The organism is Mesorhizobium sp. M1399 (genome assembly GCF_040317735.1).
Taxonomy (GTDB): Bacteria; Pseudomonadota; Alphaproteobacteria; order Rhizobiales; family Rhizobiaceae; genus Mesorhizobium.
The window spans coordinates 113,348-171,018 of record NZ_JAMYKZ010000003.1 but is presented as its reverse complement, the minus strand read 5'-3'; the positions used below and the strand labels follow the sequence as shown (position 1 = coordinate 171,018).

Sequence of the window (57,671 nt, the reverse complement as noted above, 5' to 3'; positions counted from 1 at the left end):
AGGACCGTTCGGCCCTGTCGAAGGCGCTCGAGGACGATCTCGCCAGGCTGGCAGAAAGCCGGTCGAGCATCGACGGGCTGGTTTCCGGTCAGGTCGAGAAGCTGGCCGAGGGCCGCGACATCCTCAAGCGCGCGCTGGAAGACGATCTCGCCAAGCTGGCCGAAAGCCGCTCGAGCATCGACGGGCTGGTTTCCGGCCAGGTCGAGAAACTGGCCGAAGGCCGCGACATCCTCAAACGCGCTTTGGAGGCCGATCTCAACACGATCAGGGGCGCCATCGCCGACCAGTCGCAGCTATTAACCGACAATCGCGCACAGTTTTCGCGCGCCCTAGAGGCCGATCTCGGCAACGTCAACAGCCTTGTCGCTACCCACGCGGAGAAGCTCGTCCAGGACCGCTCGACCCTGTCGAAGGCGCTCGAGGACGATCTCGCCAAGCTGGCCGAAAGCCGCTCGAGCATCGATGGGCTGGTTGCCGGCCAGGTCGAGAAGCTTGCCGAAGGCCGCGACATCCTCAGGCGCGCTCTGGAAGCCGATCTGGAGAGGCTTGCATTGAGCCGCAGCGAGGTCGACGAGATTGTCGCCGGTCATGTCGGCAAGCTGACCGAGGGCCGCGACATGCTGACCCGCGCATTGCAGGACGATCTCTCCAGGCTCGCCGACACGCGCAAGGATGTCGACCGTTCGCTGTCCGGCCATATCGACCAGATCGCCGCCAGGAGCACCGACATCTCCGATGCCATCGCTGCCGACGCGGAAAAGATCGAGCAGGCGTTCAGCCGGCAGACAGGCATCATCGAGGAGCGCGCCAGCACCATGGAGCGGGCGCTGTCGACGGGTGTCGACAACGTTCGCAGTGTGCTCGAAAGAAGCGCGGTCTTCGTCGCCGGGGCGCTGCGCGAGAAGGTCATGGAAGTCACCAGCGCTCTGCATGAGCAGGCGGGCGCTGCATTCAGCGATGCCGACCGCAAGATCGCCGAGCGCGCCGAGCAGACCTCGGCCGCTCTGCTCGCCAGGGCGGAGGACATCGCCCGCACCTTCGAGGAGGCGGATCGTCGCCTCGCCGCCCGCGCCGAGGATACGTCGAGCGCACTGATTGCCCGCGCCGACGACACGTCGAACACCTTGCTCGCGCGCGCCCAGGAGACGGCCGATCAGCTGGCAACCCGAGCAAGTGAGATTGCCGGTACCTTCGACGCGGCGGACCACAGGCTGGTCTCTCGCGCCATCGAAACGGCCCAGTCGCTGGCTGCACGTGCCGGCGACATCTTGCGCAATTTCGAAACAGCTGACGAGCGGCTGGGCGTGCGCATCGGCGAATCCGCCGAAGCTCTCGCGGCACGTGCGTCGGATCTCGGCCGCATTTTCGATGCCGCCGACCAGCAACTTATTTCGCGCATTGCCGAAGGCTCCGAAGCACTTTCGGCACGTGCGTCCGAGATCGGCCGCATCTTCGAGGAGGCCGATCATCGCCTGGTGTCCCGTATCGCCGACAGCAGCACCGCAATCGGCGAACATGCCGACAACATTGTCGGTGCCTTCACCAGCACCGAGCAGCGGGTTGCCGAACGCGCCAGGCAGACTGGCCAGGAACTCGCCGTCCATGCCCGTGAAATCGAGCAGCTGCTTGCCGGTGCCGACGAACGCCTGGCCTCGAGTGCTGCCGCCACAGCGGCCCGCGTCGAGGAGCAGGTCGCCAGCGTCGAGAACCGCCTCGCCTACACTGCCGAGACAATGGGCCAAAAGCTCAACGAACAGGTCTCGAACGCCGAGGCGCAGTTAGTCTCGCGTGCCAACACGATCGCCGAAACCTTCACCGCGGTCGGCCAGCATATCGGCCAGAGCACCAACGACGCTGCAAAGACCATCGGTGCCAATACTCGCGAGCTCAGTACGATGCTTGCGGCACGTTCGGCCGAAATATCGAAAATCCTGGACGAGACGGCACGGCCTCTGGTCGAGCGCTTCGCCCAGGGCGGCTCCGAGCTGCAAAAGAGCATGGAAGAGGTCACCGAACGTGCGACAGAGAAGCTGCGCACTCAAAACGCCGCCCTCGTCGACGCCCTCGCCAGCCGCACGGCCGAAACTCTGTCGGCCGTCGAAGGCGCGCGCTCGACGCTTGCCGACAGCGTTGCCGACCTCATCGGCCGCATGACCGCCTCCAGCTCGCAGCTCGGTCAATTGATCGAGCAGGCGGCGACCAATCTCGGCCAGGTCGACGAACGCCTGACTGGGAGCACGCAAAGCTTCGCGGCGACCACGGAAAAGACCGCCCAGACTTTCGCCAGCTCGGCGCGCCTTGTCGATTCGAACACGACGCGGCTCACCGAGCTGTCGTCCTCGACCTTGCGCGAGGTTGCCTCTATCGCCACCAAGTTCGACGAGCACAGCCGGTTGCTGTCCAGCGCCTCGGATCTGCTGAGCTCGGCCCAGAGCAACCTCGAGCACACGCTCGAAAGGCAATCGTCGCTGGAGGACCTCGCCGTCGGCCTTGTTAAGAAGTCGGAAGATCTCGAACGGGTCATGCGCTCGTTCGAGAATCTGGTCGGCCAGACGCTGCAGAACGCCGAAGGCAAGACGCTGGAATCCGCCGACAAGATCCGTGCCGCGATTTCCGAAGTGGTCGATTCGGCTACCAAGCGCTTTGCCGATGCGACCGAGGAAATGCGGCGCACCGCCGGCTCGATCAAGAGCGAGCTCGACCTCACCCGAGCCGAGCTCAAGAAAGGCGTCATCGAGATGCCGGAAGAGGCAAAGGAATCAACCACGGCTATCCGCCGTGCCGTTTCCGAGCAGATCAACGCGCTGAAGGAACTTTCTGAAATCGTTGCCAAATCTGGCCGCAGCGCCGACAGTTCGGAACAGCGCAACCTGCGTCCGGCGCCGCAAGCGCCTGCCGCACGCGCCGCCGAGCCGCCACGCCGCCCGGCTCCGGCTCCGGAACAGCGCCATGCACCGCAGGCGCCTTCGGGCGAGACGGCGCTGCGCGGCACGCTCGACCTCGAACGTCCCGCAGACACAGCGCTGCGCCAGCGCGACCCCAACGGCCGCACGCCGCAAGGCGGCTGGGTGCGCGACCTCCTGACCGGTGCATCGCGCGAAGACGACGCCAAGCCGGCGGCGCCTGCCGAAGCGCCGCGCCCGGCTCCCGCTCCGCGTTCGCCGCTTCATGTCGTGGAATCGCTGAACTCGCTCTCCGTCGATATCGCCCGAGCCATCGATCACGATGCCTCGATCGAGCTGTGGAACCGATACCGGCGCGGCGAGCGCGACGTCTTCACGCGCCGTCTTTACACGCTGAAGGGCCAGCAGACGTTCGACGAGATCCGCCGCAAATATCAGTCGGAGGCGGAGTTCCGCGCTGCTGTCGATCGTTACTGCGACGATTTCGAAAAGCTGCTCAAAGACGTGTCGCGCAACGACCGCGACAACATCATGGCGCAGACCTACCTGACGTCGGATACCGGCAAGGTCTACACCATGCTGGCCCACGCCAGCGGCCGCTTGCATTGATCAGACGACAATGGAACATGAAAAAGGCGGGAAATTCCCGCCTTTTTCGCGCCGTGCTGATCTTGATCCTATCAACGCATGAAGCGACACCCCAGGATGCGTTCAAATGACGAGGCATCCTGCTCTATCTGTTGTTTAGCCGCATTTCTGCGGTGCCAACTAACACCATTGGGCAGAATGCTCTAGGGTCAAAAACCAAACACTCTGAACGACCGAATTCGACCCATTTTTGCCGTTCCGATATCGGGCCTCACTATCTCCAAGGCGGTACATTCACCCACTATTCGGCGAGAAAAATCTCGTTCCGATCAAAGCCGCCCTACTTCGTTGCAGCGGCTGCGGCTTCCCCCGGCGGCATAATCCGCATCATGAAAGCCGACACCGTTTCCCCGGGTTTGAACGGGCCGGGAACCTGATGGCTGACCGGCTTCACACTTTGGAGGAATGCCGCGATAGCCATGGCGTCATCCGCGGTGAGATGCGCAAAATCGCGCCAAGGCATGATCGGCGCCAGCATACGGCCGTCCGGCCGTTCGCCGGTCTGGATCGCGGTGACGATCTGCTCCGGGGTCCAGCTTCCGATACCGGTCTCCTTGTCAGGCGTGATATTGCGGGCGACAAAGACACCAAGACCAGGAATCTCGAAGCCCACATCTGAACCGCCAAGAAAGCGCGACATGTCGGGCTTCCCGAAGAAGTAACCGGGTGTGTGGCAGTCGCTGCAGCCGGCAATCGTAGCCAGATATTCGCCGCGCGCAATCTGTGTGTCGTCGGCCATGGCCGCGTAAGATGGCAGGGCAACAATTGACGCTGTCAAGAATGCAAGATGAATTAGTGTCCGAAACATTGCTTCCTCCCGGTGGTCTGTTCGTGGTTTGTCCGTCGACCTCCCGCGTCGTCAACTGGTCGCAATTCCCCGATTTGGCGACGTCGGGGACGTTAAATTTTAGCAAGGCCAGGACGGATTACCATCAGCGATCAATTGGACCGTCGGCACTTGTCGTGTCCGGTTGAGCAACTGTTACGAAGCTCGCTAGCCGACGCACAACGCCTTCGCCTTCTTTGGCGCAACGTGCTCGTCCTGGCAGATGAGCCGAACGGCAACCTACCACCCATCTCGGCCATTGGGGCAGTCAGATGATTGAGTTTGATCCTAGCTGCGCCCGGCAGTTCCGGCCGCGTCAGATCACAGTGTCCGTCCAGCGGACGATTTGCCCGGCCGCATCACCGAACGCCGCGTCGAGCGCGCCGACATAGGCCTGGTTGCCGCTGCCCGAAACGGGCGCGATGGCGCTAAACGTCTTCGAAGCGCGCACTTCGCCGTTGCGGTCGTTCAACAGGCGCACGAACAGCTCGACCTCGGCATGTTGGCCGCCATCGACACGCACCTCGAACGAGCGGATCTCGACGATCACCTGATAGTCGATTGCCAGCCCCTCGCCCGGCTTACCGACGCCGGTGAAGCTGCCCGAGCGCTGGAACGTCTCTGCCAGCCGCGCTTGTACGATCATCGGCAGCCGGTCGGCCCATTGCGCGCCCTTGAGATACTGGATCGATCGCGGCGATGGCTTGATGACGATGTTCTGGCTGTCCAGCGCCTTGAGCGCCGACGGCTGGGCGATGAGGATCTGGCGACGGCTGTGGGCACGCGCTTCCAGCGACGGCGCCGAAAGCTCGAACGTGTCCAGCGGTGCCGGTCCGCCGCCAGGCAAGGCCGCGCAGCTTGCAAGCGCAAGCGCCAGCAACACCGCCCCGCTCTTCAACCCACTCGATCTGATGCTGCCTGAACTGATCGACTTCAAACGCGATCCCCCCCGGATCGTGGAAACAACGCGTATCTGCAAGCTATGTTCTTGCTGTGGGCGGAGGCCGAAGTCAACGGCGCACCCTGCCGTCGAACTGCCGGACCTCGCCCTCGCCGCCGGACAGGATCCGCTGCGGGTTGCGGCTCAGATCGGTTACCGCCTCCTCGATGCGGGTGATCGAACGACGGCTGTCCTGGACCAGCGCTTCGACGTTTTGCAGCCCCTGTCCCGAGAATCGCGCCAGATTGTCGGTGATGGTACCGAGACGGGCGTTCAGCGTGTCGGCGACCTGCTTGAACGATTTCAGCGTCGCTCTCGCGTCGGCCATGACGCCGTCGGCCTGGCCGGAGCCGAGCAGTTTGTCGACCTTGGCAAGAATACCGTCGACTCGCACCGAGGCATCGTTGAGGCGTCCTGCGAGCTGGTGCGCGTCTTTGATGGTTTCATCGATGTCGTCGGCTCGGTTGGCGAACTTGTTGGTCACCTTGGCGATGTCGGCGGCAGCCTCGTTGGCGTTTTCGCTGGCCTTCTGGATGTTGGCCAGCGCGGTGCGAACCTCAGCCGGATCGATGCCGTCGAGAACGCCGTCGACCTTGGCCAGCGTGCCTTGCGTCTTCTGGGCGAAGTCGTTGATCGAGCCGACCGCAGTGTCGACGTTCTTGATGACCGTGTCGAACTGCTTGCTGGTTTCCTTGAGGTTGGAAGTGACCGTGTCGACATTGGCGACGATGCTCTTGATCTGGTCCTTGTCGACGGCGTTGAGTAGCCCTTCCGCCGCCTTCAGAGTGCCGTCGAGCTTGCCCGAAACACCCTTCAATTCGTCCGCCAGCGAGCTGACGCTGGCCAGGAACTTGTCGACCCCGTCCGAATTCCTGGCCAGTGCATCGGAGAAGGTCTGGACATTGTTGACCGTCTGCGTCAGCGGCCCGCGAACGTCCTTGGTGAAGCCTTCGAGCTCCGAAAGGACCTTGTCGGCGCGGGTGAAGATGTTCTGCGCCGTCTGCAGCAGATTGGTGACCGCCGACGGGTTGGCAACGATCTCAGCGACACGGCCTTCCTTTTCCGCCTCGTCGAGGAGTTTTGGCTCCTTGGGGTCGGCGCCCTTGAGCTCGATATTGGCCTGCCCGGTGAGGCCGGCAAGCCCGATATCGGCCTGCGTCGACTTGGTGATCGGCGTATTGCGGTCTATTTCGGTGTCGGCGATGGCAGCGGTCGGATTGTCGACGTCGATATAGACACGGCGCACGTCGCCGACCTTGACGCCGTTGAACAGTACGAAGCTGCCACGGCCGAGTCCCGAAGCCGACCCTGGAATGCGCACGCGCAATATGGTCGTCTCACCCTTGTCGCCGATCGCCGCCGTCCAATAGACGAAAGCGAAAGCCGCGAGGATGGCGGCCAGCGTGAAAATGCCGACAATGACGTAGTTGGCCCTGGTTTCCATTGCTCACTTATGGCTATGCGCGCGCCGCAAGATCAAGTTGCCGGGCGCGTTTTCCGCGGAAATAGGATTTTACCCAGGGTTCCTCGCTCCTGAGCATGTCGTCGATCGTGCCCTCGACCAGCACTTTCTTTTTGCCAAGCACCGCCACGCGGTCGCACGCGGTAAACAGCGTGTCGAGATCGTGCGTGACCATATACACGGTCAAATCCATCGTATCGCGCAGCTTGACGACCAATTCGTCGAACTCAGCCGCGCTGATCGGGTCAAGGCCGGAAGTCGGTTCGTCGAGGAAGACGATATCCGGGTCGAGCGCCAGAGCGCGCGCCAGCGCAGCACGCTTGATCATGCCGCCGGAAAGCTCGGAAGGGAATTTCTGCGCCGCGTCCGGCGGCAGTCCGACCAGCTCGACCTTGAGCATGGCCAGTTCGTCCATCAGCTTCTTCGGCAAATCGAGATATTCGCGCATCGGCACCTGGACGTTTTCGAGGACGGTCAGCGCCGAAAAAAGCGCGCCGTGCTGGAACAGCACGCCAAGCCGCATGTCGATGCGAAGGCGCTCCCTTTCGCTTGCCTTCTCGACGTCGACGCCGAACAGTTTGATTGTTCCCGATTGCTTGCGCGTCAGGCCAAGGATGGTGCGCAAGAGAACAGATTTGCCGGCACCGGAGGCACCGACGAAGCCGAGAATCTCCCCGCGCCAGATGTCGAGCGACAATTTGTCGAGAACGACTTGGTCGGCGAACGACACCGTGACGTCGTGCGCCGACAGCACGATCTCGTCCTCTTTGGCTTTCTCCGCCACCTTGGTCGTGTTTGTGCCCGGCAGCGCCATGTCAGAACTCGATCGCTGCATAGAACATGGCGAAAAGCCCATCGAGGATAATGACCACGAAGATCGACTTCACCACTGAGGCGGTCACATGCTGGCCAAGCGATTCGGCGCTGCCGCCAACCTTCATGCCCTCGACCGAGGCAATTATGCCGATGATCATGGCCATGAAAGGCGCCTTGATCAGGCCGGCAAAGATGGTGCTGAGGTCGATTGCGACACGCAGCCGGTCAATGAACGCTGCCGGTGCAATATCGGAGTAGAGCCATGCAGCCAAAATGCCGCCGCCCAGCGCGGCAAAGTTGGCGATGATCGTCAGGCAAGGTAGCGCGACGACCAGCGCGACCAGCCGCGGAAACACCAGCACGCCGATTGGATTGAGGCCGATCACTTTCAGCGCATCGACCTCCTCGCGCATCTTCATCGAGCCGATCTCGGCGGTGATCGCGCTACCGGAGCGGCCGGCGATCATGATCGCCGTCATCAGCACGCCGAGCTCGCGCAGGATCAGCACGCCGACCAGGTCGACGACGAAGATATCGGCGCCGAAATAGCTGAGCTGATAGGCGCCTTGCTGGGCGACGATCGCACCGACAATGGCCGACATCAGCACAACCACCGGTATGGCGCCAACGCCCATGCGATCGATCTGGTTGAAGATCGCCGCCATGTTGACGGCATGGCCGCGGCCAAGCTTCATCTGCGAGCCGCGTATCGTGGCGCCGAGGATGTTCATTGCGGCCAGGAAATCGTCGCGCATCTCATAAACGCGCCGGCCAACCGCCTCGAGCCCGCGAATGATGAAGTTGGGCGGCTTTGCCGGACCTGATTCGGGCTCGCGTCGAACGGCGTCCCCGACGGCGCCAAGCAGGATCGAGGCGATCTCGCTCTGCCCCTGCATCGTGATCTCGACGCCCTTCTTTTCGAAGCTGCTGACCAGGCGGTCGATCAGCCATGCTCCGGCAGTGTCCATCTTCTCGATTTGTGAGAGGTCGAGCGCCAGCGTCTTGAAGCCGCTGCGCTGCTCGATCTTGCGCATCTCGGCATCGACCAGCCCCACGGTGCGTGTCGTCCAGCTTCCCGAGAAAGCGCAGCCGAGAACGCCGCCCTCCTCGCCGATCGCGATGCGCGGCTGGTGGTCGGGCTCCTTGGCAGGGCCGCTTGCGTCGCGTTTGCGGATGGTCAACATGGCGTCCTGTTTAGCCTGACGGGGCCGACCTGTCGATTTGCCGATATCCTCCTTGTTGCACAGCCGGAGCAGAAAAATATGGCGCGTGTCATTTCGGTCGAGGCCGAGCGCTTTCCTATTGCCGGGACCTTCACCATTTCGCGCGGCTCGAAGACCGAGGCTGAGGTGATTTCCTGCGCCATCAGCGAAGACGGCCATACCGGGCGCGGCGAATGTGTCCCTTACAAGCGCTATGGCGAGACCGTGGAGGATGTGCGCGACGCGATCGAGGCGATGCGCGGTGAGATCGCGGGCGGCATCAGCCGCACCGCCCTGCTCGGTGCCATGCCTGCGGGTGCGGCACGCAATGCCATCGATTGCGCGCTCTGGGACCTGGAATCGAAGATCAGCGGAACACCGGTGGCGCATATGATACGAACCGTTCCGTTACGGGCGCTTGAGACGGCGTACACACTGTCGCTCGCCGAGCCCGAGGCGATGGCGGCGCAAGCCCGCGCCAACGCCCAGCGCCCGCTGCTCAAGGTCAAGATCGGCGGCGACAACGACATCGCCCGCATCCGTGCAGTGACGGCGGCGGCACCCGACAGCCGAATCATTCTCGACGCCAACGAGGGCTGGAATGACGACAATATCGTCGCAAACCTCGCCTTTGCCGCCGAGCACGGTATCGCCTTGATCGAACAGCCGCTGCGGGCGGGACATGACGGTATTCTTCGCCACATCGCGCATCCGGTGCCGATCTGCGCCGACGAAAGCGTGCACGAGGCGAAGGACCTCGACGCGCTTGTCGGCCTCTACGACGCCATCAACATCAAGCTCGACAAATCGGGTGGCCTGACCGCAGCACTCGTGCTTCGCGACCGCGCCCGCGAACTGGGTCTTGGCGTCATGGTCGGCTGCATGGTCGGCACATCGCTTGCGATGGCGCCGGCCGTGCTGTTGGCGCAGGATGCCGATTTCGTCGATCTCGACGGTCCGTTGCTGCTAGCCTGCGACCGCGTTCCAGGTCTCGTCTACCAAGGTTCGCTGGTGTCACCGCCCGAGCCAGCGCTGTGGGGCTGAACGCGCGGCAAGCCCGATCAGCGCCAGGCCCGTCAGGGCGATGGGGATCATCGCAAAGAAGCCATTCGCGCCGAAGCGATCGTAAAGAGGACCTGAAATCAGCGTTGCCACCGCCATGAAGAAGCCGTTGGAGAAATAGGCGATGCCTTGCGCCGCCCCGGTGCGTTCTTCCGCGATTGTCTCACCGATCATCTTTTGCAGGCCGATCAGCACCAGCGCCACCGAGACGGCGTGCAGTGTCTGGATCGCGAAGAACCCGCCAACGCCAAGCCCGAGCGGCCAGATCAGGGGGAAGGCAATCCAGCGCACGATCGCGCCTATCCCGGCAATCAGCATGATCGAGACGACCGAGAAGGAGGCGAAAGCCCGGGTGAAGACGACGAACATGCATATCTCGGCGACGACGCCCCACCCCCACAGCAGCCCGACAACCGAATCGCTGATGCCGATCGACTTCCAGTATATCGACACGAAGCCGTAGAGAAATGCGTGGCTGGCGGTGATGATGCCGACGCCGGTCGAAAAGTAGAGGAAGTACCGGTTGAGGAGTTTCGGTGCCGATTGCTGGATGTCGGCGGCTGAAAGCGGCGAGGCGCGGCGCGGACGGCCGAGGCGCGGCGCAATCAGTCCGGCGGCTAGCGCGGCGCATAACGACACGAAGATGATCACTGGGACAGCCTGGGCACCGCTCGCCGACAGGATGAAACCGCCGGCGAGATTGGCGCAGAGATAGGAGATCGAGCCCCATTTGCGCATGCCGGCGTAGTTCGAGCCGAAGCGGCGAACACCTGAAAGGGCGAGCGAATCGGCAATCGGCGAATGCGGCGTCCAGACGACCGTCAGCGCCAATGACACGGCAAGTACCATTGCGTAGGTCGGCGGCAGGAAGTAACCGGCCGACAGGATCAGCGATGCGGCGACCAGCGCGACATAGACATTGGCGCGGTCGCTCGCTTTGTCTGCCAGAGCGGTAAGAAAAGGCGTCGTCGCCACGCGCAGGAACATCGGCGCAGCGAGGATCACGGCTATCTGCTCGGCATGGAACCCCTTCGCCTGCAGCCACAGCGGGAAATAGGGCACATGCGTTCCGAGCGGAACGAAGAGCGTGAAGAAGATCAAGCTCATGCGCAGTTCGAAATGGCGTGGCTTGACGAGCTGTTCGGGCGAAAGCGGCGGCAGCGAGGACATTAACAGGCGATCCGTCGGCACGGCATTCAGCCGGGTCGGCCCACCACACCAGCCGCTGCATAACACGGCGAAAAAGTGGATGAAACCGCTGGACTAACCGATTAAAGCGAGGTGAGGCCGGGTTTGGTCAAGCCGCCTGGACTGCCCTGCCCTTGATGTCGATCGGCACGAGCACCTCGCTGCCGACCGGAGTCTCCGGCAGGACATGCGCCCAATGCAGTATCTCCATCCGGCCGTCAAAATGCTCGACCACCGCCGTGCAGCTCTCCACCCAATCGCCGGTGTTGATGTACTGCACGTCCTCGTAGCTTTCGATCGCCGCATGGTGGATGTGCCCGCAGATCACGCCGTCGACATGCGAGCGGCGCGCCTCCTCGCTCAGCACGGTCTGGAACGAGCCGATGAAATTCACCGCCTTCTTGACCTTGACCTTGGCCCAGGACGAGAACGACCAGTAAGGCAGGCCGAGCACTTGGCGCAGGCGCGTGATGACGCGATTGACCAGCATCGCCGCGTCATAGGCATAGTCGCCTAGATAGGCCAGCCAGCGCGCATTGTGGACGACGGTGTCGAACTGGTCGCCATGGATGACAAGAAGGCGTTTGCCATCGGCGGTCTCGTGGACGGCGCGATCGGCGACGACAATGCCGCCGAAATGCACACCTTGAAACTGCCGCGCGAACTCGTCATGGTTGCCGGCGATGTAGGTGATGCTGGCGCCCTTGCGCGCCTTGCGCAGCAATTTCTGGACCACGTCATTGTGGCTCTGCGGCCAGTGCCAGCTCCGTCTCAAGCGCCAGCCGTCGACGATATCGCCGACGAGATAGATGATATCGGCATCGTGATGGCGCAGGAAATCGATCAGGAACTCGGCCTTCGCCGCCTTCGATCCGAGATGGACGTCGGAGATGAACATGCTGCGGAAAGTGCGGGGCTCTGCGCCAGACATCATTTGTCACCGTTGCTTTCGCGTGAGGCTATGCCCCGATTCATGCAACAACCGTATGACGGTTGCGATTGGTCCAGCCATACGGGTAGGTTGCCGCGGCAATCAGAGGAGAAAATCACCATGGATCTCGGCATTCGCGGCAAGAAGGCCATCGTCTGCGCCTCGAGCAAGGGGCTGGGACGCGGTTGCGCCATGGCGCTGGCAGAGGCAGGCTGCGATCTGGTCGTCAACGGCCGCAACGCCGACGTGCTGGCCAAAACCGCCGCCGAACTGCGCGAGAAATTCGGCGTCAGCGTGACCGAGATCGTCGGCGACGTATCCAAACCCGACGTCCAGAAGGCGCTGCTTGCCGCCTGCCCCGATCCCGACATCCTCGTCAACAACAATGGCGGTCCGCCGCTTCGCGATTTCCGTGCGCTCGATCGGGAAAAGATCCTCGAAGGCGTCACCCAGAACATGGTGACCCCTGTCGAGCTGGTTCAGGCCGTGATCGACGGCATGGCGGCGCGCGGCTTCGGCCGCATCGTCAACATCACCTCGCTGTCGGTCTATGTTCCTATCCCCGGCCTCGACCTGTCGTCCGGAGCCCGCGCTGGCCTCACGTCGTTCCTGGCAGGCGTCGCGCGGACGGTGATCGACCGCAATGTGACGATCAACAACATGCTGCCGGGAAAACTCGATACCGACCGGCTGCGCGGCCCGCATGAGGCCGGCACACCCGAAGACCCGGCCGCCGCCGCCGCGCGCAAAGCCAAGGCCGCGGCCAACGTTCCGGCCAAGCGACTCGGCACGCCGGAGGAATTCGGCCAGATCTGCGCCTTCCTGTGCTCGGTTCACGCCGGTTACCTGACCGGACAGAACATACCGGTCGACGGCGGCCTCTACGTCAGCGCGTTCTGAACAGCGGAGAGGAAAAGACCTGAATAGCGCGGCAGGATTTTAGCACAACTAACTGAAACAAATCGATTTTACTCGTTTCGCAAGGCAAAATGGCGGTTGCGTCATTTGGCATCGTGAAAAACCAATTCTGCATGTTAAAAGGCTTCAAGGCAGGATCGCAGGGAGGCGGCCGTCATGACAGGCGAAAGCAAGAAGGCGGCGCGATCCGACCTGGACGAAGCAGCGCTCTACTTCCACAAGCACCCCCGGCCCGGAAAGCTTGAAATCCAGGCGACGAAGCCGCTCGGCAATCAGCGCGACCTGGCGCTTGCCTATTCGCCCGGGGTCGCCGCCCCCTGCCTTGAAATCCGCGACGATCCGGCAACTGCCGCAGACTATACAGCCCGCGCCAATCTTGTTGGCGTCGTCACCAACGGTTCGGCGGTGCTGGGCCTCGGCAATATCGGACCGCTCGCCTCCAAGCCGGTGATGGAAGGCAAGGCGGTGCTGTTCAAGAAGTTCGCCGGCATCGATGTCTTCGACATCGAGATCGATGCACCGGGCATCGAGCGCATGGTCGAGACGATCTCGGCGCTGGAACCGACCTTCGGCGGCATCAACCTTGAGGACATCAAGGCGCCCGAGTGCTTCGAGGTCGAGGAGCAGTTGAAAGCGCGCATGGGCATACCGGTCTTCCATGACGATCAGCACGGCACCGCCATCATCGTCGCCGCCGCCGTGCTCAATGGGCTGGAATTCGCCGGCAAGTCCATCTCCGACATCAAGATCGTCACGTCGGGGGCAGGTGCTGCGGCGCTTGCGTGCCTCAACCTTCTGGTCTCGCTCGGCGCGCGGGTCGAAAACATCTGGGTCACCGACCGGTTCGGCGTCGCCCATAAGGGCCGCGTCGAGGAGATGGACCGCTGGAAAGATCCTTATGTGAAGGATACCGAAGCGCGCACGCTGGCCGACGTTCTGCCCGGCGCCGACGTGTTTCTCGGCCTGTCTGCCGCCGGCGTGCTGAAGCCGGAATTGCTTCACCACATGGCGCCCAAGCCGCTGATCCTGGCGCTGGCCAACCCCAATCCCGAGATCATGCCGGAAGCGGCACGGGCAGCACGGCCCGACGCGATGATCTGCACGGGCCGCTCCGATTTCCCCAATCAAGTCAATAACGTACTCTGTTTTCCTTACATCTTCCGTGGCGCGCTGGATTGCGGCGCAAGCGCCATCAACGAAGAGATGAAGATGGCCGCGGTGCGAGCGATTGCAGCGCTTGCCCGCGAAGAGCCGTCCGACGTTGCCGCGCGCGCCTATTCCGGCGAGACGCCGATCTTCGGCCCGGAGTTCCTGATCCCCTCACCTTTCGACCCGCGACTGATCCTGCGCATTGCCCCTGCCGTCGCCAAGGCAGCCTGCGAGAGCGGCGTCGCGACCCGGCCGATCACCGATTTCGCCGCCTATGTCGACAAGCTGAACCGCTTCGTCTTCCGCTCCGGCCTGGTCATGAAGCCGGTATTCTCGATGGCCAAGACGTCGAGCGCCAAGCGCGTCATCTATGCCGATGGCGAGGACGAGCGCGTACTTCGCGCCGCGCAAGTCGTGCTCGAGGAAGGCATTGCCGAACCGATCCTGATCGGCCGCCCGCATGTCATCGAGGTGCGGCTGAAGCGCTACGGGCTGCGCATCAAGCCGGGCGTCGATTTCGGCTTGATCAACCCGGAAGACGATCCGCGTTACCGCCACTATGTCGACCTTTTGATCGAGCTTGCCGGCCGGCGTGGGGTGACGACGGAAGCGGCGCGCACCATGGTGCGCACCGACAATACGGTGATCGCCGCCCTTGCCCTGAAGCGCGGCGACGCCGACGCCATGGTCTGCGGCCTTGAGGGCCGTTTCGAGCGTCATTTGCGCAACGTGACGCTGATCATCGGGCCGCGCGCCGGCATCAAGGATCGCGACCTGTCGACGCTTTCCATGCTGATTTCGCAGCGCGGCATCATTTTCCTCACCGACACCCATGTCTCCGTCGATCCGACCGCCGAGGAGATTGCTGAGATGACCGTTTTGGCGGCCGAGGAGATTCAGCGTTTCGGCATCGAGCCCAAGGCAGCGCTGCTGTCGCATTCGGATTTTGGCTCCCGCGATTCGCCAAGCGCCATGAAGATGCGGCAGGCGGCGGCGATCTTGGCGCGCATCGCGCCCGACCTGCAATGCGACGGCGAGATGCATGCCGACTCGGCGCTATCGGAGCAGCTGCGCCAGCGCGTCTATCCGCATTCGCGGCTGAAGGGCGAAGCCAATCTGCTGGTGTTCCCCAATCTCGATTCGGCGAACATCACGCTGACCGCGCTGCGCACGATGATGGACGCGCTGCATGTCGGCCCGATCCTGCTCGGCACCGACAGCCCGGCGCACATATTGACGCCGTCGGTCACCTCGCGCGGCGTCGTCAATATGACGGCACTGGCCGTGGTCGAAGCCGCGCATAAGGCGCAAGCCATCGTCGATCTGGGCTAGCCGTGGGCTTTCTCAGATTGGCCCGAACCGGAAATGCCCTGTCTGCCTGAAGGCAAACAAAGTGTCCTCTTCCCTGGCGCCGCCACCGATATTGTGAATGACCAGCCCTCTTGTCGGCACCACAGTGGAGCGATTGGACGACACGATGGCAATATGCGACAGATTGCCGGGCAGCATCTGGGCGACGAGATCCCCAGGCCGATAGTCGGCGGGGTCTTGGCTGACGGGCAAGGCAGCACCGCGCCGCTCAAAATAGACCGCAAGATTGGGCACACGGCGGTGGTCGATGTTGCGGTCGGGCGCTTTCAGGCCCCAAGCCTTCGGATAGGCGGCAAAATTGGCCCGCATATCCTCATGCACCAATTCTTGCAGATCGAGATCGAAGGCGCGGCGATAGGCACGGATTACGACATCCGTGCACACACCCCGCTCGGGCTCAACGTCCCCGCCCGGATAGGCCAGGCGTGTATAGGTCGGATCGTAGAGCGTGGTGACGCCGATCTGCTCACGGGCGGCTTCGACCAATTTGGTGCCCCAATCCGGCGTGATGGGCTTTTCCTGCGCCATGGCAACCGGCATCGCCAGGCACAAAAGACCAAATTGCACTGCGGCTCGACGGGTAATCGCGGTCATGCCAAGCCTCCGGGCATTGCTGGATCCAGGCATTCTTCTGGGCGAATACGCCTTTTTCGTGCAACGCCAGGGTGTCGCGGTCCTGACAATGTCCGAGTATGCCGTGCGGCGTGGTCGATATGACGCGCTGGTTGTGGTCGAAGCCGCGCACAAGGCGCAAGCCATCGCCGATTTGGGCTGAAGCCGGAATCAGCGATATGCTAAACAAACGCTTAACCGCAAGCGCGGTAGCTTTCAGAACGGCAGACAGGCGGAGTTCCGGAGCGATGACGGGCGCACGTTGGAAGCTGACGCGGGCCGCCGCGCTGCTCGGTGCCCTGCTACTGTGCGACATCGCCGTCACTCAGGCGCAGGCCGCCTCCCGCCTCTGCCGCCAGCTTGAAGCCGATCTTGCTGCCGCTTCTCGTGGTGGCGGCGGCAAACCGGCCTTGCTCAGGAAATATGACGACGCGATCGCCCGGCAGCGCCAGCAGATTTCAAAGGCCGTCAGCCAATCCAGCAGCGCCGGCTGCGGCTTTTCGCTGTCTCGCCGCAACGCCAACGTATGCGCGGCACTCGACGCCACCATCGATCGCATGGCTGCCAATCTCGACGACTTGCAGGCCAAGCGCGCTGAGCTTGACAGCGGTGGTTCGCGACGCGATCGCGCGCGCATATTGACCTCGCTTGACGCCAATGGCTGCCGCGACGAAGCGGCGCCATCAAAGCCCGCACCGGTTCGCGAAGCCAGCGATGAAAACGGCAACGGAAACCTGCTCGAGCAGCTTTTGGGCAGTGAATCCGATGCGCCCGACCAGCGTGAAGAGCCCAGCCAGGCTGAAGAGCTAAGTCAGCCGGGCAACATCCGCACCCTGCTCAACAACGCCGACATGGGCCAGCCGCGAGGAGAATTCCGCACCATGTGTGTGCGGACCTGCGACGGTTATTTCTTCCCGATGTCGAATGCTGCCTCGCTCGGCGATTTCGAGCGCGACCAGAAGAATTGCGAATCGAGCTGCCCCGGCACCGAGATGCAGGTTTTCTACACGCGCGGCATGAACAGCGATTCGGCGTCCATGACGTCTTCGGTGACCGGCAGGCCTTATATCGAACTGCCGACGGCCTACCTCTACAAGCAGTCCGACATGCCACGGCCGCCGGCATGCGGCTGCAATGCCGCGCAGAATTTCGAAATCATCGCCGGCAACCCGCCCAGCCCGGAACGATCCGAAGCGAACGTGGAGACCACTCCGTTCATTCCGGTGCCGGTTGCCAGGCCTGATCCGGGCGCCGACCCGGAGACCTTGGCCAACGCGGAAGGCGGCCTCGACCGTGAGGCGATCAGACGCCTTGCCGTCAAACCCGTGCCTTCGCTGACGTCCCTGCCGCCGCCCGAACAGCGCAAGGTCAGGGTCGTCGGGCCAACGTTCCTTCCCGACCCAGCAGCGGCAACAGATCTGCAAGCTCCGGACCCGAAGGCTGTCCCGTAAGCGCCAGCCTCAGCGGCATGAACAGCGCCTTGCCCTTACGGCCGCTCGCCGCTCGGATTTTGCCGGTCCAGTCTTTCCAGACGGTGCCGTTCCAAGGCTCCTCCGGCAGCAGTTCGAACGCCTGGCGAAGAAAGTCGCGGTCATCGTCGGAAAACTCCGCCGGCTCCTCTGGACCGTCGCGAAGTGTGCGCCACCAGATCGCCGCATCGGCCAGCCTGTCGAGATTGCCGCGCACCGCCAGCCAGAAAGGCTCGGCCTGTTCGCCAGAGATGCCGAGCACGATCAGCCGGTCGCGCGCCTCGGAAAAGGGCATGTGGTGCAGCAGCGTGCGGTTGAGCACGAAGAGCTCGTCCGGATCGAATTTGGCGGCGGATTTCGATGTTGCCGCCGGATCGAAGCGCTCGGCAAGTTCAGCCATCGTCGGCACCGCCACGACGTTTTCCGAGGTACCGACGAGTACCGCCAGCGAAGCGACCGCCATTGGCTCTATGCCGCTCTCACGCAGGCTCTGTATGGACAGCGCGCCGGTGCGCTTGGAAAGCCCCTCGCCTGATGCTGTTGTCAGAAGATTGTGGTGGCCGAACACCGGCGGCTCGGCGCTGAGCGCCCGGAACAGGGCTATCTGGACGCCGGTATTGGTGACGTGGTCGTCGCCACGAATGACATGGCTGACGCCCATGTCGATGTCGTCGATCACCGAAGGCAGTGTGTAGAGATAGGTGCCGTCCTCGCGCCGCAGAACGGGATCTGAAAGCGAGGCGAGGTCGACGGTCTCCTCGCCGCGCACCAGGTCGTTCCAGTGGATTTCGGTGCGCTCCGGCTGCAGCGGATCGCTGCTGAAGTTGGGCAGCAGAAAGCGCCAGTGCGGCCGCCGGCCATCGGCCTCATATTCCGCGACCTGCTCGGGTGCCAGCGTCAGCGCCTCGCGGCCATAGACTGGCGGCAGGCCACGCGTGCGGCGCACCTTGCGCCTCAGGTCGAGCTCTTCAGGCGTCTCATAGCAGGCATAGACGAGGCGGGCCTCCTTCAGCCTTTCCAGTGCGGCATCATAGATTTCGACCCGCCGCGACTGATACTCCGTGGCATCGGGGAAGATGCCCAGCCAATGCAGATCATAAAGGATGGCGTCGGAAAATTCCTGCGTCGAACGGGCAACGTCGGTATCGTCGAAGCGCTGGATGAAGCGGCCCTTGTTCTTGATGGCGAACAGCCAGTTGAACAAAGCGGTGCGCGCATTGCCGATATGGATGCGGCCGGTCGGTGACGGGGCGAAACGGACGGTAACTGTCATGAGCGGGGCGTACCGGATGGTTTTGCTGTTGACAAGACGCGCCCCCGCGCTCTGCGGCAGACATAGAACATGACGAAGACGAAGAAAAGACGGCAGCGCCGCGCGTCCATTAAGACGCGCCGCGCCGTAACCGTCAGATCACCAGGCCTTTGGTCAGCTCAAGCGCCTGACGTTCGAACAGCCGGCGGTAGATGCCGCCTTGCAGCCGGATCAGTTGGTCATGCGATCCCTCCTCGACAATGCGGCCGCGATCGAACACCAGAAGCCTGTCCAGCGCGCGCACGGTCGACAGCCGGTGGGCGATGACCAGCGTCGTGCGGCCGACCATCAAGCGCTCCATCGCCTGCTGGATCAGCACCTCCGATTCCGAATCGAGGCTCGACGTTGCCTCGTCCAGGATGAGGATGCGCGCATCGGCGAGGAAGGCGCGTGCGATTGCAACACGCTGACGCTCGCCGCCCGACAGCTTTACGCCACGCTCGCCGACCAACGTGCCATAGCCTTTCGGCAAATCGGCGATGAAGTCATGCGCGCTGGCCAAGCGCGCCGCGTGCTCGATCTCGGCCTGCCTGGCGCTCGGCCGGGCATAGGCGATGTTTTCAGCCAGCGACCGGTGGAACAGGATCGGCTCCTGCTGGACAATCGCGATCTGTGCGCGCAGCGACGCCTGCGCGACATTGGCAATATCCTGGCCGTCGATCAGGATATTGCCCGCAGTCACGTCATAGAGGCGCTGGATCAGCTTGACGAACGTGGTCTTGCCGGAGCCCGAATGGCCAACCAGCCCGACCCGCTCGCCCGGAGCGATATCCACCGAAAAGTCCCGATAAAGCGGCAAGCGGTGGCTACCGTAGTGGAACGTGACATTGTCGAAGGTGATACGGCCATCGGTGATCCGGATCAGCTTGGCTCCGGGCCGATCCTCGATGCCGAGTGGTTCGGACTGGAAGTCGACCAGTTCCTCCATGTCATTGATCGAGCGCTGCAGATTGCGGATATGCGTGCCGATGTCACGCAGATAGCCTTGCAGCACGAAGAATGAGGTCAGCACGAAGGCGACGTCGCCGGCGCTTGCCTGCCCCCACGACCACAAAAGCAAGGAAAAGCCGATGACCGCTGCCCTCAAAAGCAGCAGCATCGTGCCTTGCGTGGTGCCGTTGACGGTGCCGCGCACCCAGGTGCGCCGCGTGCGTGCGCGCCATTTGGCGACGACGTCGGCAAGCCGTGTCTCCTCGCGCTCCTCAGCGCCAAAACCCTTGACCACGGCGTTGCAGCTCACCGCATCGGCCAGCGAGCCGCCAAGCCGCGTATCCCACGCATTGGCAAGCCTTGCCGCGGGGGCGACATAGCCGAGCGACAGCATCGTCGTTACGCCGATGAACAGCACCGAGCCCGTCGCGACGACCGCGCCCATCAGCGGCCAGAACCAGCCGAGCAACAGCGTCGAGCCGACAAGCATGACGACCGACGGCAGCAGCGCGATCAGGATCGTGTCGTTGAGCAGGTCGAGCGCCCACATGCCGCGCGTTATCTTGCGCACCGTCGATCCGGCGAAGCTGTTTGCGTGCCAGTCGGTGGAGAAGCGCTGGACGCGGTGGAAGGCATCGGCGGCGATGTCGGCCATCATCTTCAGGGTCAGTTCGACGATGGCCATGAAGGCGAGATTGCGCAGCACGACACCGGTGAGCGCCAGGGCCACCAGCATCGAAAAGGCAGCCGTCGCGGCATTCCATGCGACATCGTCGGCAGTGGCACTGCTGGCAACGGCGTCGACCAGCCGGCCGGAATAGAGCGGCGTCAGCACGTCGGCCAGGGTCGACAGCAGGAATGTGGCCATGATCAGCGAAAGCCGCCACGGCTGGCGCCGCCAATGACTGAGCGTAAAACCAAGAACGCTGCGAAAGGCGCCCGCGCGCAAATCTATTCGAAAACGAGCCATGATGTCATTCGGGCGCAAACGAGCCCGATCCCGGAAAGGTCGAAATTGAAAAAACCGCGTCGGGCGAATTAGCACCCAAGGAAAGCGGAGGTTCGGCACATTTGGCGGCTCGCCCGAATACGGGCGGCGACCGGCATCGACGAACGCCTGTTCTCAGCTCGGCTTCGCCGCAAAGGTAAGAACCTTCGGGCTCACCGATTGGGACCTAGGCTTCGCGGCCTCGCATAACGATGTCAAATCCTGGCATTTCGGTCCTCCCCTAGGGGATCGCGGAAAGGCGTTTATAGAGACGCCTCAACGCCGCGCCAAGTCAGTAGATGGTCGAAAGCGCATCTGGTCCAACCAGTGAGACGATTTTGCAACAATCGCGGGTTGTGCGCTGCCTCTGTTCAGGTTGCCGGGATACGGTCGAAGCGCATATAGCGGCCGTCGGTGGAAGGCCTGAAGCCGAGCTTCTCGTAGACCGCGTGGGCATCGTTGGTAGACAGGCTCCAGTGGGTGACAGTCTTGCAATCCGGGTGGTCGATAAGCGCCTGGACAAGCCGGGTCCCGATGCCTTGCCCGCGATACCCGGGCCAGACAATGATGTCGGCGAGATAGGCAAATACCGTACGGTCGGTGATCGCCCGGCCAAAGCCGACCTGATTGCCGCCGACATAGGCGCCGACGCACAGTGAGTTGGCAAAGGCGCGGCGGTGCAGTTCATCGCTGCGGCCGCTGCCCCAATAGCTCTCCTTCAAAATGTCGGACGTCGCCCGGAAGTCGATCTGCGACAGGTCGAATCTGATTTCAAAGTTGGCCATGGCTAAACCGTTATGCAGCCAATCGCCTACCCGCCATCCCTGAACCGGTTGGTAATAGGATAGCGGCGGTCGCGGCCAAAATTCTTCCTGGTGATCTTCACGCCGGGCGCTGCCTGCCGGCGCTTGTATTCGGCGACGTAAAGCAGGTGCTCGACGCGCGTCACCGTCGCCCGGTCATGGCCGCGCGCAACGATCTCGTCGACACCCATCTCGTTCTCGACCAGACACTCCAATATGTCGTCGAGCACTGGATAGGGCGGCAGCGAATCCTGGTCGGTCTGGTTCTCGCGCAGTTCCGCCGAGGGCGCCTTGTCGATGATATTGTTCGGGATCACCTCGCCGGACGGGCCTAGCGCGCCCGGCGGCACATGCGCGTTGCGCCAGCGCGACAACGCATAGACCTGCATCTTGTAGAGGTCCTTTATCGGGTTGAAGCCGCCATTCATGTCGCCATAGAGCGTGGCGTAGCCTACCGACATCTCGCTCTTGTTGCCGGTAGTGACCACCATCGAGCCGAACTTGTTGGAAATCGCCATCAGGATGGTGCCACGGGCCCGGCTCTGCAGGTTTTCCTCGGTGATGCCTTCCTTGGTGCCCTCGAAAAGCTGCGTCAGTGTGTGCAGGAAGCCCTCGACCGGCTCGAAGATCGGCACGATATCGTAGCGGCAGCCGAGCGCGCGGGCGCAGTCCTCGGCGTCCTTGAGCGAGTCCGTCGAAGTGTAGCGGTAAGGCATCATCACGGCGCGCAGCCGTTCCTCGCCGAGCGCATCGACGGCAAGTGCCGCGCAGATCGCCGAATCGATGCCGCCGGAAAGGCCGAGCACGACATTCTTGAAGCCGTTCTTGTTGACGTAGTCGCGCAGGCCCAACATGCAGGCGCGATAGTCGGCCTCCTCCTTCTCCGGGATTTTCGACATCGGTCCGTCAGAGCAGACCCAGACGTCATTCTTTCGCTTCCAGGTGGTGACGTTGACCGTCTCCTCGAACTGGCTCATCTGGAAGGCCAGCGTCTTGTCAGAGCCTATGGCAAACGACGCGCCGTCGAAGATCAGCTCGTCCTGGCCGCCAAGCTGGTTGGCATAGATAATCGGCAGTCCGCATTCGATGACCTGGCGGATGACGATCTGGTGGCGGACGTCGACCTTGCCGCGGTAATAGGGCGAGCCGTTCGGGACCAGCAGGATTTCCGCGCCGCTTTCGGCCAGCGTCTCGCAGACGGCAATCTCGCCCCAGATATCTTCACAGACCGGCACTCCCACCCGCACGCCGCGGAAATTGACCGGCCCTTGGATCTCGGGTCCGGCCTGGAAGACGCGCTTCTCGTCGAACTCACCGTAATTCGGCAGATCGAGCTTGTAGCGTTCGGCAAGGATCTTGCCGCCATCGGCAAAGATGATCGAATTGTGCGTGCCGGTCTTGCGCTTCAGCGGCGTGCCGATGATGACGCCCGGGCCGCCATCGGCGGTATCGCCGGCGAAGTCCTCGGCAGCCCGCTCGCAGGCCTTCAGGAAGGCGGGCTTCAGCACCAGATCCTCAGGCGGATAGCCGGCCAGGAAAAGCTCGGTGAACAGCACGAGATCGGCGCCCTGGCGGGCGGCATCCGCCCTCGCCTCGCGCGCCTTGGCAAGATTGCCGGCGACGTCGCCGACCGTCGGATTGAGCTGGGCGACGGCGATGCGCAATATGTCTGGAGCGGTCTTGTCGATCATGCCTGTGGGTTTAGCGCGGCAAAATTCGTCGGGCAATGGCGTTCGTTTGGACCAAACAATCGGTCCTATTCGCCCATATATTCGCGTAGCGCCTCCGGCGGATGGTTCTCGCCGATCGACATTGCCAGAATGCGCGAAATGTGTCGGCGCGGCAGCTCGGTCTCCGCCGCCCAGGCGTTGATCTGCACCTGGATCTTGTCTAGGTCCTTCTTCGATGTCGGGCTCTGCGCGATGTCGAGCCCGGCGTCGCGCAGCGCTGCCGCCATGTCGGCCGAGACGATGAAGGCGTCCCACTCCAGCCAGCGCAGAAAATACTGGCCGGTATTGCCGCCGAGCCGGCTCCCGTGCTTGCCGAGATAAGCCATCAGCCCGACCTGATCGCCGGCCGGCCAGTCGGCGAGGAACTTGCCGAAGCTGCCATGCTCCTTCGACACGCGCTCGACGAAGGCTGCGTTGTCGCGTACCGACTTGATCTTCTGCGGATTGCGCACGATGCGCTTGTCGGCGGTGAGATCGTGCCAGAAATCGTCAGGCTGGAACAGCAGCCGCTTCGGCTCGAAGCCAAGAAATGCTTCCTCGAAACCTGGCCATTTCTGCTCGATGACGCGCCAGACGAAGCCGGCGGCAAAGACCCGTTCGGCCATGGTCGACAGGATCCGGTCATCCGCAATCTTTGCCAGCGCGGCATTGTCGGGCGTAGGGCCCAGCAGCGACGTCAGCGCTGCCTCACCGCCTTTGCGTTTCGCCGCACGGGCGCGAATCTTCTGAAAATCCACCATTGTTTCCTGACCCCATCGCGTCAATCTACCACTTCCCGTATGAACCGGCAGCTTCTACCTCTATCGCTGACGACGGAGGCGACGATGAACAAAACGATCGAGGACCTGGCAAACCGCTGGCTGAAGCGAAAGCCGGACGGCCTCAGCGCGCTCGAAAGCCGGGTGCTGCAATCAACGCTCGAGCGCACCACGATCTCCAAGGACACCAACAAGGCCGTCGCCTTTCACCAGACGTTTGGCGACCGCCTGGCTGACACCATCGCCCGGATCGGCGGTTCGTGGTCCTTCATCCTGACATTCATTGGCTTCCTGATCCTGTGGACGGCAGGCAATGTCTGGCTCTTGTCGCGCGCCGCCTTCGATCCCTATCCTTTCATCTTCCTCAATCTCGTGCTTTCCATGGTTGCTGCCCTGCAGGCGCCAGTGATCATGATGGCGCAGAACCGCCAGACCGAGCGCGATCGTATCGACGCCGCCCACGACTATGAGGTTAATCTCAAGGCCGAGATCGAGATCATGGCGTTGCATGAAAAGCTCGACGAACTGCGCCACAGCCAGATCATCGGCATGCGAGACGAGATCGCCCGGCTGGCCGAGCAGGTGAAGCGCATCGACGAGATTCTGTCGAAGCAGCGGACGTCTTCATGACGGAAGCCATTCATCGTCTCATTGAGCAATATGGGCTGGTCGCGGTTTTTCTGGGCTGCGTCGCCGAGGGCGAAAGCGCCGCCATCCTTGGCGGTTTCTTTGCGCATCAGCATGTCTTCGTCCCGTGGCAGGCCTTCCTCGCGGCGGCGCTCGGCGCCTTCGGTGGCGACACGTTCTTTTTCATCCTGGGACGGAGCTTCGCCGACCATAAATTCGTGATCGGACTCCGAGCCCGGCCAGGGTTCAGCCACGCCTACCGCCTTGTCACCTCTCATCCCAACATTTTCGTGCTGTCGAACCGCTACATCTATGGCCTGCGCCTGGTCGGTGGTATCGCAGCCGGGCTGTCGGGCATCGCCGCAGCGCGCTTCGTCATCCTCAACGCCATCTCGTCGGTAGTCTGGGCGGCACTGTTCTGCACTGTCGGTTATGTCTTCGGGCTGGGCGCGGAGCGCATCGTCGGCCAGGCGCTGGCCCGCCACGAGCGGTTGCTGATCGCCCTGGTCATCGGTCTCGTTGTGGCCATCCTCGGCTGGCTGGCGTCGCACGTCCTCGCCAAGAAGGAGCTTCGCAAGGGAAGCTGATCGTCAATCAATGCCGAGCGCGCGGTCGCCCTTCTCGAGGATCAGCGGAATGATCAGGTCTTCCTCGTCGGCAAGATGCCGGGTCAACATGGCGATCAGCCGGCTGTTCTCGTCGGCATAGGCATCGGCGGCGAAGCGCTGTTTGTCCTCGCTCTCCTGAAGCGTGCCGATGAAGGCATTTGCCGCCTCGGCATTGCGCTCCAGTCCCTCATGGATTGTGTGGTGATCGGCATCCAGGATTTCGAAGCCGCGCTTCAGACGAGTCTCGGCCCTGGCGAAGACCGGGAAATAGTGATGGTCCTCGACATTGTGGTGGCCATCGAGATTGCCGAGGAAATGATTGAGGCGCGGCGCGAACCAGCGTGCGAATTCCGGCGCGTTCAGCCTGCCCTCACGATAATCGCCAATGCCGTTGGTGAGCATGCCGCCAAGGTCGCGGAACATGTCGTGCCGCTGCAGCCACATATTGGCCATGCCGTGGATGTTGGCATGCGCCTGCCAGTCCTCGCGCGGATATTTTTCCACCAGCCAGCGCAGATCGTCCGGCAGGCCCTCACGTTCAAGCAGCAGAAATCCGGCGGTATCGGCCATATCGGTCTCCTCGATTAACCGGCATGTGGTGCCTGAAACCTCAGATCGGTACCCCAACGATGCGCTCGATGACTGCGACGCCCCAGACGCCGGCGACGATCACCACCGAAATCAGCACCGCCAGCGAACCGCAATCCTTGGCTAGCTGGATGTCGATGTTGAATTCGCGGCTGAACGCGTCGCATGCCGCCTCAATGCCGGTGTTCAGCACTTCGATCATGATCATGAGCAGCACCGCACCGATCAGCAGGGCATAGCCGCGCCACGATTCTGAAAGGAACCAGCCGAGCGGCAGCGCAAGCACAAGCAGGACCAGTTCCAGCTGGAAGGCCTCCTCGCCGGCGGCCAGTTTGCGAAACGCCCGCACCGAATTGTAAAAAGCGTCGATCAGCCGCTGCATGCCAAAACCCTTCGGAATCACCGGCAGGGGATAGCGCAATGGCTGGATCAAGGGAATAAGGCGGCCTCTTCAAAAATCAGCCGTCTGCTACCTTGATCGACGGCGTCGACTTCTCGAACTGCGGCAGCCCATCGTCGATCGCGTAGTAATCGCCCTTGTCGCCGACGAAGATATGACATTCCCCTTGAAGTCCGGTTGGCGCGTCGAACAGGCCGGCCATGACCGAAACGTAGCCACCCTCCATCGGTTTCCAGAACAGCAGCGATCCGCATGTCTTGCAAAAACCGCGCCTGGCAAACGAAGATGCCTCGTACCAGGTGACGTTCTCTGCGCCGGCGATTGTGATGTCGCGATCGGCGACATTGGTCGCGGCATAAAAATGCCCGCTCTGCTTTCGGCACTGCGAGCAATGGCAGTAGATAACGCCGCGTAGCGGTCCTCGCGTCTGCAACCGCACTGCCCCGCACAAGCATGATCCGCTGTGACTGTCAGCCATCTCGGCCTCCCAATGCAATTGCCATCGCTTGGCAGGATTCCAGTTTTGCGCGCGTTACGCACGAGCAAATGCGACACCCGCCGGATTGAATACAAAAAGCGCCGGATTTCTCCGGCGCTTTTTCAATATATCAAAGTTCAGATCGCATCAGCCGTTGACGGCCTGCTTGTGCTGGACCGGATGGCTCTTCTTGAGCAGATCGGACACCAGGAAGGCCAGCTCGATCGCCTGGTCGGCATTGAGGCGCGGGTCGCAATGGGTGTGGTAGCGATCCTGCAGCTCTTCGGCGGTGATGGCGCGGGCACCACCGGTGCACTCGGTGACGTTCTTGCCGGTCATCTCGATGTGGATGCCGCCGGGATGCGTGCCTTCGACGCGATGCACCTCGAAGAAGGTCTGCACCTCCTTCAGGATGCGGTCGAACGGCCGTGTCTTGTAGCCGGCGGCCTCGATGGTATTGCCATGCATCGGATCCGACGACCACACCACGCTGCGGCCTTCCTTCTGCACCGCGCGCACCAGTTTGGGCAGATGTTCGGCGACCTTATCGGAACCGAAGCGGGCAATCAGCGTCAGCCGGCCAGGCTCGTTCTCCGGATTGAGCAGGTCGATGAGCTGCAACAGGCCGTCCGGCGTCAGCGACGGGCCACATTTCAGGCCGAGCGGGTTCTTGATGCCACGGCAGTATTCGACATGCGCGTGGTCGGGTTGGCGCGTGCGATCGCCGATCCAGATCATGTGGCCGGAGGTGGCGTACCAGTCGCCCGAAGTCGAATCGACGCGGGTCAGCGCCTCTTCATAACCGAGCAGCAGCGCTTCGTGGCTGGTGTAGAAATCGGTCTCGCGTAGCGCGTAATTGGTCTCCGAGGTGATGCCGACGGCCTTCATGAAGTCCATCGTCTCGGTGATGCGGTTGGCGAGCGACTCGTATTTCTCGCCCTGCGGGCTGTCGGACACGAAGCCGAGCATCCATTGATGCACGTTCTCCAGGCTGGCGTAGCCGCCCTGGGCGAAGGCGCGCAACAGGTTGAGCGTCGCCGCCGACTGGCGGTACGCCATCTCCTGCCGCGCAGGATCGGGAATGCGCGACTTGGCATCGAACTCGATGCCATTGATGATGTCGCCGCGATAGCTGGGCAGCGTCACACCGCCCTTGGTCTCATTGTCGGACGAGCGCGGCTTGGCGAACTGGCCGGCGACACGGCCGACCTTCACCACCGGCTGCGCGCCGGCGAAGGTCAGTACCACCGACATCTGCAAAAAGACGCGGAAGAAGTCGCGGATATTGTCGGCGCCATGCTCGGCGAAGCTCTCGGCGCAATCGCCACCCTGCAGAAGGAATGCGTCCCCGGCAGCGACGGCTGCAAGCTGCTTCTTCAGCTTGCGCGCCTCACCTGCAAAAACCAACGGCGGAAAGGTGGCGAGCTGGGCTTCCGTGTTCCTCAGCGCGACAAGGTCCGGATAGGCAGGAACCTGCTGGATCGGCTTAGCTCTCCACGAATTCGGCGACCATTTCGTCATCGAAGCACCCAACGCTCTTTCGCACGGACGCCATCGCCCGCCAATCCGCCCAATATGGGGTCGCGGCTCCATACACGAAGCCGATTTCCTATTCTAGACCGGAATTGGCCGCGTGGCGAATGGGCACGGCACGGTGAAAGTGCCGCCGGTGCGGCTGTGCCCAGAGCACCAGCGACACCCTGCTACGCCGCCGCCTTCTCCACCAGCCGTGCCAACTGCGTCATGACAACCGCCGAGCCTGCCAGCCGCTTTTCGGGGGTCGGCCAGTCGCGGCTGAAGACGACGCTCTGGTCGGGCCGGATCTTGGCCAGCGAGCCCTGTTCGCCGATGAGCTTGACCAGCCCGACCGGATTGGGGAATTCCCGCTTGCGGAAATGGATGACGACGCCTTTCGGCCCGGCGTCGAGCTTCTCGACGTTGGCCTTGCGGCAAAGCGCCTTGATGAAGACGATCTTCAACAGATGTTTTACCTCTTCCGGCAGCGTCCCGAACCGGTCGATCAGCTCGGCGCCGAAAGCATCGATCTCTTCCGTATTTTCGAGATCGCCAAGACGGCGATAGAGCGCCAGCCTGAGCTGCAGATCCGGGACATAGCTTTCCGGGATCATCACCGCTGTGCCGACGGCGATCTGCGGCGACCAGCCGCCGTCCTGCACCTCGCCGGAATCCTTCACTTCGGCCACCGCCTCTTCCAGCATCTGCTGGTAGAGTTCAAAACCAACCTCCTTGATGTGGCCCGACTGCTCTTCGCCGAGCAGATTGCCGGCGCCGCGAATATCCAGGTCGTGGCTGGCCAGCTGGAAACCGGCGCCCAGCGTATCGAGCGACTGCAGCACTTTCAGCCGACGCTCGGCGGTGTCAGTGAGCTTGCGGTTGGCGGGCAGCGTGAACAGCGCGTAGGCGCGCACCTTCGAACGGCCGACACGGCCGCGCAGCTGATAGAGCTGCGACAGTCCGAACATATCGGCGCGGTGCACGATCAGCGTGTTGGCGGTCGGGATATCGAGGCCGGATTCGACGATGGTGGTCGACAAAAGCACATCGTACTGACCATCATAAAAAGCATTCATGATGTCGTCGAGTTCACCGGGCGGCATCTGGCCATGCGCCACCGCCACTTTCAGCTCAGGCACGGATTCGCGCAGAAAATCACGGATTTCCGCCAGATCGCTGATGCGTGGCACGACATAGAAGGAATGGCCGCCACGGTAGCGCTCGCGCAGCAACGTTTCGCGGATGACCAGCGGATCGAAGGGCGAGATGAAGGTGCGCACTGCCATGCGGTCGACCGGCGGCGTAGCGATCAGCGACAGCTCGCGCACGCCGGTCAAGGCAAGCTGCAACGTTCGCGGGATCGGCGTCGCCGACAAAGTCAGGACGTGGACGTCGGTCTTCAGGTCTTTCAGCCGTTCCTTGTGCTTGACGCCGAAATGCTGCTCCTCGTCGATGATCAGCAGGCCGAGATTCTTGAACGAGATCGAGGAGCCGAGCAGCGCGTGCGTGCCGACGACAATGTCAACCTGACCTTCGGCGATGCCCTTCTTGGCCTCGGCCAGTTCCTTGGCGCCGACCAGCCGCGAGGCCTGGGCGACACGGATCGGCAGGCCCGAGAAGCGCTGCGAGAAGGTCTTGAAATGCTGGCGCGACAACAATGTCGTCGGCACCACCACCGCCACCTGAACGCCTTCCATCGCCGCGATGAAGGCGGCGCGAAGTGCAACTTCGGTCTTGCCGAAGCCGACATCGCCGCAGATCAGCCGGTCCATCGGCTTTCCGGCGCCTAGATCATCCATGACCGAATCGATCGCCGTCTGCTGGTCATCGGTCTCCTCATAGGGAAAACGCGCTGCAAACTCGCCATAGAGGCCTTCCGCCGGCACCAGCGCCGGTGCGGCCCGCATCTGCCGCTCGGCGGCGATGCGGATCAGCTGCCCGGCCATGTCGAGCAGGCGCTTCTTCAGCCGCGCCTTGCGCGATTGCCAGGCGCCGCCGCCAAGCTTGTCGAGCGTCGCCTCGGCCGAATCCGAGCCATAGCGCGACAGCAGCTCGATGTTTTCCACAGGCAGGAACAGCCGATCATCGCCGGCATAGTGGATTTCGAGGCAATCGTGAGGCGCACCAACCGCCTCGATGGTACGCAACCCGATGAAACGGCCAATGCCATGATCGGAATGGACGACAATATCGCCCGAGGACAACGCCGAAGCCTCGGCGATGAAGTCGGACGCGCGCTTCTTGCGCTTCGAGCGTCGGATCAGCCGGTCGCCGAGAATGTCCTGCTCGGCGACAACGACCAGTTTCTCCGTCTCGAAGCCGGATTCGAGCGGTAGCACGGCCAGTCCCGCCTGCCCCGGCTCAAGCCTTTCGGCTTCGGCAAGCGTCGCCACCGGCTTCAGATTGCCAAGATGATGCTCGGCCAGGATCTGACCAAGCCGGTCGAGCGAACCCTCGGTCCAGCCGGCGACGATGACGCGGCGGCGTGCAGCGCGCTCGTCGGAAATGTGTTTTACGACGACGTCGAAAACGTTGGCGCTAGGGTCGGCGCGTTCCTCGACGAAGCTGCGGCCGTGGCGCGAGCCGGCATGGAACACCTTTTTCGCACCGGCATCGGGCGCATCGAACGACGTGAAGTCTATTGCTTCGCGCGGGCCAAGCGAGGCAATCAGGTTCTCTGGCGACAGATAGAGCAGATCCGGCGGCACCGGCTTGTAGGGCACCGCGTCCTTCAAGGCGCCGTCGGCCTGCTTCTTGCGCGCTTCGTAGTGGTCGAGGATCAGAGTGTGGCGCTCGGCCAGTGCCTCATGCGCCAGATGGTCGAAAACCACAGGCGCGTCGGGTAGATAGTCGAAGACGGTTTCCAGCCGCTCATAGAAGAACGGCAGCCAGTGCTCCATGCCGGCAAACCGCCTGCCCTCGCTGACCGCCGCATAGAGCCCATCGTCGCGCGAGGGTGCGCCAAAGGCTTCGATATAGGCACGGCGGAAGCGGCTGATGGTTTCCGGCGTCAGCGCCACCTCGCTCATCGCCTGCAACGCCATCGACTTGCGCTGGCCGGTGGTTCTCTGTGTTGCGGTGTCGAAGACGCGGATCGATTCCAGCGTATCGCCGAAGAAATCGAGGCGCAGCGCCTCCGCCCATCCGGGCGCGAAGAGATCGAGGATGCCGCCCCGCACTGCAAATTCGCCGATGCCGCGCACCGTCGGTACCCGCTCGAAGCCGGAAGTCTCCAGCCGCGACACCAGTACGTTCATGTCGATCTGGTTACCGGGCTTGGCGTGAAAGGTCTGCGCCTCGACGAGTTCCGCCGGCGGAATGCGCTGAAGCAACGCATTCGCGGTGGTGAGAATGACGGCGCGGTGCGGCCTCTTCGCCAGCGCAATCATTGCTGCCAGCGCATCGAGCCGCCTTGCGGCGGCATCGGCGCCGGGCGAGACGCGGTCGTAAGGCAGGCAATCCCAGGCCGGCAGTTCCAGCACCGGCAGGCCCGGCGCGGCAAAGGCAAGCGCCTCGACGATCGCCGGCAGACGCTGGCCGTCGCGTGCCACGAAAAGCACCGGCTTGTCAGGGGCGATCTCGTGCGCAGCCTGCACCAGCGCAAAGGCTTCGTAGCCGTCGGCGACGCCATCGACAATGAACTGGCCGGCGCGGCCTTTCGGCAGACCGATCGTAGGGATAAGGCTCATGGCTACACGTTGTTCAGAAGGTCATGTCCCGGCGCGAAGCCAGGATTTTTTGCAGGACGGCACAATCTATATCCGTCGGAACCGGGCGCTCGCCGGTGACGATAGGCAGGAATTCGGTGTCGGGAATGTCGAGAAGCCTCTCATATTGGTCGATTTCGTCGCCGGTCAAGGCGCCGATCTCGGCATCGGCGAAGCTGCCGAGTATCAGGTCCATCTCGCGCATGCCGCGGTGCCACGAACGAAACAGAAGCTTGCGGCGGCGGGTATCGAGCCCCTCGCTTGATCGAGTCGTTCCGGTCATCGTGCAACATCCTTGCCCAGGCGGCGCATATAGCGTGGATAGAAGGCGGTGTCAGCCTTGCGCTCCGGCCGGCGCAACATAAGCTGACATCATGCGTCCCTCCCTCCTTGATCCGCTGTTTGTCCCGATCACCTCGCTTGCCGGCGTCGGGTCGAAGGTTGGCGTATTGATCGAGAAAGTCGTGGCGGCGGATCTCGGCGACCGGGCAGCGCGCGCCGGCGACCTCTTGTTCGTGCTGCCGCATACTGTCATCGATCGCCGCAACCGGCCGGGCATCGCCGGTTCGGCCGAGGGCGCAATCGTCACGCTCGATGTGCGCATCGACCGCCACCAGCCGCCGCCGCGTGGCAACAGGTCGGTACCCTACCGGGTCTACGCCCATGACGACACTGGCGAGATCGCGCTGACCTTCTTCCATGCCTATGCCGCCTATCTCGAAAAAGCGATGCCCGTAGGCGAGCATGTCGTCGTCTCGGGCCGCATGGAATGGTTCAACGGCCGCCCGACCATGGTTCATCCCGACCATATCGCACTTGCCGGCGACGCAGAAAACCTCCCATTGGTCGAGCCGGTCTATCCGCTGACCGCCGGGCTCTCGGGCAAGGTGCTGCGCCGGGCGATTGGCCAAGCGCTGGCCCGCCTGCCGGTGCTGCCCGAATGGCAGGACGGCGAGTTCCGGCGCCGCCACGCCTTTCCTGCTTTCGGCGATGCGCTCACCCGGGTCCACAATCCTGCCGACCCGATCGACGTCTCCGTCGACGGCGCGGCGTGGCGGCGCCTTGCCTATGACGAGTTCTTGGCCGGCCAGGTATCGCTGGCGCTGGTCCGGGCCAAGGTCCGCCGATTATCGGGCCGGCCACTCGTTGGCGACGGCCGCATAGTCGAACAATTGCGCGCGGCACTCCCTTATTCGCTGACCATGTCGCAGGAAATGGCGCTTGCCGAAATCAACGCCGATCTCGGCGACCCCGAACGCATGCTGCGCCTTTTGCAGGGCGATGTCGGCTCCGGCAAGACGGTGGTCGCGCTGCTTGCCATGGCGCGTGCCGTCGAGGCCGGCGGCCAGGCGGCATTGATGGCGCCGACCGAAATCCTGGCGCGCCAGCATCTGGCAACGATTGCGCCGTTGGCGGAACGGTCCGGCTTGCGCGTCGCCATCCTCACCGGCCGCGAAAACGGCCGCGAGCGCGCCGACACGCTGACCGGGCTGGCCAATGGCGACATCGACATCGTCGTCGGCACCCATGCGCTGTTCCAGCAAACGGTGACGTTCCATGACCTCGTGTTCGCCGTCGTCGACGAGCAGCACCGTTTCGGCGTCCACCAGCGCCTTGCCATCACTGCCAAGGGCGATGCGCCCGACATGCTGGTGATGACGGCAACGCCGATACCGCGGACGCTGGTGCTGACTGCCTTCGGCGACATGGACGTGTCGAAGCTGACGGAAAAGCCGGCCGGCCGCCAGCCGATCCGCACCGTCACCTTGCCGCTTGAACGGCTCGACGAGCTGATCGGCCGCATGCTCGACGCTGTCGCCGATGGCCAGAAAATCTACTGGATCTGTCCGCTGGTTGAGGAATCCGAGGAGATCAAGCTGATGTCGGCCGAGGACCGTTTTGCCTCGCTGAAGCCGCTGTTCGGTGATCGGATTGGCCTGGTGCATGGCCGCATGAAGGGCGCCGACAAGGACGAGGCGATGCGCGCCTTCAAGCAGGGTGAAACGCGCATCCTGATCGCCACCACGGTGATCGAGGTCGGCGTCGATGTGCCTGACGCAACAATCATGGTCATCGAGCATGCCGAGCGTTTTGGCCTTGCCCAGTTGCACCAATTGCGCGGCCGGGTCGGGCGCGGCGACAAGCCGTCGTCCTGCGTGCTGCTCTACAAGGACCCGATTGGCGAGACGGCCAAACGCCGGCTGTCGGTGATGCGCGAGACCGAGGACGGCTTCCGCATCGCCGAAGAGGATCTGAAGCTGCGCGGCGAAGGCGAGTTGCTCGGCACCCGCCAATCCGGCACGCCGGGCTTCCAGGTGGCGCGCATCGAGGCGCATGCCGACCTGCTCGAGGCCGCCCGCGACGATGCGCGGCTGATCCTGTCGCGTGATCCGGAACTGCAGTCCGAACGCGGCACGGCGCTGCGCCTGCTGCTCTATCTATTCGGCCGCGACGAGGCCGTGCGGCTCCTGCGCGCCGGCTGAGGCATCGCGTCGAGCGGCGGATTGGCGAGCGCGCCGTGGATCTGCTCGCCGTTCACCGTCACCATTTTGACCGCCGGCGCCACCAGGCCGGCCGAAACGATCAGCTTGGCTCCGTCCTCGATCGTCATGTCGAGCAGCACGATGTCGGATTTCGGTACATACATCAGAAAGCCCGTAGTCGGGTTAGGCGTACACGGCATGAACACCGCAATCAGCGGATCGCCTTGCTGGTCGAGCTTCTGGTTGATCTCGGTTTCCTTCTCGCTGGCGACGAAGACCAGCGACCAGACCCCCTTGCGCGGATATTCGACCAACCCGACCTGGCGGAACATGTCGCCCTTGTTCGACAGCACGGTCTCGAAAATCTGCTTCAGCGAGCCGTAGATGCCGCGCACCAGCGGCATGCGGCCAAGCAGGCGCTCGCCGAAGTTGACGATGGCGCGACCGACGATATTGGCTGTCAGGAAACCGATAAAGGTGATGAGGATCAGGGCAACGATCAGCCCAAAACCCGGCACTGGAAACGGCAGGTAGGTGTCCGGATTGTAGCGTACCGGGATGTAGGGTTTCACCCAGGAATCGACCCAGCCGATAAGCGACCAGGCAATGTAGGCGGTGATCGCCAATGGCGCGCAAACGACGAAGCCGGTCAGGAAATAGTTTCTCAGCCGGGTCATGCCTGAGGTCTTGAGAGCATCCGACATGGTTCACCGCAGCGTGTGTTTGCAACGCGACACTACTGAACCCGAAGGCGCTTTGGAATTGCGAAGTTTTTAAACGAGACCTATTCCACCGTTACCGATTTCGCCAGGTTGCGAGGCTGGTCGACGTCCGTGCCCATGAACACGGCGGTGAAATAGGCGAGCATCTGGATCGGCAGCGCGTAGATGATCGGCGAGATGATTTCCGGCACGTCCGGCAAAACGATCGTCTCCATCGTCTTCACCGTAGCGTGTGCAGCGCCCTTGCTGTCGGTGATCAGGATGATCTTGCCGCCGCGCGCCGCCACCTCTTGCATGTTCGACACCGTCTTTTCGAAGATGCGGTCGTGCGGGGCGATGACGATGACAGGCATGTTCTCATCGATCAGTGCGATCGGCCCGTGCTTCAGCTCGCCGGCGGCATAGCCTTCGGCGTGGATATAGGAAATTTCCTTGAGCTTCAGCGCGCCTTCCATGGCCAGCGGAAAATTGGTGTCGCGGCCGAGGTAAAGTACATTCTTGTAGTGCGAGAGGTCGCGAGCGATCTTTTCGATCTGCCCATCGAGCTTCAGCACCTGGTTGGCGTAACGCGGCGCTTCGGATAGCGCGCGCACCAGTGTCTTCTCCTGCTCGGGCGAAATGGTTCCACGCGCCATACCAGCTCGCACCGCCAGCGAAGCCAGCACGGAGAGCTGGCAGGTGAACGCCTTGGTCGAGGCGACGCCGATCTCCGGGCCGGCCAGTGTCGGCAGGATGACGTCGGATTCGCGCGCCATGGTCGATTCGCGCACATTGACCACAACACCGATCTTCATGCCGGCCTTGCGGCAGTAGCGCAGCGACGCCAGTGTGTCCGCCGTCTCGCCCGATTGCGAGATAAAGAAGGCGGCATCGGTCTTCGACAGCGGCATCTCGCGGTAGCGGAACTCCGAGGCGACATCGATGTCGACCGGCAGCCGCGCATAGCGCTCGAACCAGTATTTGCTGATCAATCCGGCGAGATAAGCGGTGCCACAGGCCGAAATCGCCAGCCGGTCGATCTTGGCGAAATCGAATGGCAGGTCGAGCGGCTTCGAGACGCCACCGACGAAATCCACATAATGTGCCAGCGTGTGCGAGATCACTTCCGGCTGTTCGTGGATTTCCTTTTCCATGAAATGGCGCCGGTTGCCCTTGTCGACCATGAAGCTCGTGCTGAGCGACTGCTGGCGTTTGCGGTCGACCTTGTTGCCGTCCATGTCGAAGATGGCAACGTCGTTGCGGCGCACTACCGCCCAGTCGCCGTCTTCCAGATAGGTGATCGAGTTGGTGAACGGGGCAAGCGCGATGGCGTCGGAGCCCAGGAACATCTCGCCATCGCCATGTCCGACGGCCAGCGGCGGGCCATTGCGGGCGCCGACGATCAGATCCTCGTCGCCCTTAAACATGATGGCCAGCGCAAAGGCGCCTTCCAGCCGCTTCAGCGCCTGATGCGCGGCCTCGACCGGCTTCAGGCCCCTGGCCAGTTCGCGCGCCACCAGATGGGCGACGACCTCGGTGTCGGTCTGCGAGGAAAACGTATAGCCGTCGCGGATCAACTCATCGCGCAATTCGGCGAAATTCTCGATAATGCCGTTATGGACGATGGCGAGCCCGTCGGAAAAATGCGGATGCGCATTGGTCTCGTTCGGCACGCCATGCGTTGCCCAGCGCGTGTGGCCGATGCCGATCGTGCCACCGAGCGGTTCGTCCTTCAGCCGGCGCTCGAGATTGATCAGCTTGCCTTCGGCACGGCGACGGGCGAGATGGCCATGATCGATGGTCGCGACGCCGGCCGAATCATAGCCGCGATATTCGAGCCTTTTCAGCGCATCGACGATAAGCGGCGCGACCGGCGAGTTACCGACTATTCCAACGATACCGCACATGGCGCTTCCCCCGACTCTGACTTCAAACCCGGCACTATTTAGAGACTGCCTGGCTACCGCGAAAAATCACATTCCATTTCGTCCGGTATCAGCCGGACTATCCTGCACAGATGCACCATCACAGAGCGCTCTTGCAATCCGGTTACTGCAATTGCTCAGTTTCTCCGCTCATATATCCTATCTCGCCTCAAAGGCTCCTGAAATCAGTCAAAGACATGATGCGGCCATGAACGAACGAATTGACACGGTGACACTTTGGCGTCCGGTTGGGCCACGCGAACTGGAGTTGATCCAGAGTTCAGGGATGCGCGCCTTTCCTCCTCGACTTGCCGATCAGCCGATCTTCTATCCGGTAACGAGCGAGGCCTATGCCACCCAGATCGCCCGAGACTGGAATGTGCCCGCGAGCGGATCAGGTTTCGTGACCCGTTTCGAGGTGCGCCGCAGCTTTCTGGACCGTTACAGCGTCCAGCATGCCGGCAGCCGGGCACATCTGGAATACTGGATCCCGGCCGAAGACCTGTCCGCCTTCAACGATGCAATCGTTGGGGAAATCCAGCTTGTCGCTGAGTTCCGTTAGGCTATCCTTTTTTGTGGGCAGCCGCGGCCGAAGCGAACCGTTCGCGCAACTCCTTGCCCTTGCCGGGCAGAGTCCGCTGGCGGGCACGGCCGAAGGCCAGTGCATCGTCGGGCACGCTTTCGGTGATGACGCTGCCCGAGGCGATGTAGCCGCCCTTGCCGATCGACACCGGCGCCACCAGCGAGGAATTCGAGCCGATGAAGGCGCCCTCGCCGATATCGGTGAAGAATTTCGAATAACCGTCATAATTGCAGGTGATGGTGCCGGCGCCGATATTGGCGCCTGCGCCGATGCGGGCATCGCCGATATAGGTCAGGTGGTTGACCTTGGCGCCCTCCTCGACGATCGCTTGCTTTACCTCGCAGAAATTGCCGACCTTGGCTTTGTTTCTCAGATCGGCCCCGGGCCGCAGCCGCGCGAACGGCCCGACATCGCAATTCGACGCGATGGTTGCGCCTTCGATATGGCTGAAGGCATGGATCTTGGCGCCCGTGGCGATTTTCACGCCCGGCCCGAACCAGACATTGGGCTCGATGATCGTATCGGCGCCGATATCGGTGTCGTGCGAGAAGAACACGGTTTCTGGCGCAATCAGCGTCACGCCGGAAAGCATCGCTTCATGCCGCCGGCGCGCCTGCCAGATGCCTTCCGCCTGGGCAAGCTCGGCGCGGTTGTTGATGCCGAGGGCATTTTCGAAACTGGCTTCGATGGCGACGACATCAAGTCCTTGCGCAGCGGCGATCTCGACGATGTCGGTGAGATAATACTCGCCCTTGGCGTTCTTGCTGCCGACTTGATCGAGCAGCTTCAGCGCATGCCTGCCGGCGACCGCCATCAGCCCGCCATTGCAGAAGGTGATTTTCTTCTCCTCGTCCGAACAGTCCTTCTCCTCGCGGATGGCGACGAGCTTGCCGGCCTTTTCGATAAGCCGGCCGTAGCCCGAAGGATTTTCCGTACGGAAGCCGACCACGACGACAGCCGCACCTTCGGCCAGCTTCAGCCGCGCCGCCGCCAGTGCTTCCGGATCGATTAACGGCGTGTCGCCAAACATCACCAGGATGTCATCATAACCCCTTGATATCGCTGCCCGCGCGGCAAGCACGGCGTGCGCGGTGCCGAGGCGCTTTTCCTGAACAAAAGTCTCGACCTTCGGCGCGAACTTGAGTGCCGCCTTGCGCATCTCGTCGGCGCCATGGCCGATCACCAGCGCCAGATCACCGCTGCCGGCGGCTTCAGCCGCCTTGACGACGTGGGCAACCATCGGCAGGCCGGCGATTGTGTGCAGCACTTTCGGCACCGCACTCTTCATGCGCGTGCCTTCACCGGCAGCGAGGATGATGGACAGGCAGGATCTCTGGCTCATGGGGACAGCAACCGTTGAAAGGAGTCTGGAATCGAAGCGTTAGTAGCACCGGCGCCATGCTGCACCAATGCGGTTAAATTCCGGTGAGACGGTGGAACCTCCAACCCGCGAGACGCTCAAGCCGATCGGCTCAGGCGGCTTCCGCCTCGTTGCGTGATGCGAAGCCGGGGGCTCGGCCACGACCGTATTGCCGTGGCGAACAGTTCATGACCCGCTTGAAGGCTGTGCTGAAGGCGCTTTCGGATTCGTAACCGAGCGACAGCGCGATGACGGCGACGGGATCGCTGGAATTCGTCAGCCGGTCGCCGGCCAGCAGCATTCGCCAGCGCGTCAAATAGTCCATGGGCGATGCGCCGACCGTCTCCTTGAATCTAAGCGCAAAGGTCGATCGCGACATGCCGGCCCGTTCCGCCAGCTCCTGTAACGTCCAGCCATGCGCCGGATCGTCATGCATGGCGCTGATCGCCGCGCCCATCTGTTTGTCCGCCAGGGCAAAGAGCCAGCCGATGCCACCTTTCAATCCTTCCGAAAGATGCAGCCGCAGCGCCTGAACCAGCATCATGTGGGCGAGGTGCCGGATCACCAGAAAGCCGCCCGGTTGTGGCTCGCGCAGCTCCTGCATCATCCGCTCCACCGACCAGCGCAGCGCAGACTGGTCCGACTCTTTGCGGATATGCACAATGGCTGGCAGCATCCGCAACAGGATGCCGGCATGATTGCCGCCAAGCGCGAAGCGGCTGCTGACCAGAAAGAAATCACCGCCGCCATTGTGGGTCACGACACCGCCGGCTCGCGCTGGCGGAAAAATCTTGACGGCTTCAACAGGCGCCAGGCCCATGTCGCTTGCAAGGCGGAAAGGCCGTCCGCTCGGCAGCAGGAAACAGTCCCCCGTCTCAAGGTGCACTGCGTCGGCAACGCCCTCCAGCGAAAGCCAGCACCGGCCCGAGACCACCGCTCCCGTCTTGATGCTTTGCTGCTGGTCGGGGAACTGGATCGACCATTCACCACCTGCATCGAAGCCGGCCGACATATAGTTTCGCGGCTTCAGCAGCGAGAGCACATCTGAAAGGGGATCCATGGGTCATTCCGGACGATTGCGAAGATAATACGGACTTTACCGCATAGATCGTATTTTCTCAAGCGCCTATCACGACGCCACCGGGCCGCGAACATGGTCGTGGTCAGAAATGAACAAGGAGAAGTCGTGATGCGTGTTTTCCTTACCGGAGCGACCGGATTCGTCGGTTCTGCCGTCGTTCAAGAACTCATCGGTGCCGGCCATCAGGTGCTCGGCCTCGCCCGCTCGGAGGCGTCGGCCAAGTCGCTTGCCGCGACTGGAGCCGAGGTGCATCGAGGCGACCTCGAAGACCTGGAGAACCTGCGCAGGGGTGCGGCAGCCGCCGATGCGGTGATCCACACCGGGTTCAACCATGACTTTTCGAAGTTCGCGCAAAACTGCGAAATGGACCGGCGCGCCATCGAGGCGATGGGCGGTGCACTCGAAGGCTCCGAGCGCCCCCTGCTCGTCACCTCCGGAACCGCGCTCCAGGCGCGGGGCCGTATCGCGACGGAGGAAGATGCGCCTGTCCCCGCTTCCGCTTCGTATCCCCGCGCCTCCGAAGCGACAGCCGCCGCGCTGGCGGCACGCGGGGTGTGCGCGTCGGTTGTCCGCCTTCCGCCGTCGGTCCATGGCCAGGGCGACCACGCCTTTGTTCCGATCCTCATCGACCTTGCTCGCAAGAAGGGCGTGTCGGCCTATGTCGGCGAAGGGCTCAATCGCTGGCCCGCCGTGCATCGGTTCGATGCCGCCCGCATCTACCGGCTTGCGCTCGAGCATGGCGCCGGTGGCGGGCGCTATCACGCGATCGCCGAAGAAGGCGTGCCGTTCAAGGACATCGCTGGCGTGATCGGCCGGCGCCTGAACGTGCCGGTCGTCGCCAAGTCCGCCGAAGAGGCCGGCGATCATTTTGGCTGGTTCACGATGTTCGCGGCGATGGATGTCCCGACTTCAAGCGAGCGAACCCGCGCGCTGCTGGGCTGGGCGCCGAGCGGACCCGGGCTCATCGTCGATATCGACCAGCCAAGCTATTTCGGAGGCTGAACGGACCACGTAGCTGTGGTACCTTGTGCCGCAGTTACGGCCTCGCGCCTCGGCCGGGCGGCAAACCTATCCCAATTGCCCCAGCACCGGAAAATTCTCGAGCAACCAATAGGACGCCGCCTGCACGCCGCCGGTCAGGAAAAACACGCCGGCCACGACCAGCAGCGCGCCAATGGCTTTTTCGACGCGGCCGAGATGGACGCGGAATTTCCCGAGAAAGCGCATGAAGGCGCCGGAAAACAGCGCCGCGACCAGGAACGGTATGCCGAGGCCGAGCGAGTAGGCGGCAAGCAGCAGCGCGCCCTCGCCCACCGTCTCGCGGCCGCCGGCAAGCGTCAGGATCGGCCCCAGCACCGGGCCGATGCAGGGCGTCCAGCCAAAGGCAAAGGCCAAGCCCATGACGTAAGCGGCGATCAGGCTGGCCGGCTTGCCTTGTGACTGGAAGCGCGCCTCGCGTGAAAGCAAAGGGATGCGCAATACGCCGAGGAAATTCAGCCCCATCAGGATGATCAGCACTCCGGCCGCCATTGCCAGCGGCTCCTGCCAGACCCGTAGCAGATGGCCGATAGTGGAGGCGCCGGCGCCCAGCGCGACGAAGACGGTCGAGAAGCCGAGCACGAAGGCGATGGAGGAATTAACCAGCGCGCCTCGCGCGCCAGCCTTTGCCGCAATGCCGGCTTCGCCGCGGAAATCGTCGACCGACACGCCGGCCATGTAGCACAGATAGGGCGGTACCAACGGCAGCACGCAAGGTGACAGGAACGAAATCGCTCCCGCCCCGATCGCGCTGACATAGCCGACGTCCAATGCCATTTCCGTCTCCCGATGACTGCGCAGCCATATAGCCGCGACAACGGCCATCCGCCAATCACCATCGCGTGGCCCCAGCAAGTCGTCGCCCTCGCCTGGATCTATGGAAAACAGCCCGGGAAGAAAGGGCCGCCAGGCAGCGTTGATCAAACGAAGCGCGTTGTTCCGCGCGCTTTTTCGAATCATCCAAGGAGAAGTCCATGAAAACGATCGCAATCGGCATGGCCGCGCTTTTGCTCGGCACCGTCGTGTCCTACGCCGCCGAGGCGTGGAAGGAAGCAGAAGTCGGCGGCACCAAGATCTACACCGACGCCGGCGGCATGACGCTCTACACCTATGACAAGGACGAGGCCGGCAAGTCGAATTGCTACGACAAATGCGCCGCCAATTGGCCGCCACTGAAAGCTGACGCCAACGCCAAGGCCGAGGGCGAATGGACGATCGTCGACCGCACCGACGGCACCAGGATGTGGGCCTATGAAGGCAAGCCGCTCTACACGTTCATCAAGGACAAGAAGGCCGGCGATGTCACCGGCGAGGGCGTCGGCGGCGTCTGGCATATCGCCAAAGCCGACTGAGCCTTGAGCCTCTGATCCGCTGTAACAGGCGGTAATACGGCTGGTCGCCGGGACGTTGACCCAACCACCCCGGCGGCCAGCTTTTCAGCACAGCAATTCCGTGCGACTGTCTGAGCAAATGCCGGGCTGCATATTGCGCAGTTCACAGCGTCTGTTCAAGCAGGGCTGGCGCGTGCTCGATGTTTCTCTTATATCCGCGGGAGAGTTTGTCCCGTTCTCCAGGATCAATTGCCGGGTTTGTCCAGCGATAGGCTGCCCATTTCCCTTGTCCAGGATTGCGGAAATCGCAAGGCGCGCCGTTGGGTTGCGCATTCGGTGCAGGGCCGCATTTTGACTGCTTGGCCTTGACCGGATGCAAAAGCGCGGCCATGTGAGCGACACATTGAATGAGATTTCGTCGCGCGCAGCGGAATTCTTCTGCCGCATCACAACTGATATGAGACCGTATGGACGTCGTCGTCGTCGAATCGCCGGCCAAGGCGAAGACAATTAACAAGTACCTGGGCAAGAACTACAAGGTTCTGGCCTCGTTCGGCCATGTCCGCGATCTACCGGCCAAGGATGGCTCGGTGCGCCCGGATGAGGACTTTGCCATGTCCTGGGCCGTCGACACCGCGTCTGGAAAGCGTCTCGCCGATATCGCCAAGGCAGTCAAGGACGCCGACGGGCTGATCCTCGCCACCGATCCGGACCGTGAGGGCGAAGCGATCTCCTGGCATGTCCTGGAAGTGCTGAAACAGAAGCGCGCGTTGAAGGACAAGCCGGTCAGCCGCGTCGTCTTCAATGCCATCACCAAGGCGTCGGTGCTGGAGGCGATGGCCAATCCGCGCCAGATCGATGCGCCGCTGGTCGATGCCTATCTCGCCCGCCGCGCGCTCGACTATCTGGTCGGCTTCACGCTGTCGCCGGTGCTGTGGCGCAAGCTGCCCGGCGCCCGCTCGGCCGGCCGCGTCCAGTCGGTGGCACTGCGTCTGGTCTGCGACCGCGAATCCGAGATCGAGCGCTTCATTCGCGAGGAATACTGGCAGGTCGCCGCCATCCTCGGCACGCCGCGCAAGGAAAATTTCGAGGCGCGGCTGACCGCCTTCGAGCGCAAGAAGCTGCAAAAGCTCGACATTTCCAACAAGGCGCAGGCCGACGACATCAAAGCGATGCTCGAAGGCGCCAGCTTCAAGGCAGTGTCGGTCGAAGCCAAGCCGACCAGGCGCAATCCCGGCCCGCCCTTCACCACCTCGACGCTGCAGCAGGCAGCCTCATCGGGTCTCGGCTTTTCGGCCAACCGCACCATGCAGGTGGCGCAGCGGCTTTATGAGGGCATGGAGATCGGCGGCGAGACCACCGGCCTGATCACCTATATGCGAACCGACGGCGTGCAGATGGCGCCGGAGGCGATCTCTGCCGCACGCGATGCGATTGCCAAGGAATTCGGCCCTAAATACCTGCCTGAAAAGCCGCGCGTCTATTCCGCCAAGGCCAAGAATGCCCAGGAGGCGCACGAAGCGATCCGTCCGACCGATTTCATGCGCACGCCGGCTTCCGTCAGGCAGTATCTCGACGCCGACCAGGCGCGGCTTTACGAGATGATCTGGAAACGCGCCATCGCCAGCCAGATGCAGCCGGCCGAGATCGAGCGCACCACGGTCGAGATTGAGGCGATCAACGGTTCGCGTACCGCCGAGCTTCGTGCTGTCGGCTCGGTCATTCGCTTCGACGGCTTCCTAGCCGCTTACATCGAGCAGAAGGAAGAAGATTCGGAAGACGAGGAAAGCCGCCGCCTGCCCGAGATCCGTGCCGGCGAGCAGCTCACCCGCGAGGCGATCAACGCCACCCAGCACACCACTGAGCCTCCGCCGCGCTATTCCGAGGCGTCGCTGATCAAGAAGCTGGAAGAACTGGGCATTGGCCGGCCGTCGACCTATACGGCGATCCTGAAGACGCTCGAGGATCGCGATTACGTCACCATCGACAAGCGCAAGCTGGTGCCGCAGGCCAAGGGCCGGCTATTGTCGGCTTTCCTCGAAAGCTTCTTCGAGCGTTATGTCGAGTACGACTTCACCGCTTCGCTCGAGGAGAAACTCGACGAAATCTCCGACGGCAAGCTAGCCTGGAAGGATGTGCTGCGCGATTTCTGGAAGGATTTTTCCGGCGCCGTCGCCGACATCAAGGAGTTGCGCGTCACCGACGTCCTCGATGCGTTGAACGAGGAACTGGCGCCGCTGGTGTTTCCCACGCGCGAGGATGGCTCCAACCCCCGCATATGTCCGAAATGCGGCACCGGCAACCTGTCGCTCAAGCTCGGCAAATTCGGCGCCTTCGTCGGCTGCTCGAACTATCCCGAATGCTCCTTCACCCGCCAGCTCGGCGACGCAGCCAATCCCAATGGCGAGAACGGCAGCGGCGAAGACGGCACCAAGGTGCTCGGCAAGGATCCCTATACCGCCGAGGAGATCACGCTGCGCAATGGCCGGTTCGGCCCCTATATCCAGCGCGGCGACGGCAAGGATGCCAAGCGCTCCAGCCTGCCCAAGGGCTGGACTGTCGATTCGATCGATCACGAAAAGGCGCTCGCCCTGCTGTCGCTGCCGCGCGACGTCGGCAAGCATCCGGAATCCGGCAAGATGATTTCGGCCGGGCTGGGGCGCTACGGGCCGTTCGTGCTGCATGACGGCACCTACGCCAATCTCGACAGCATCGAGGACGTGTTCTCGATCGGCCTCAATCGCGCCGTCTCGGTGATCGCCGAGAAGCAATTGAAAGGCAAGGGCGGCCGCAATGGGGGCACGCCCGCTGCTCTGAAGGAGCTTGGCGAGCATCCTGCCGGCGGCGGCAAGATCGTCGTGCGTGACGGCAAATACGGGCCTTATGTGAATTTCGGCAAGGTCAACGCGACGCTGCCGAAGGGCAAGGATCCGCAATCGGTGACGGTCGAGGATGCGGTGGCGCTGATTGCGGAAAAGGAAGCCAAGGGCGGCAATGGCGGCAGAAAGCCGTTCCGCAAAGCGGCCGCGCCTGTGAAGAAAGCGGCAGCGGCCAAAAAACCGGCGGCCAGGAAAAAGGGATAGGACGGGTTGGCGCGCAAAGTCTCCGGAAGAAGCCACGGCGATCTGCGCACCGCCGATACCCGTGCCAAGGTCAGGGACAATTACCGGCCTTCGCGTGACGAGATACTGCGTTACATCGCAGAAAATCCGGACCGCGCCGGAAAACGCGACATCGCCAAGGCGTTCGCGCTGCGCGGCGAAGACCGTATCTGGCTGAAGGACATGTTGCGCGATTTGCAGGACGAAGGCCTGCTGACCAAGGAGCGCAAGCGGCTTGCCCGCGTCGGGGCCCTGCCCCACGTCGCGGTGCTCGACATCTTTAGCCGCGACGCCGACGGCGTGCTGCTGGCGCACCCGACCGAAGCGATCGGCAATGGCGAACCTCCGGTCATAGCGATCCGCGTGTCGCGCGGCGGCAATGGCCCGACGCCTGGCATCGGCGACCGGGTTTTGGCCAAGACCTTTCCAACCGACGATCCGGCAGGCCCGGCCTATACGGGCCGGGTGATGAAGATCTTCGAGAAGCGCACCGATGCGGTTCTCGGCGTTTTCCGTGTGCTGAAGGACGGCACGTTCCGCATCGAGCCGGTGGAAAGGCGCCAGCCGGAGCTGGTCGTCGACAAGGAATTCCAGAACGGCGCCAAGAATGGCGACCTGGTCGAGGTCGAGCCGGCGCGGGCCTCCCGTTACGGGCTGCCGAGAGCCAAGGTGCTGGCGGTATTGGGCTCCTTGACCAGCGAAAAGGCGGTCTCGATGATCGCCATCCACGCGCACGACATTCCGCATATTTTGCCCGCCGACGTCATCGCCGAGGCAGAGGCGGTCAAGCCGGCGACGCTTGCCGGCCGCGAGGATTGGCGCGAGCTGCCGCTGCTCACCATCGATCCGGCCGACGCCAAGGATCATGACGACGCGGTGTTCGCCATGCCCGACACCGACGAGACGAACGCCGGCGGCGTGATCGTCACCGTCGCCATTGCCGATGTCGCCGCCTATGTGCGCTATGGCACGGCGCTCGACCGCGAAGCGCTGAAGCGCGGCAATTCGGTCTATTTCCCCGATCGTGTCGTGCCGATGCTGCCGGAGCGCATCTCGAACGACCTCTGTTCGCTGCGCGAGGCCCAGGATCGTCCGGCGATAGCGGTGCGCATGACTTTCTCGGCTGATGGCCACAAACTCAGGCACTCCTTCCATCGCATCATGATGAAGTCGGCGGCGAAACTCGCGTATCAGCAGGCGCAAGCGGCGATCGACGGCGCACCGGACGACACGACTGGCCCGATCCTCGATGCGGTGCTGAGGCCGCTATGGGACGCTTACGCGATCCTGAAGCGCGGCCGCGACACGCGCCAGCCGCTCGAGCTCGATCTGCCGGAGCGCAAGATCCTGCTCAAGCAGGACGGCACCGTCGACAAGGTCGTCGTGCCGGAGCGGCTCGACGCGCACAAGCTGATCGAAGAGTTCATGATCCAGGCCAATGTCGCCGCCGCCGAGACGCTGGAGGCGAAGCGGCAGGCGCTGGTCTACCGCATCCACGATGCGCCCTCGCTCGCCAAGCAGGAATCGCTGCGCGAATTCCTGCAGACGCTCGGCCTGTCGCTGGCGCGCGGTGCGCAGATGCGGCCGAACCAGTTCAACGGCATCCTCGCTCGCGTGCGCGGCGCCGACAATGAGGGACTGGTCAACGAAGTGGTGCTGCGCTCGCAGAGCCAGGCCGAATATTCGCCTGCCAATATCGGCCATTTCGGCCTCAACCTGAAGCGCTACGCGCATTTCACCTCGCCGATCCGCCGGTATGCCGACCTGATCGTGCATCGTGGGCTGATTGCCGCACTCGGCCTTGGTCCGGGCGGCCTGACGCAGGACGAGGCGGAACGGCTGGAAGAGGTCTCAGCACTGATCTCGGCGACCGAGCGCCGCGCGATGGCCGCCGAGAGAGACACGGTCGACCGGCTGATCGCCGCCTATCTCGCCGAGCGCATCGACGACCGTTTCGACGCCCGCATCTCGGGCGTCACCAAATCGGGACTGTTTGTCCAATTGCCGCAGTACGGCGCGGATGGCTTCATTCCGGTTTCAACGCTGGGCGGCGACTACTATATATACGACGAAACTGCCCGATCGCTTTTCGGAGAACGCACCGGCAAGGGCTATCAGCTTGCCGACCGCGTCGAGGTTCGCCTGATCGAGGTGGCGCCGATGGCCGGCGCGATGCGTTTCGAGATGCTGACCGAACCAAAGCCGCTGCCCGGCTCCAAACGGTCGTTCCACAAGGCCAAAGGCCGCGCCCGGGCGTCGCAATCGCGTACCGGCTCGCGCGGCAGGAGACGGTGATGCCAAAAGAACTGCAGGTGGAAGAACTGGTTTTCGGCGGCGAGCATCACTCCGGCCGGACCGCCCGGCCGCTATGGACGGCAATGAAGCGCGGCATGCTTGGCCGCTGCCCGCATTGCGGCGAGGGAAAGCTGTTTCGCGCCTTCGTCAAGACCGTCGACAAATGCGATCATTGCGACGACGAGCTCCATCACCATCGCGCCGACGATCTGCCGGCCTATCTTGTGGTGGTCATCGTCGGCCACATCGTGCTCGGCGCTTTCATGGGTGTCGAGGCGACCTCGACCCTCTCCACCTGGCAGCACATCGCAATCTGGGTGCCATTGACCATCATTCTAGCCGTCGTCCTGCTGCAGCCGGTCAAGGGCGCTGTCATCGGCCTGCAATGGGCATTTTATATGCACGGCTTTGGTGGCGAAGAAGACCTGATCGAGTCGCATCCCGAGGCTTGAAGCCATCACTGGCGCAATCGGCTATGGATGAAGCCCACTTTCGCATGAGAGAAGATTCCGCTAGGTCGAGCGCATGGACGGCATGACCAAGGCGGAAGTCGACAAGGTTGAGCGAAGCGCAATCGCGCTCGACAGCCAGCCAATACGCCCCCGTGACGCCGCGACGCTGATCCTGCTCGACCGCAAGGACGGTGAGTTGCTGGTGCTGATGGGCCGTCGCCATGCCCGCCACGCCTTCATGCCTGGAAAATTCGTGTTTCCCGGTGGCCGCACCGATCCGGCCGACAGCCGTATCCCCGTAGCCACTGCATTGCACCCTGACGAAGAAGCGAGATTGACCGCGGGCATCGGCCGCACCAGCGCTGCCCGCGCCCGTGCCATTGCTTTGTCGGCGATCCGCGAAACCTATGAGGAGGCCGGGCTGCTGATTGGCCAAAAAGGCGCCTTCGCGACCGCCAAGCGCGACTGGCAGGGCTTTGTCGAACACAGTGTTATTCCATCACTGCAAGCGCTGCGCTTCGTCGCACGCGCCATCACGCCGCCCAACCGGGTGCGCCGCTTCGATACGCGCTTTCTCGCCGCATGGCGCGACGACGTCGCCGTGGAACTGCCGGGTGGCGGTCCGACCAACGAGTTGGAAGACGTCGTTTGGCTGCCGCTGGCCAAGGCCAGTCAAGCCGACGTTCCAGACATCACGCGCACGGTCCTGGAGGAGCTGGAAACGCGGCTCGCCCAGGATCCGCTGCTGAGGCCCGGCGGTCCCGTGCCGTTCTATCGGCTTGTCCGCAATCGCTTCGTCCGCGAAATTCTCTAGAGCAGCCAGGCATTCCATGACAGTCGATACCCAGCCGCAGAGCGAGGAACGCGTACACTGGCTGCCGATGGTCGCGGCGATCTCTTCGATCAGCGTCGTCGGCATCGCCATCGGCCTCGGCATGCCGCTGCTCAGCGTCATCCTGGAAACGCGTGGTCATTCGGCGTCGATGATCGGTCTCAATACCGCGGTCGCCGGCCTCGCCTCGATCGCCGGCGCGCCGCTCGCCACCCCGCTTGCCATGCGGTTCGGGGTCGCCTGGACGATGCTTGCCATGATCGTCGCCGGGGCGCTGGCCTTTGTCGGTTTCCATTTCGCGCCAGCTTTCTGGATGTGGTTTCCGCTGCGCGTCCTGCTGCACGTCGCGCTGACGGTGCTGTTCATCCTCTCAGAATTCTGGATCAGCACCTCGGCGCCGCCACACCGGCGCGGACTGGTCCTCGGCATCTATGCCACCGTGCTGTCTCTCGGCTTTGCCGCCGGGCCATGGCTGTTCGCTCATCTCGGCAGCAGCGGCTTCCTGCCCTTCGGCGTCACCATCGCTTTGGTGACGCTCGCTGCCATACCGGTTCTGGCAGCACGCAACGAGAGCCCGACGATCGTCGCCGACGGCGAAACCAGCAATTTCCTGCGTTATATCTGGCTGGTGCCGACGGCGACCGCGGCCGTGCTGGTGTTCGGTGCGGTCGAGACCGGCGGCTTTGCGCTGTTCCCGGTCTACGGCAACCGCATCGGCTACTCCGAGGCCGACGCAGCTCTTTTGCTCACTATGATCGGGCTCGGCAACGTGCTGTTGCAGATCCCGATCGGCATGATCAGCGACCGCGTCAGCGACCGCCGCTATCTGCTGATGGCCTGTGCCACGGTCGGGCTTGTCGGCACCGTCTTTATGCCGTTCTTCGCGCAGAATTGGCACTTGATGGCAGCGCTTCTGTTCGTCTGGGGCGGCGTGGTCGCCGCCATGTACACGATCGGTCTGGCGCATCTCGGTTCCCAGCTTTCCGGCCACGAACTGGCCTCCGCCAACGCCGCCTTCGTGCTTTGCTACGGTGTCGGCATGGTGCTTGGCCCGCAGGCAATCGGCATCGGCATGGATGCTTTCGGGCCGTCGGGCTTCGGTTGGGCGCTCGGCCTGTTCTTCGCCTGCTATATCGTGCTGGTTGGCACCAGGCTGCTCCGCAAAATCCTCTGAGTGGGCCCGCTGCCGACATTGCTCCCACTGCTGACTAACTACTGACACCACCATGTCAGGAGCGCTCGCGTATATGCTCCCTCAAAGTGCATAAGCAGGGAGACCTCGGATGATCGACAGTGGCTTTGAGACGAAATCGCTGCGGATGGAATTGCTGCTGCTGGTGACCTTTCAGGCACCGGCCGCCGATGTCGACCGCATCATGGAGGCGGTGGTCGCGATCGCGCCGCTCAGAATGGGCAAATATGACAGCAATGCCTTTCAGTCAGCGGACGGCATCGAACGCTACCGGCCGCTTGAAGGTGCCGCCGCCGGCGCCGAGACGGAATTGCGCAGGCGGCCGGGCACTGTCGAGGTGTCGTTCGAACTGCCCGACGACCAGAAGCTCGCCGCTCGCGTCGTCGAAGCGATTTACCAGGTTCACAGTTATCAGGAGCCGGTGATCCGCATTCAGCCGCTGCTTGCCAGCCGCTCCAAGGGTCTCGACGACCGCGCCAACCCGAACCGCTGGTGGAACACGACTGGAGACTGGAAGAAGGCGCTGCCAGTCACGGAAGACGCTTGAACCTGGACAAGGGTTGACTTTCCGGGCGCGTTCTTTATGTGTCGCGGCAAGTTTCCCGCGTCCGGGTGTTTCCCCGTGCTCCAGCGGCCAAAACTCCACGAACATTAACGGACGAACATCATGGCCAAAGCCGCAAACATCAAGATCAAGCTTCTGTCGACCGCCGACACCGGTTTCTTCTACGTGACCAGCAAGAACAGCCGCACCAAGACGGACAAGCTGTCGTTCCGCAAATACGACCCGGTCGCCAAGAAGCACGTCGAGTTCAAGGAAACCAAGATCAAGTAATCCGGTTTTCTCTCGCAGTACCGAAACGCCGCCTTCCGGGCGGCGTTTTTCGTTTCGGGGATGCAGGACTAGCCGATGCGATCACCGCTTGCCGGATCGAACAGATGCAGCGACGCCGGGTCGGCCGACAGGCGCACGGCCTCACCCGGTTTCACACTGGCCCGACCCATGGCGAAGACGCACACCTGCTGGCCGGCAAGCTTGGTGTAGAATTGAGTCGACAGGCCGAGCGGCTCCACTACGCCCACCTCGCCTTTCAGCGCGCCATTGTCGGCAAGCCGGATATGCTCCGGCCGTAAGCCGACGGTGATCGCATCGCCATCCCTGAGCGGCAACCCGTCCGGCAGCCGCAGCTTCTGGCCGTCGGCCAGTACGGCATCCGACTTGGCGGTCTTTTCAACCACGGCAGGCAGGAAATTCATGCCGGGCGAGCCGATGAACCCGGCGACGAACATGTTGACCGGCCGGTCATACAGATCGAGCGGCGCACCGACTTGCTGGACGAGGCCGTCATGCATGACGACGATACGGTCGGCCATTGTCATTGCTTCGATCTGGTCATGGGTGACATAGACCGAAGTGGTCTTCAATTGCTGGTGCAGCGCCTTGATCTCGGCACGCATATGGACGCGCAGCTTGGCATCGAGGTTCGAAAGCGGCTCGTCGAAGAGAAAGACTTTCGGGTCGCGGACGATGGCCCGGCCCATGGCGACGCGCTGACGCTGGCCGCCGGACAATTGCCGCGGCAAGCGTTGCAGAAGCGCATCGAGCCCGAGCCGCTTGGCGGCACCGTCCACCCTTGCATCGATCGCCGGCTTGCCGGCCTTCCTCAGCATCAGGCTGAAACCCATGTTCTTCGACACGTCCATATGCGGATAGAGCGCGTAGGACTGGAATACCATGGCAATGTCGCGGTCCTTTGGCGCGATGTCGTTGACCAGGCGCTCGCCAATATGGATTTCGCCGTCGGAGACCTCCTCCAGCCCGGCGATCATGCGCAGCAGGGTCGATTTCCCGCAGCCGGATGGCCCAACCAGGACGACGAACTCGCCGTCGGCGATTTCGAGATCGACCGCGTGCAGGACGCGCACGGCTCCATAGTCTTTGCGGACTTTGTCGAGAGTGACGGAGGCCATCGATCTATCCCTTGACGGCACCAGCGGTAAGGCCGGTGACGAGGTAGCGTTGCAGGAAGGCAAAGAACATGCAGACCGGGATCAGCGCCAGGATGGAAGCGGCCATCATCTGCCCCCAGTCGACCGCGAATTTGCCGATATAGGTGAGCAGGCCGACCGCGAAGGTCTTCTGGTCGTCGCTGGAAATCAGCATCAGCGCAAACAGCAACTCACTCCAGGCGGCGGTAAAGACGAAGCCGAGCGTCGCGCCCATGCCGGGCAGCGTCAGCGGCACGATCACCTTGCGCATCGCCTGCAGACGCGTGCAGCCGTCGATCATCGCCGCCTCTTCCAGGTCCCGCGGGATGCCGTCGAAGAAGGATTGCATCAGGAAGGTCGCAAAGGCCGTATTGAAGGCGGTGTAGATGATGACGAGCCCGGTCAGGCTGTTGATGAGACCGATCTGCCCCATGATGCGGTAGATCGGCGGAATGACCATCACCAGAGGGAAGGTCTGGGTGAGCAGAAGCAGGATGGCCAGGGTCGCCTTGCCACGGAAGGAAAATCGCGACATGGCGTAGCCGGCCAGCGTGGCAATGACCGTTACGAAGGCTGCCGTCGACACCGAAACGATAACGCTGTTCAGGAAATAGCGCGGGAAATCGGTTGCTTCCAGCACGGTGACGAAGTTCTGCAGCGTCGTTTGCGACGGCCAGAAAGTGATGCCTTCGGAATAGAGCAGCCGCTCCGGCGTGACCGAGATCTTCAACGTCCAGAAGATCGGGAACAGCGCAAAGGCCATATAGGTGGCGATGGCGCCGTAAAGGCCGATGCCGCCGAGAACGCGCGAGGAGACGGAGCGTCCGGCAATCATCAGACGTGCCTCACCAGCGAGCGGCGGATGCCGATCAGTGCAATCGCATAGACGATGAGCAGCACAAGCAGCAGCACCGCCACTGCGGAGGCATAGCCCTTGTCCAGCGACTTGAACGCGCTGACGTAGATATAGACCGGCACTGTGGCGGTCGAACCGGCAGGCCCGCCTTCGGTCATGACGAAGATCAGGTCGGCGAAGGTGGCGATCCATATCGTGCGCAGCATGACGGTGATGACGATGGTCGGCGCCAGGAACGGCAGCGTCACCTTGGTGAAGCGCTGCCACGGCGAGGCGCCGTCGATCGCCGCCGCCTCATGCAATTCCGAGGGTATCGACTTCAACGCCGCCAAAAGCGTGATGGCAAAAAAGGGAATGCCGAACCAGACATTGGCGACGATCGGCCCCCACATGGCTGTCGAGGGATCGGAGAGCACGTTGGTCGGCTCGGCTTTCAGCCCCAATGCATAGAGCCAGTGGGGCAGCGGCCCGATGATCGGATTGAACAGCCAGGCCCAGGTCAGGCCTGACAGGAAGGACGGCACCGCCCAGGGCAGGAACACCACCGCCTGCACGATCTTTCTGCCCCGGAACGGCGTGTCGAGCAGCAGCGCCAGGCCAAGGCCGAGGAAGAACTGGAAGAACAGGCTGGCTGCCGTCCACCACAGCGTGTTGACGAGCGCCTGCGCGAGCACGGGATCCGACAGCATCGCCTGATACTGCCCAAGCCCGACATATTCGGATTTGAATGCCGAGAACTTGCGGAACGAGTAGCCGATACCGATGACCAGCGGCACCAGGAGCACGACGACCAGCAGCACGATAGCCGGGCTGAGATAGAGCCAGGGCTCGATCGCGGCATGGGATAGCCGCTTCTTTCGCGGTCTGCCGGCGGAGCGTATTTCGGACACGGCATAGGTCATTGGTGCTGGATTGTCTCCTGAAGCAGCGTCGAGGACAGCGCCCTTCTCCCAGTTTACGGGAAAAGATGCCGGTCCACCCTCCGCAGCTGCAGCGCAGCTGCTGCGGAGGACGGGCAGGCAGATGAGAGCCAGCACGAGCCACGACGGGTTGGCGCCGCCCCTCATCCGTCACTTTGTGACACCTTCTCCCCGTGAACGGGGAGAAGGAAGAAAAGCTATTTCTTGTTCTTGGCCAGCCAGTCCTGCTGTTCCTTGGTCAGGAACTTGGCCCATTCGTCGGCCACGTCCTTGGCCGCCTTCTGGCCAAGCAGCACTTCCTGAAAATTCTTGATCGCCACCTGGTCGACGAAATTGCCGAGGTTTTCCAGATGCGTCGGCGGCGTCACCATCTCGTATTTGTCGCCGTTGTTCAGTTCTTCGAACCAGCCCTTGAACTGCTCGGTCCTGAAGTGAGCGTCCTGGTCGGCGCCGTTGTGGATCGGAATGACGCCGACTTCCTTTGCCCATTCCAGATTGTCCTTGGGCGACAACAGCGTCGCCATCAGCTTCCAGGCATCGTCCTTGTGCTGGGAATTGGCGAACATCGCCCAGCCGGCATAACCGAGCGTCGGATAGGATTTGCCGCTCGGCCCGACCGGCATCGGCGCCACGGCGAAGTCGTCGGCGCTCATCTTGTCGGCGATGCCGAGCAGCGCGTCGGGATCCTGGTTCAGCATGGCGCAGGTGCCACTATAGAAGCCGGTGACGGTCTCGTTAAAACCCCAGCTCACCGCATCTTTCGGCGCCAGGCCATTCTTGTACATGTCGGCGAGCATCTGCAGGCCCTTGACCGAGCCTTCCTCGTTGATGGTCGAGGTGCCGTCCTCGTTGAAATAGCCGCCCTTACCAGCGGCAATGTTCATGAACATGTGCATGCCGTTGAAGGCGCCCGGGCCACCGCGCAGGCAGTAGCCGTATTTGCCCGGTATCGCCGAGATCTTCTTGGAGTCCTCGACGAATTCGTCGAGCGTCGACGGCGGACCGTCCAGGCCGGCCTCCTTGAACAGCTTCTTGTTCCAGAACAGCGCGTTCAGGTAATAGCCGTAAGGGATCATGTACTGCTTGTTGTCGACCGTCGAGCCGAACTGCTTGGCGCGCTCGCCCAGCGTTTTGGCATCGTCCCATTTGGCCATGTATGGCCCGAGGTCCTCGAGCTGGCCGTTGGTCGCGTAGAGGCCCATCCAGCGTTCCGGCATCTCGACGATGTCGGGCGTGTCGCCGGCCTGCACCATGGTGAGGAACTTCTCGAACGCCTGGCCCCAAGGCAGCGATACGAGCTCGACCTTGACGCCCGGATTGGCCGTCTCGAACTCGGCGATCTGCTTCTTGAGGAATTCGGTACGCGGCGGGCTGGTAATGACCTCGACCATCTTGACGGTGGAATCGGCCAGCACGCTGCCGGCGGAAATCGCCAGACCCGCGACGGCACCAAGAAGGATGCTCAGTTTTTTCATGTTCAGCACTCCCATTTTGAACGGCTCCTTTTATCTTTTTGCTCGGTCGAAGGCCTGGGCAACGTCGGCCCACAGGTCTTCGACACTTTCCAATCCGACACTGAAGCGGATGGTTCGCGGGCTGACGCCGAAGCGCGCCATCGAATTCAGGCCCGGCGTCTGCTCGAGCGAGGCCTTTGCCGGAACGACCAGGCTCTCATGGCCGCCCCAGCTGACGCCGATGCGAAAGAGTTTCAGCGCATCGACGAAAGCCGGGATGTCGACGTCTTCCGTCACTTCGAATGAGAACAGCCCGGCATAGCCGGCAAGCGTCGCCTTGCCTGGATGGTTGGAATAGGCCGGGTGGTTGACCCGCTCGACATGGCCATGCGCCTTCAGTCGCTCGGCGATGGTCAGCCCGCTCTTCATGTGATGCGGCAACCGCAACGGTAATGTGCGCAGCCCGCGCAGCAACAGCCACGCCTCGAAAGGCGAAAGCTTGCCGCCGAGATAGGAATAGGTCTGCTCGTTGATGTGTCGGATATGGGCAGCCGAACCGGCCACCACGCCGGCGACTGTGTCGCTGTGGCCGCCAAGATATTTCGAGGCGGAATGCAGCACCAGGTCGACGCCATGTGAAATCGGCTTCTGGAACACTGGCGTCGCCCAGGAATTGTCGATCGAGGTGACGATGCCCTGCTCTTTGGCCAGCCGTGCCAGCTGCGTTATGTCCTGGAGCTCGAACATCATCGACGTCGGGCTTTCCAGGTAGAGCAGCTTGGCGCCGGGAAGTGCTGCGGCGACCGCGTCCGGATCGGAACCGTCGACATAGTCGACCTTGATGTTGAGCCGAGGCAACAGCCGTTCGAACAGCCGGTAGGCATCGCCGTAGCAGTTGCGCACGACGACCATTCGCTCGCCGGCACTGACGAAAGCAAGCACCGTGGCGCTGATCGCTGCCATGCCGCTGGAAAAGCCGCGCGCGGCTTGCGCGCCTTCGAGGGCGGCGACACGCGCCTCGAACTCCATCACCGTCGGGTTGTCACCGCGCGAATAGATCGGCTGGCGTCGCCTGCCGGCGAATGTGTCGGCCATCTCGGCATAATTGGCGAAGGTGAAGAGCGAAGTCTGGTAGATCGGCGGGACCACCGCACCGCCGGGAAAAGGCTCATCATGGGCGAGAAGCGTCGCAGCCTCGGCGAGATAGTCGTTTTCGAAACCGGCGGGATGGTCGTTCATTTCTGGCCTGAGAGTTTGAGTTTGGCCGCACCGCGTTTCAGATCGTCCTCGACGGTGGCGATCAGCTTCAGCGCCTCGGCCCGGGCTCCCTCCGGATCGTGCGCGGCGATGCGTTCGTAGATGGTGCGGTGGTAAGGAAAGCTGGCGTGGCCGAAGTCGCGCACGCCGAGCGGATGTTCCCAGAAACGGTGGAACAGCTCGTGCATGGCGGCGATGATCTGCTCGAACAGCGGATTGCCGGAAGCGCGGTAGATCGACTGGTGGAATTCCCAGTCCTCCTCCGCCGACATGCCGGCGCGCGTGTGGAAGGCCTGCTCCATAATGTCGAGCTTGCGCCCGATCTCGACGAGATTTGCCTGGCCGGCGCGAACGGCGCAAAGGGCGGCTGCTTCCGCCTCCAGCGCGCGGCGGATTTCCAGCGTCTGCATCAGGCTGGTGAAATCATTGCCGCCGGCCAGCGTCAGCGGCATGTGCAGCATGTCCAGCGACACCACTCCCTTGAGATAAGTGCCGCTGCCTTGCCGCCGCTCGACCAGGCCGAGCCCTTCCCAGCGCGTCAGCGCCTCGCGCACGGTGTTGCGGCTCACCTTGAGGCGCTCGGCAAGGATGCGTTCGGTCGGCAGTCTCTGGCCGGGCCCGAGGGCTTCCCGCATCACAAAGCCGGCCAGGGCCTTGAGCACCGCGTCGTCGCGAGCAGTTGCCTGTATGGGCGAAAGGCCGAATTCGGTCATGCCAACGGGTCACCAAAAATGGCTCAATGGTCCAACCAATTTCTGCATAGAAGACAGGCTCTGTCAATCGGCTGCAGGCACATGCGTACCGCCCCCAGCGTGCTGATCAAAAGGCGGCCTACCTGTCACGGCAAAAAGCCAGCATTTTCTGGATGCTGACACAGAGT

General features: G+C 62.8%; 50 protein-coding genes (1 of these 50 cut by a window edge). 19 read left to right on the top strand and 31 right to left on the bottom strand.

Going from position 1 to position 57,671, the window contains the following annotated elements:
• Positions 1-3,512, top strand: the 3' portion of a protein-coding gene (locus tag NKH05_RS05655) for an apolipoprotein A-IV repeat region-like domain-containing protein (protein ID WP_353025124.1). 2,875 nt of this gene lie to the left of the window's left edge; the window shows 3,512 of its 6,387 coding nt (coding positions 2,876-6,387); its start codon lies off the left edge, out of view; the stop codon is at positions 3,510-3,512.
• A 319-nt stretch (positions 3,513-3,831) separates the two neighbouring features.
• Here the strand turns inward: NKH05_RS05655 and NKH05_RS05650 are convergent, their stop codons facing one another.
• The 5 genes from NKH05_RS05650 to NKH05_RS05630 form a co-directional block, all read right to left on the bottom strand.
• A complete protein-coding gene (locus NKH05_RS05650; RefSeq protein ID WP_502895844.1) occupies positions 3,832-4,359 on the bottom strand; it encodes a c-type cytochrome in 528 nt (175 codons plus the stop codon).
• Positions 4,360-4,693: 334 nt separating this feature from the next.
• A complete protein-coding gene (locus NKH05_RS05645; RefSeq protein ID WP_502895843.1) occupies positions 4,694-5,260 on the bottom strand; it encodes an ABC-type transport auxiliary lipoprotein family protein in 567 nt (188 codons plus the stop codon).
• Positions 5,261-5,387: 127 nt separating this feature from the next.
• Positions 5,388-6,761, bottom strand: a complete 1,374-nt coding sequence (locus tag NKH05_RS05640) for an MlaD family protein (protein WP_023720067.1) — start codon at positions 6,759-6,761, stop codon at positions 5,388-5,390.
• Between the two features lie 13 nt (positions 6,762-6,774).
• A complete protein-coding gene (locus tag NKH05_RS05635; RefSeq protein WP_023720068.1) occupies positions 6,775-7,593 on the bottom strand; it encodes an ABC transporter ATP-binding protein in 819 nt (272 codons plus the stop codon).
• A gap of 1 nt (position 7,594) precedes the next feature.
• Positions 7,595-8,779, bottom strand: a complete 1,185-nt coding sequence (locus NKH05_RS05630; protein WP_352814518.1) for an ABC transporter permease — start codon at positions 8,777-8,779, stop codon at positions 7,595-7,597.
• Between the two features lie 78 nt (positions 8,780-8,857).
• Between NKH05_RS05630 and dgcA the strand changes: the two genes are divergently transcribed.
• The gene (gene dgcA, locus NKH05_RS05625; protein ID WP_352855384.1) at positions 8,858-9,841 is read left to right on the top strand and encodes an N-acetyl-D-Glu racemase DgcA; all 984 of its coding nucleotides are present in this window, start codon (positions 8,858-8,860) and stop codon (positions 9,839-9,841) included.
• On the opposite strand, the gene NKH05_RS05620 is transcribed toward dgcA, so the two are convergent.
• The gene (locus NKH05_RS05620; protein WP_352494568.1) at positions 9,812-11,029 is read right to left on the bottom strand and encodes an MFS transporter; all 1,218 of its coding nucleotides are present in this window, start codon (positions 11,027-11,029) and stop codon (positions 9,812-9,814) included. The two genes, dgcA and NKH05_RS05620, sit on opposite strands and share 30 nt — an antisense overlap.
• A 127-nt stretch (positions 11,030-11,156) precedes the next feature.
• Positions 11,157-11,945: a UDP-2,3-diacylglucosamine diphosphatase gene (locus tag NKH05_RS05615; protein WP_502896861.1), complete on the bottom strand. Its 789-nt coding sequence runs from the start codon at positions 11,943-11,945 to the stop codon at positions 11,157-11,159.
• A 153-nt stretch (positions 11,946-12,098) separates the two neighbouring features.
• Here NKH05_RS05615 and NKH05_RS05610 point away from each other — a divergent pair, with 153 nt between their 5' ends.
• Both NKH05_RS05610 and NKH05_RS05605 read left to right on the top strand, forming a co-directional pair.
• Positions 12,099-12,878 carry an SDR family oxidoreductase gene (locus NKH05_RS05610; protein ID WP_023720073.1) on the top strand — a complete coding sequence of 260 codons (780 nt, stop codon included), beginning with the start codon at positions 12,099-12,101 and terminating at the stop codon, positions 12,876-12,878.
• A 174-nt stretch (positions 12,879-13,052) separates the two neighbouring features.
• Positions 13,053-15,377: an NADP-dependent malic enzyme gene (locus NKH05_RS05605; protein WP_352482220.1), complete on the top strand. Its 2,325-nt coding sequence runs from the start codon at positions 13,053-13,055 to the stop codon at positions 15,375-15,377.
• A gap of 12 nt (positions 15,378-15,389) precedes the next feature.
• Here the strand turns inward: NKH05_RS05605 and NKH05_RS05600 are convergent, their stop codons facing one another.
• Positions 15,390-16,010 carry a DUF1287 domain-containing protein gene (locus NKH05_RS05600; RefSeq protein ID WP_051409694.1) on the bottom strand — a complete coding sequence of 207 codons (621 nt, stop codon included), beginning with the start codon at positions 16,008-16,010 and terminating at the stop codon, positions 15,390-15,392.
• On the opposite strand from NKH05_RS05600, the gene NKH05_RS05595 reads away from it, so the two are divergent.
• The gene (locus NKH05_RS05595; protein WP_023720079.1) at positions 16,009-16,191 is read left to right on the top strand and encodes a hypothetical protein; all 183 of its coding nucleotides are present in this window, start codon (positions 16,009-16,011) and stop codon (positions 16,189-16,191) included. The two genes, NKH05_RS05600 and NKH05_RS05595, sit on opposite strands and share 2 nt — an antisense overlap.
• An 85-nt stretch (positions 16,192-16,276) precedes the next feature.
• On the top strand, positions 16,277-17,479 hold the full coding sequence (locus NKH05_RS05590; protein ID WP_023720080.1) for a DUF2865 domain-containing protein: 1,203 nt from the start codon (positions 16,277-16,279) through the stop codon (positions 17,477-17,479).
• Here the strand turns inward: NKH05_RS05590 and gltX are convergent.
• The 5 genes from gltX to NKH05_RS05565 form a co-directional block, all read right to left on the bottom strand.
• Entirely contained in the window at positions 17,397-18,770 is a 1,374-nt protein-coding gene (gltX, locus tag NKH05_RS05585) for a glutamate--tRNA ligase (RefSeq protein ID WP_352482218.1), read from the bottom strand. The two genes, NKH05_RS05590 and gltX, sit on opposite strands and share 83 nt — an antisense overlap.
• 133 nt (positions 18,771-18,903) lie before the next feature.
• On the bottom strand, positions 18,904-20,709 hold the full coding sequence (locus NKH05_RS05580) for an ABC transporter ATP-binding protein (protein ID WP_353025121.1): 1,806 nt from the start codon (positions 20,707-20,709) through the stop codon (positions 18,904-18,906).
• A gap of 389 nt (positions 20,710-21,098) precedes the next feature.
• A complete protein-coding gene (locus NKH05_RS05575; protein WP_353025120.1) occupies positions 21,099-21,512 on the bottom strand; it encodes a GNAT family N-acetyltransferase in 414 nt (137 codons plus the stop codon).
• Between the two features lie 26 nt (positions 21,513-21,538).
• The gene (locus tag NKH05_RS05570; protein WP_352482215.1) at positions 21,539-23,221 is read right to left on the bottom strand and encodes an NAD+ synthase; all 1,683 of its coding nucleotides are present in this window, start codon (positions 23,219-23,221) and stop codon (positions 21,539-21,541) included.
• Positions 23,222-23,286: 65 nt separating this feature from the next.
• Positions 23,287-24,000: a DNA-3-methyladenine glycosylase I gene (locus NKH05_RS05565; RefSeq protein WP_023720085.1), complete on the bottom strand. Its 714-nt coding sequence runs from the start codon at positions 23,998-24,000 to the stop codon at positions 23,287-23,289.
• Between the two features lie 84 nt (positions 24,001-24,084).
• Here NKH05_RS05565 and NKH05_RS05560 point away from each other — a divergent pair, with 84 nt between their 5' ends.
• Complete coding sequence (locus tag NKH05_RS05560) at positions 24,085-24,648, top strand: DUF1003 domain-containing protein (RefSeq protein WP_023720086.1); 564 nt, start codon at positions 24,085-24,087, stop codon at positions 24,646-24,648.
• Positions 24,645-25,232, top strand: a complete 588-nt coding sequence (locus NKH05_RS05555) for a DedA family protein (RefSeq protein WP_023720087.1) — start codon at positions 24,645-24,647, stop codon at positions 25,230-25,232. Before NKH05_RS05560 ends, NKH05_RS05555 begins: the two co-directional genes overlap by 4 nt.
• 3 nt (positions 25,233-25,235) lie before the next feature.
• On the opposite strand, the gene NKH05_RS05550 is transcribed toward NKH05_RS05555, so the two are convergent.
• The 6 genes from NKH05_RS05550 to NKH05_RS05525 all read right to left on the bottom strand — a co-directional run bounded on the left by NKH05_RS05550 (position 25,236) and on the right by NKH05_RS05525 (position 32,224).
• Positions 25,236-25,823, bottom strand: coding sequence for a hemerythrin domain-containing protein (locus tag NKH05_RS05550; protein ID WP_023720088.1), 588 nt, complete (start codon positions 25,821-25,823; stop codon positions 25,236-25,238).
• A 40-nt stretch (positions 25,824-25,863) separates the two neighbouring features.
• Positions 25,864-26,223, bottom strand: coding sequence for a diacylglycerol kinase (locus NKH05_RS05545; protein WP_023720089.1), 360 nt, complete (start codon positions 26,221-26,223; stop codon positions 25,864-25,866).
• Between the two features lie 76 nt (positions 26,224-26,299).
• Positions 26,300-26,719 carry a GFA family protein gene (locus tag NKH05_RS05540; protein ID WP_352482212.1) on the bottom strand — a complete coding sequence of 140 codons (420 nt, stop codon included), beginning with the start codon at positions 26,717-26,719 and terminating at the stop codon, positions 26,300-26,302.
• A gap of 147 nt (positions 26,720-26,866) precedes the next feature.
• On the bottom strand, positions 26,867-28,240 hold the full coding sequence (locus tag NKH05_RS05535) for a class II 3-deoxy-7-phosphoheptulonate synthase (protein ID WP_352482211.1): 1,374 nt from the start codon (positions 28,238-28,240) through the stop codon (positions 26,867-26,869).
• 182 nt (positions 28,241-28,422) lie between these two features.
• Entirely contained in the window at positions 28,423-31,923 is a 3,501-nt protein-coding gene (gene mfd / locus NKH05_RS05530) for a transcription-repair coupling factor (RefSeq protein WP_352855387.1), read from the bottom strand.
• A gap of 13 nt (positions 31,924-31,936) precedes the next feature.
• Positions 31,937-32,224, bottom strand: a complete 288-nt coding sequence (locus tag NKH05_RS05525) for a succinate dehydrogenase assembly factor 2 (RefSeq protein ID WP_023720093.1) — start codon at positions 32,222-32,224, stop codon at positions 31,937-31,939.
• Between the two features lie 91 nt (positions 32,225-32,315).
• On the opposite strand from NKH05_RS05525, the gene recG reads away from it, so the two are divergent.
• Complete coding sequence (gene recG / locus NKH05_RS05520) at positions 32,316-34,424, top strand: ATP-dependent DNA helicase RecG (RefSeq protein ID WP_353025119.1); 2,109 nt, start codon at positions 32,316-32,318, stop codon at positions 34,422-34,424.
• Here recG and NKH05_RS05515 read toward each other — a convergent pair.
• Positions 34,376-35,128 carry a DUF502 domain-containing protein gene (locus NKH05_RS05515; protein ID WP_031194320.1) on the bottom strand — a complete coding sequence of 251 codons (753 nt, stop codon included), beginning with the start codon at positions 35,126-35,128 and terminating at the stop codon, positions 34,376-34,378. The genes recG and NKH05_RS05515 overlap by 49 nt on opposite strands.
• Positions 35,129-35,208: 80 nt before the next feature.
• Positions 35,209-37,032, bottom strand: a complete 1,824-nt coding sequence (gene glmS, locus NKH05_RS05510; protein ID WP_023720095.1) for a glutamine--fructose-6-phosphate transaminase (isomerizing) — start codon at positions 37,030-37,032, stop codon at positions 35,209-35,211.
• Between the two features lie 226 nt (positions 37,033-37,258).
• Here glmS and NKH05_RS05505 point away from each other — a divergent pair, with 226 nt between their 5' ends.
• Positions 37,259-37,612 carry a hypothetical protein gene (locus NKH05_RS05505; protein WP_031194321.1) on the top strand — a complete coding sequence of 118 codons (354 nt, stop codon included), beginning with the start codon at positions 37,259-37,261 and terminating at the stop codon, positions 37,610-37,612.
• Between the two features lies 1 nt (position 37,613).
• Here NKH05_RS05505 and glmU read toward each other — a convergent pair whose 3' ends face one another.
• Positions 37,614-38,975, bottom strand: a complete 1,362-nt coding sequence (gene glmU / locus NKH05_RS05500; protein ID WP_352482206.1) for a bifunctional UDP-N-acetylglucosamine diphosphorylase/glucosamine-1-phosphate N-acetyltransferase GlmU — start codon at positions 38,973-38,975, stop codon at positions 37,614-37,616.
• Between the two features lie 130 nt (positions 38,976-39,105).
• Positions 39,106-40,053, bottom strand: a complete 948-nt coding sequence (locus tag NKH05_RS05495; protein WP_352547356.1) for an AraC family transcriptional regulator — start codon at positions 40,051-40,053, stop codon at positions 39,106-39,108.
• Positions 40,054-40,182: 129 nt separating this feature from the next.
• Here NKH05_RS05495 and NKH05_RS05490 point away from each other — a divergent pair, with 129 nt between their 5' ends.
• Positions 40,183-41,076 (top strand): SDR family oxidoreductase, encoded by an 894-nt coding sequence (locus tag NKH05_RS05490; RefSeq protein ID WP_023720099.1) that lies wholly within the window; start codon positions 40,183-40,185, stop codon positions 41,074-41,076.
• A 66-nt stretch (positions 41,077-41,142) separates the two neighbouring features.
• Here NKH05_RS05490 and NKH05_RS05485 read toward each other — a convergent pair whose 3' ends face one another.
• Positions 41,143-41,889, bottom strand: a complete 747-nt coding sequence (locus tag NKH05_RS05485) for a cytochrome c biogenesis CcdA family protein (protein WP_023720100.1) — start codon at positions 41,887-41,889, stop codon at positions 41,143-41,145.
• Positions 41,890-42,086: 197 nt separating this feature from the next.
• On the opposite strand from NKH05_RS05485, the gene NKH05_RS05480 reads away from it, so the two are divergent.
• Positions 42,087-42,464, top strand: a complete 378-nt coding sequence (locus tag NKH05_RS05480) for a COG4315 family predicted lipoprotein (protein ID WP_352482202.1) — start codon at positions 42,087-42,089, stop codon at positions 42,462-42,464.
• Positions 42,465-42,606: 142 nt separating this feature from the next.
• Here the strand turns inward: NKH05_RS05480 and NKH05_RS05475 are convergent, their stop codons facing one another.
• Positions 42,607-42,834: a hypothetical protein gene (locus NKH05_RS05475; RefSeq protein WP_023720101.1), complete on the bottom strand. Its 228-nt coding sequence runs from the start codon at positions 42,832-42,834 to the stop codon at positions 42,607-42,609.
• Positions 42,835-42,910: 76 nt separating this feature from the next.
• Between NKH05_RS05475 and topA the strand changes: the two genes are divergently transcribed.
• The 7 genes from topA to rpmG all read left to right on the top strand — a co-directional run bounded on the left by topA (position 42,911) and on the right by rpmG (position 51,150).
• Positions 42,911-45,526 carry a type I DNA topoisomerase gene (gene topA / locus NKH05_RS05470; protein ID WP_352642684.1) on the top strand — a complete coding sequence of 872 codons (2,616 nt, stop codon included), beginning with the start codon at positions 42,911-42,913 and terminating at the stop codon, positions 45,524-45,526.
• A 6-nt stretch (positions 45,527-45,532) separates the two neighbouring features.
• Positions 45,533-47,839, top strand: a complete 2,307-nt coding sequence (rnr, locus tag NKH05_RS05465; protein ID WP_023720103.1) for a ribonuclease R — start codon at positions 45,533-45,535, stop codon at positions 47,837-47,839.
• Positions 47,839-48,291 carry a DUF983 domain-containing protein gene (locus NKH05_RS05460; protein WP_031194322.1) on the top strand — a complete coding sequence of 151 codons (453 nt, stop codon included), beginning with the start codon at positions 47,839-47,841 and terminating at the stop codon, positions 48,289-48,291. Before rnr ends, NKH05_RS05460 begins: the two co-directional genes overlap by 1 nt.
• A 73-nt stretch (positions 48,292-48,364) precedes the next feature.
• Entirely contained in the window at positions 48,365-49,105 is a 741-nt protein-coding gene (locus tag NKH05_RS05455; RefSeq protein ID WP_023720105.1) for an NUDIX hydrolase, read from the top strand.
• Between the two features lie 16 nt (positions 49,106-49,121).
• Entirely contained in the window at positions 49,122-50,297 is a 1,176-nt protein-coding gene (locus tag NKH05_RS05450) for an MFS transporter (RefSeq protein WP_023720106.1), read from the top strand.
• 109 nt (positions 50,298-50,406) lie between these two features.
• The gene (locus NKH05_RS05445; RefSeq protein WP_023720107.1) at positions 50,407-50,862 is read left to right on the top strand and encodes a YqfO family protein; all 456 of its coding nucleotides are present in this window, start codon (positions 50,407-50,409) and stop codon (positions 50,860-50,862) included.
• 120 nt (positions 50,863-50,982) lie between these two features.
• A complete protein-coding gene (gene rpmG, locus NKH05_RS05440; protein ID WP_006201775.1) occupies positions 50,983-51,150 on the top strand; it encodes a 50S ribosomal protein L33 in 168 nt (55 codons plus the stop codon).
• A gap of 68 nt (positions 51,151-51,218) precedes the next feature.
• Here rpmG and NKH05_RS05435 read toward each other — a convergent pair whose 3' ends face one another.
• The 6 genes from NKH05_RS05435 to NKH05_RS05410 form a co-directional block, all read right to left on the bottom strand.
• Entirely contained in the window at positions 51,219-52,286 is a 1,068-nt protein-coding gene (locus NKH05_RS05435; protein ID WP_352587004.1) for an ABC transporter ATP-binding protein, read from the bottom strand.
• Positions 52,287-52,290: 4 nt separating this feature from the next.
• Positions 52,291-53,139, bottom strand: coding sequence for a carbohydrate ABC transporter permease (locus tag NKH05_RS05430; RefSeq protein ID WP_352789182.1), 849 nt, complete (start codon positions 53,137-53,139; stop codon positions 52,291-52,293).
• Positions 53,139-54,062 (bottom strand): carbohydrate ABC transporter permease, encoded by a 924-nt coding sequence (locus NKH05_RS05425; RefSeq protein ID WP_352814544.1) that lies wholly within the window; start codon positions 54,060-54,062, stop codon positions 53,139-53,141. The genes NKH05_RS05430 and NKH05_RS05425 overlap by 1 nt, the downstream gene beginning before the upstream one ends.
• 215 nt (positions 54,063-54,277) lie before the next feature.
• Positions 54,278-55,555: an ABC transporter substrate-binding protein gene (locus tag NKH05_RS05420; protein ID WP_352844182.1), complete on the bottom strand. Its 1,278-nt coding sequence runs from the start codon at positions 55,553-55,555 to the stop codon at positions 54,278-54,280.
• A 30-nt stretch (positions 55,556-55,585) separates the two neighbouring features.
• A complete protein-coding gene (locus NKH05_RS05415) occupies positions 55,586-56,773 on the bottom strand; it encodes a PLP-dependent transferase (RefSeq protein ID WP_352844184.1) in 1,188 nt (395 codons plus the stop codon).
• Positions 56,770-57,504 carry a FadR/GntR family transcriptional regulator gene (locus NKH05_RS05410; RefSeq protein WP_023720113.1) on the bottom strand — a complete coding sequence of 245 codons (735 nt, stop codon included), beginning with the start codon at positions 57,502-57,504 and terminating at the stop codon, positions 56,770-56,772. Before NKH05_RS05410 ends, NKH05_RS05415 begins: the two co-directional genes overlap by 4 nt.
• Positions 57,505-57,671 lie beyond the last annotated feature (167 nt).

Coding starts and splice junctions, on each gene's coding strand:
- glmU (WP_352482206.1), bottom strand. CDS start 38,975: ATGAGCCAGAGATCCTGCCTGTCCATCATCCTCGCTGCCGGTGAAGGC.
- NKH05_RS05620 (WP_352494568.1), bottom strand. CDS start 11,029: ATGTCCTCGCTGCCGCCGCTTTCGCCCGAACAGCTCGTCAAGCCACGC.
- glmS (WP_023720095.1), bottom strand. CDS start 37,032: ATGTGCGGTATCGTTGGAATAGTCGGTAACTCGCCGGTCGCGCCGCTT.
- gltX (WP_352482218.1), bottom strand. CDS start 18,770: ATGACAGTTACCGTCCGTTTCGCCCCGTCACCGACCGGCCGCATCCAT.
- NKH05_RS05515 (WP_031194320.1), bottom strand. CDS start 35,128: ATGTCGGATGCTCTCAAGACCTCAGGCATGACCCGGCTGAGAAACTAT.
- NKH05_RS05480 (WP_352482202.1), top strand. CDS start 42,087: ATGAAAACGATCGCAATCGGCATGGCCGCGCTTTTGCTCGGCACCGTC.
- mfd (WP_352855387.1), bottom strand. CDS start 31,923: ATGAGCCTTATCCCTACGATCGGTCTGCCGAAAGGCCGCGCCGGCCAG.
- NKH05_RS05650 (WP_502895844.1), bottom strand. CDS start 4,359: ATGTTTCGGACACTAATTCATCTTGCATTCTTGACAGCGTCAATTGTT.
- NKH05_RS05630 (WP_352814518.1), bottom strand. CDS start 8,779: ATGTTGACCATCCGCAAACGCGACGCAAGCGGCCCTGCCAAGGAGCCC.
- NKH05_RS05595 (WP_023720079.1), top strand. CDS start 16,009: ATGCCAAGCCTCCGGGCATTGCTGGATCCAGGCATTCTTCTGGGCGAA.
- NKH05_RS05550 (WP_023720088.1), bottom strand. CDS start 25,823: ATGGCCGATACCGCCGGATTTCTGCTGCTTGAACGTGAGGGCCTGCCG.
- NKH05_RS05570 (WP_352482215.1), bottom strand. CDS start 23,221: ATGATCGACAAGACCGCTCCAGACATATTGCGCATCGCCGTCGCCCAG.
- NKH05_RS05600 (WP_051409694.1), bottom strand. CDS start 16,010: ATGACCGCGATTACCCGTCGAGCCGCAGTGCAATTTGGTCTTTTGTGC.
- NKH05_RS05490 (WP_023720099.1), top strand. CDS start 40,183: ATGCGTGTTTTCCTTACCGGAGCGACCGGATTCGTCGGTTCTGCCGTC.
- NKH05_RS05535 (WP_352482211.1), bottom strand. CDS start 28,240: ATGACGAAATGGTCGCCGAATTCGTGGAGAGCTAAGCCGATCCAGCAG.
- NKH05_RS05610 (WP_023720073.1), top strand. CDS start 12,099: ATGGATCTCGGCATTCGCGGCAAGAAGGCCATCGTCTGCGCCTCGAGC.
- NKH05_RS05555 (WP_023720087.1), top strand. CDS start 24,645: ATGACGGAAGCCATTCATCGTCTCATTGAGCAATATGGGCTGGTCGCG.
- NKH05_RS05455 (WP_023720105.1), top strand. CDS start 48,365: ATGGACGGCATGACCAAGGCGGAAGTCGACAAGGTTGAGCGAAGCGCA.
- NKH05_RS05445 (WP_023720107.1), top strand. CDS start 50,407: ATGATCGACAGTGGCTTTGAGACGAAATCGCTGCGGATGGAATTGCTG.
- rpmG (WP_006201775.1), top strand. CDS start 50,983: ATGGCCAAAGCCGCAAACATCAAGATCAAGCTTCTGTCGACCGCCGAC.
- NKH05_RS05420 (WP_352844182.1), bottom strand. CDS start 55,555: ATGAAAAAACTGAGCATCCTTCTTGGTGCCGTCGCGGGTCTGGCGATT.
- NKH05_RS05475 (WP_023720101.1), bottom strand. CDS start 42,834: ATGGCCGCGCTTTTGCATCCGGTCAAGGCCAAGCAGTCAAAATGCGGC.
- NKH05_RS05560 (WP_023720086.1), top strand. CDS start 24,085: ATGAACAAAACGATCGAGGACCTGGCAAACCGCTGGCTGAAGCGAAAG.
- NKH05_RS05545 (WP_023720089.1), bottom strand. CDS start 26,223: ATGCAGCGGCTGATCGACGCTTTTTACAATTCGGTGCGGGCGTTTCGC.
- NKH05_RS05525 (WP_023720093.1), bottom strand. CDS start 32,224: ATGACCGGAACGACTCGATCAAGCGAGGGGCTCGATACCCGCCGCCGC.
- NKH05_RS05415 (WP_352844184.1), bottom strand. CDS start 56,773: ATGAACGACCATCCCGCCGGTTTCGAAAACGACTATCTCGCCGAGGCT.
- NKH05_RS05410 (WP_023720113.1), bottom strand. CDS start 57,504: ATGACCGAATTCGGCCTTTCGCCCATACAGGCAACTGCTCGCGACGAC.
- NKH05_RS05505 (WP_031194321.1), top strand. CDS start 37,259: ATGAACGAACGAATTGACACGGTGACACTTTGGCGTCCGGTTGGGCCA.
- NKH05_RS05635 (WP_023720068.1), bottom strand. CDS start 7,593: ATGGCGCTGCCGGGCACAAACACGACCAAGGTGGCGGAGAAAGCCAAA.
- recG (WP_353025119.1), top strand. CDS start 32,316: ATGCGTCCCTCCCTCCTTGATCCGCTGTTTGTCCCGATCACCTCGCTT.
- NKH05_RS05590 (WP_023720080.1), top strand. CDS start 16,277: ATGACGGGCGCACGTTGGAAGCTGACGCGGGCCGCCGCGCTGCTCGGT.
- NKH05_RS05605 (WP_352482220.1), top strand. CDS start 13,053: ATGACAGGCGAAAGCAAGAAGGCGGCGCGATCCGACCTGGACGAAGCA.
- NKH05_RS05485 (WP_023720100.1), bottom strand. CDS start 41,889: ATGGCATTGGACGTCGGCTATGTCAGCGCGATCGGGGCGGGAGCGATT.
- dgcA (WP_352855384.1), top strand. CDS start 8,858: ATGGCGCGTGTCATTTCGGTCGAGGCCGAGCGCTTTCCTATTGCCGGG.
- NKH05_RS05540 (WP_352482212.1), bottom strand. CDS start 26,719: ATGGCTGACAGTCACAGCGGATCATGCTTGTGCGGGGCAGTGCGGTTG.
- NKH05_RS05425 (WP_352814544.1), bottom strand. CDS start 54,062: ATGACCTATGCCGTGTCCGAAATACGCTCCGCCGGCAGACCGCGAAAG.
- NKH05_RS05435 (WP_352587004.1), bottom strand. CDS start 52,286: ATGGCCTCCGTCACTCTCGACAAAGTCCGCAAAGACTATGGAGCCGTG.
- NKH05_RS05580 (WP_353025121.1), bottom strand. CDS start 20,709: ATGGCTCGTTTTCGAATAGATTTGCGCGCGGGCGCCTTTCGCAGCGTT.
- NKH05_RS05495 (WP_352547356.1), bottom strand. CDS start 40,053: ATGGATCCCCTTTCAGATGTGCTCTCGCTGCTGAAGCCGCGAAACTAT.
- NKH05_RS05450 (WP_023720106.1), top strand. CDS start 49,122: ATGACAGTCGATACCCAGCCGCAGAGCGAGGAACGCGTACACTGGCTG.
- NKH05_RS05575 (WP_353025120.1), bottom strand. CDS start 21,512: ATGGCCAACTTTGAAATCAGATTCGACCTGTCGCAGATCGACTTCCGG.
- NKH05_RS05615 (WP_502896861.1), bottom strand. CDS start 11,945: ATGTTCATCTCCGACGTCCATCTCGGATCGAAGGCGGCGAAGGCCGAG.
- NKH05_RS05640 (WP_023720067.1), bottom strand. CDS start 6,761: ATGGAAACCAGGGCCAACTACGTCATTGTCGGCATTTTCACGCTGGCC.
- topA (WP_352642684.1), top strand. CDS start 42,911: ATGGACGTCGTCGTCGTCGAATCGCCGGCCAAGGCGAAGACAATTAAC.
- NKH05_RS05565 (WP_023720085.1), bottom strand. CDS start 24,000: ATGGTGGATTTTCAGAAGATTCGCGCCCGTGCGGCGAAACGCAAAGGC.
- NKH05_RS05460 (WP_031194322.1), top strand. CDS start 47,839: ATGCCAAAAGAACTGCAGGTGGAAGAACTGGTTTTCGGCGGCGAGCAT.
- NKH05_RS05430 (WP_352789182.1), bottom strand. CDS start 53,139: ATGATTGCCGGACGCTCCGTCTCCTCGCGCGTTCTCGGCGGCATCGGC.